Raw genomic sequence first — 56183 nt, 5'->3', positions numbered from 1 at the left:
CAGCACCGTTTCCGCGTGCCTGGCCACTCCATTCCAGATCAAGGGCGTGAACTACTCGATCTCCTCCGCCTGCGCCACCAGTGCCCACTGCATTGGTACCGCTGTCGAGCAGATCCAGTTGGGCAAGCAAGACATCGTATTCGCCGGTGGCGGTGAAGAAGAACATTGGAGCCAGTCGTTCCTGTTCGACGCCATGGGCGCACTGTCCACCCAGTACAACGAAACCCCGGAAAAAGCCTCCCGTGCCTACGATGCCAAGCGTGACGGTTTCGTCATCGCCGGCGGCGGCGGCATGGTCGTGGTCGAGGAGCTGGAACACGCCCTGGCCCGTGGCGCGAAGATCTACGCGGAAATCGTCGGCTACGGCGCCACTTCCGACGGCTACGACATGGTTGCGCCAAGCGGCGAAGGTGCCATTCGTTGCATGCAGATGGCCATGGCCACCGTCGATACACCCATCGACTACCTGAACACCCATGGCACCTCCACTCCGGTGGGCGACTCCAAGGAAATGGAAGGCGTGCGTGCGGTCTTCGGCGACAAGGCTCCGGCTATCAGCTCCACCAAGAGCCTGTCGGGTCACTCCCTGGGCGCCGCTGGCGTTCACGAAGCGATCTACTGCCTGCTGATGATGGAAGGCAACTTCATGGCGGGCTCGGCCAACATCGAAGAGTTGGACCCAGCCGTTGCTGATATGCCGATCCTGACCAAGACCCGTGAAGATGCCACCATCAACACGGTCATGAGCAACAGCTTCGGCTTTGGTGGCACCAATGCCACCTTGGTACTGAAACGCTGGCAGGGTAAGTAATACCCCGCAGGTTGTACATGTGAAAACGCCCCGACTGGTTCGGGGCGTTTTTTATTGGGTGGGGTTAATGCTGGACCGTGTCGCCTTCATCGCAGGCAAGCCAGCTCCCACATTGATCGCATTCCAACGCGGTCAAATGTGGGAGCTGGCTTGCCTGCGATGGCGATCTTCAGCCCTACACCGAAAACCGCGCCACCATACTGTTGAGGTCCACCGCCAACCGCGACAACTCATGGCTCGCCGCACTGGTCTGATTGGCGCCCGCCGATGTCTGCATCGCCAGGTCGCGGATATTCATCAGGTTGCGGTCCACTTCCCGCGCCACCGCCGCCTGCTGCTCCGACGCGCTGGCGATCACCAGGTTGCGCTCGTTGATCAGGGTGAACGCCGAGGCAATCTCCTCCAACGCAGTGCCTGCTGACTTGGCGATGTCCAGGGTCGCACGTGCCCGGCCATTACTCTGTTGCATGGAACTGACGGCCTGATCGGTGCCCTGCTGAATCCCGCCGATCATCTGCTCGATTTCCCGGGTCGATTGCTGGGTGCGATGGGCCAGGGCCCGCACTTCATCGGCGACCACCGCAAAACCCCGTCCGGCCTCGCCCGCCCGCGCCGCCTCGATCGCCGCATTCAGCGCCAGCAGATTGGTCTGTTCGGCAATGGAGCGAATCACATCCAATACCTTGCTGATGCCGTACACCTTCTGCGCCAAGTCCTCGACCTGGGTGGCATTGGCAGTCACGTCGTCGGCCAGGGACTCGATCGACAACACCGTCTGGTGCACCTGCTCGCGCCCGTGCTGGGCAATGCGATCGGACTCCCGCGAGGCCTGTGAGGTGGCTACTGCGTTACTGGCCACCTCCTCCACCGCTGCGGTCATCTGGTTGACCGCCGTGGCGGCCTGTTCGATTTCCTGGCTTTGCTGGTGCAGGCCACGGGTGGCGTCTTCGGTGACACTACTGAGTTCCTCGGAAGCAGAAGCCAGTTGGTTGGAAGAGTCGGAAATGCGCCGGATCGTCTCGCGCAGGTTTTCCTGCATGCTCTTGAGCGCCTGTTGCAGGCGCGCTGGCTCGTCCTTGCCGCTGACGGTGATCTCGCCGGTCAAGTCGCCGCTGGCGACCCCCTGGGCGACCCTCACCGACTGCGCCAGTGGCAACACGATACTGCGGGTCAACAAAACGGCCAGGGCGATGGTAATCAGCGCGGTCACGGCGATCATGCCGATCACCCAGATTCGCGACTGACTGAATACCCGCTGGGCCAAGTCTGCCGCCTGGTTGGCGCTGTCCTTGTTGAGTGTGACCAGTTCGCCGAGGGTGCCGGCCAAGGCATCGGCCAGATGATTCATCTCGCCGTTGACCACCTTGATCGCCTCCTCCACCTGATTTTGCCGGGAGAACGCCATGACCTGCTCCTGGCGTTGCAGGTATTGCTGCTCCTCGACCTTGAAGCGGTCGAACAGCACTCGCTCCTGGGGCAGGACGATCAGCGCGTCATACAGCGACTGCGCGTTGTGCAGCTGCTTTTTGATATCGCTGATTTTCTGTTCATTCTGCGCCACCGCCTGCGGGTCGCGGTTGACCAGTAGACGCAAGGTCAAGGCCCGCACCCGCAGCAGGTCCTGATTCATTTCGCCGACGGCCATCACGCTGGGCAGCCAGTTGGTTTCCACCTGGTCCGATTGCTCGCGCATATTGGCCATTTGCATCAAGGCGAACCCGCCCAGCACAAACACCATCAACGCCAACAATCCAAAACCCAGGCCTGCACGCGGAGCGATATTGAGACTTCTGATACTCATTGCGCTGATTCCTTTCAAGAGCGCTGCATCCACCTGCAGCGGGTTGCTCATGAAAGGTATCGGCGTCTTCGACTTTTTGCGTAAGACGAAAACGCGATATCAAAACGCCTTTATCCAACGACTGCATGACTGTAGCGATTCAGCGCACGGTAAAGCTCTTCTGGGTCAGCAAGCGGTCACCCTGGAACACCATGAATCGCCATTCGCCCGGCACCACTTCGTGGCTTTCGGTGAACTCATAGGCCATCACGTCCTGAGGCGCACCGGGCACCAGTTTCTGGGTCACTTCGAATTTGTCATGGCGCTGGCCGTCGGCCGTACGGATGCCGGGGGTGAAGTAGAGCAAGGTCAGCGGGGTATCTTCGGCGCCCTTGCCCAGCAACTGGTAGCGCAGGCCAAACTTGGTGCCCAGCTTGGCCGGCACCTCGGTGGTGGCCTGGATCTGTTCGTTGCTGCGCCGCAATACGCGCTCGCCCGACTGCAGCTCGGCTTTGGGTCCTTCAAACACGCCGAATTCCACCGGGCCTTCGATACGGACTTCGGCACTGGCCAGGCCGCTGATCATCATCAATGCCGCCAGGGCGCTTAAACGGGTGAGGTGCATAGTGGGCTCCTTGAGTGAGATGGCGGGAGCTTATGACACCGGTATGACGGGACGATGACAAACCCGATCAGCGCGCCTTGGGCAAAATCGCGAGGAAATTGTCCCGCGCAACTTTTCGCGCAACGTCTTCAGGCAAGGCATCAAGGAAAGGATTGAAGCTACGCATTTCCTTACCCAGCTTGTTGAACCGCCCTACAACATCAGACCCCAGCATAAAGCGCTCCGGGAACCGCTCTACCAGCTCCAGCCACTCCGGCCGGGGCTTTCCCGCCTCATCCAGCAAATAGGGGTTGAGCACGCTCCAGGACAGGTCGACGTACAGGTTGGGATAGGCCTCCAGCATCCGGCTCAGGGTCGGCAGCAGGAAGTCCAGCTGCGTCTGGTGCCGGTGGATCTCCATGCTGGTGCCGGCATGGGCCCAGATAAACCGGGTGTGCGGATGATTGCGCAGCGGCTCTTCGATTTCTGCCAGATACAGAGGATTGCGCTCGCGCTTGGAGGTGATGTTGGAATGCACCAGCACCGGCAGGTCATTCTCGGCGGCCAGGTGATAAATCCGCGTCATGGCCTCGTTATTGGCCCGTGGCGTGTCGCCGGAGGTCAGTGCCGTTAGATCATCGTGGCGGGTGAAGACTTCACCGATGCCCTGCCACAGCCCTGGATTGAGGTCGAGCATGCGCTGTATATGGGCCTCGGAGTTCTTGTCGTTAGGGTTGAAGCCGCTGAGGAACGGATGGAAATGCTGGCGCTGTTCGGCGGTCAGCTTGTTGACCGCAGCGGCCACGATCACATCGGTGGCGCTGTACCAATAGGCATCCGCGTCATCACCGGCGTAATAGCGCGGGCGTTTGGGCTCGTCTTCATGCCATTTCTTTGCCACGGGCACGCCGGAAATCATCACATGCTCGATGCGATTGGCCGCCATGGCCTTGAGCAGCTTGTCCATGCCTGCCGTCTCCTGGAAGAAGTCGACGTAATGCAGGTGCGCGTCGCTGTAGGCATAGTCGCGGGCGTGCACGGCCAGGCTGCTGGCGCTAAGCAAGAGGGCAAGGGTCAGGTGGGTCCAGGGCACGATAAAATCTCAATCCAGGTTAAGTGAGGTAGACCGCCGGTGACTTGCCAGGGTTCATCCGGCAAAAAACGCGGAACACTCCGATGCCAGCATGCTCTATAACTGCATGACGTTCATCCTGCCACCTTGTGAGGTTTACCATGCCCGTTATCGTCAACACGCTGAACACCGAGAACTTTCGCCATAGCGTCAACATCAATAACCACGAGATGTTTACCGACCTGCCCAAGAGCCTGGGTGGCGACGACTCGGCGCCCTCGCCCCACGATTACTTCGACGCCGCGCTGGCCTCGTGCAAAGCCCTGACCGTCAAACTGTATGCACAGAAAAAAGACATCCCCCTGACTGGCGTGACCGTGGAAGTGACCCATGACAGCAGCGAGGAGCAAAAGGGCAAATACAAGCTCAACGTCAAGCTGACCCTCAAGGGCGTGCTCACCGACGAGCAGCGCGCTGAACTGCATCGCGTGGCCGACAAGTGCCCGGTGCACAAACTGATGACCACCGCCGAGATCAACATCGAGACCCAGCTCGCCGAAGGTGCATTCAGCCAATAACACCGGTTCCCTGTCTGGCGGGTTATGCTCAAGCCCTACGAACCCGCTCAGACAGGGATGCTCCATGACCACCGTGACCGTGATCCGCCCGCGCCCAGAAGATGTCGAAGGCCAACCTATCCTGCGCCCGCTGCCCTCGCGAGAGTGCCGCAGCGTGGGGCCCTTCGTGTTTTTCGACCATATGCTCCAGACCCGCTACGCGCCCGGCAGCGGCATGAATATCCGCCAGCATCCGCATATCGGCCTGTCGACCCTCACCTACCTGTTTGAAGGCGAACTGCTGCACAGGGACAGCCTCGGCTCCGACCAAGTGGTGCAGGCCGGCGATGTCAGCTGGATGACTGCGGGCAGCGCCATCGCCCACGTCGAACGCACGCCCGACGCGCTCAAGGCCAAGGGTTTCAACCTGCACGGCCTGCAGGTGTGGCTGGCATCGCCCAAGGCCCATGAGCAGGGCCCGGGGCATTACAGCCATCACCCCGCCACCAGCCTGCCGGTCAGCGACAACCTCGGCGTGACGATCCGCTTGATCGCCGGCAGTGGCTTCTGCCTGGAGTCACCGGTGCCCGTGCTGTCGCCGACGCTGTATGCCGAGGTTCATATGCAAACCGCCACCACCCTGCTGATTCCTGATGAACATGAGGAACGGGCGGTGTACGTGCTAGACGGTGATGCGCAATTGGACGGCGAACCGGTGCAGGCCCATAGCCTGGTGGTGCTGCCGGCAGGCCAGAGCATGGCGCTGTTTGCCGAGACCGAATGCCACCTGGTGATCTTCGGTGGCGCGCCGCTGGACGGGCCACGGCGGATCAATTGGAATTTTGTCGCCAGTGATCCGGCGTTGATCGAACAGGCGCGTCAGCGCTGGGCGGCCGGGGATTGGCCGACGGTGCCGGGGGAAAGCGGGAGAATTGAGTTGCCTGTGAGGTAGCTATCGCGGGCAAGCCCGCTCCCACACTTATGGTGTTCACAAATCAACATGTGGGAGCGGGCTTGCCCGCGATAAGGCCCTGACAGGCGCTGAAGACTCAGCCCCCGAACACTTCATCCAACAAATTATGCATCGCCTGGAACGCCCGACCAGCCGTCTTGGCGTCGTACATCATCTTGCCCGGCACATTGGCATGGGGATCGGTGAACGAATGCACCGCGCCGCCGTAGTTGAGCAATTGCCAATCGACACCGGCCGCGTTCATCTCATCTTCAAATGCAGGCAGTTGCTCCCTGGGCACCAACGGATCGCTCGCACCATGCAACACCAGCACTGCCCCCTTGATAATCTTCGCGTCCGCCGGGTTTGGCGTATCCAGGGTGCCATGGAACGACACCGCAGCCTTCAACGCCGCACCGGTACGCGCCAGCTCCAAAGCGCAGCAACCGCCAAAGCAGAAGCCAAAGGTCGCCAGCTTCGAGGTATCGACAGCGGCTTCGACCTGGCCTTGCAGTTGCTCAAAGGCCGCCTGCATGCGCGTGTTCAGCAGCCCACGGTCATTTTTCAACGGCATCATCGCCGCCCCGGCCTCATCGCCATTGGACGGGCGCACCTGCTGCCCATACAGATCGGCGATCAACACCACATAGCCCTTGGCGGCTACGGCCTTGGCGATCTCTTCGGCGCCGGCGCTGACGCCCATCCAGTTCGGCGCCATCAACAGGCCCGGCAGCGGGCCCTTGTGGCTGGCGTCGAAGGCCAGGCGGCTTTCATAAGGCTGGCCATCAATCTGATAGACCACGGAACGCACGGTGACTTGGCTCATCATTTACTCCAGTGAGAATGGATTAACGCGGTTCCCTGTAGGAGACAAGCTCGCGCCTACAGCAGAGCCATAACGAAAAACCCCGCCGAAGCGGGGTTTTCTTGCAGCGTTGTTAAACCGACAGTTCAACCAACAGCTTGTTCAGTCGGCGCACATAAGCTGCCGGGTCTTTCAAGCTATCCCCTGCAGCCAGGGCCGCCTGGTCGAAGAGGATGTGCGACAGGTCGCCAAAGCGCTCTTCACTCTGCTCGCCGTCGAGTTTCTCGATCAGCGGGTGAGCCGGGTTGAATTCGAAGATCGGCTTGGAATCCGGCACCTTCTGCCCGCTGGCTTCGAGGATCTGGCGCATCTGCATGCCCAGGTCCTGCTCGCCGATGGCCAGGATCGCCGGGGAATCGGTCAGACGGTGGGAAACCCGCACTTCGCTGACAGCATCGCCCAGGGCGGTCTTGATGCGTTCAACCAGGCCTTCTTTGGACTTGGCCACTTCTTCAGCGGCTTTTTTGTCCTCTTCCGAATCCAGGTTACCCAGGTCCAGGTCACCACGGGCCACGTCGACAAAGGATTTGCCGTCGAACTCGCTGAGATAGCTCATCAGCCACTCGTCGATGCGGTCGGTCAGCAGCAGCACTTCGATGCCTTTCTTGCGGAAGACTTCCAGGTGCGGGCTGTTCTTGACCTGGGCGTAGGTTTCGCCAGTCAGGTAGTAGATCTTGTCCTGACCTTCCTTGGCGCGCGCCAGGTACTCGGCCAGGGACACAACCTGCTCGCCGTCTTCACCTTGAGTCGAGGCAAAACGCAGCAGGCCGGCGATTTTTTCCTTGTTGGCAAAATCTTCCGCCGGGCCTTCTTTCATGACCTGGCCGAAGTTTTTCCAGAAGCCTTTGTATTGCTCAGGCTCGTTCTTCGCCAGCTTTTCCAGCATGTCCAGCACACGCTTGGTCAACGCCGACTTCATGGAGTCGATGATCGGGTCTTTCTGCAGGATTTCCCGCGACACGTTCAGCGACAGGTCGTTGGAGTCCACTACGCCCTTGATAAAGCGCAGGTACAGCGGCAGGAAGGACTCCGCCTGATCCATCACGAATACGCGCTGTACGTACAGCTTCAGGCCCTTGGGCGCTTCGCGCTGGTACAGGTCGAACGGAGCACGGGCCGGGACGTACAGCAACGAGCTATATTCCAGCTTGCCTTCAACCTTATTGTGGCTCCAGCTCAGCGGGTTTTCGTAGTCATGGGCGATGTGCTTGTAGAACTCCTGGTATTCCTCGTCCTTCACTTCAGTGCGCGGACGGGTCCAAAGGGCGCTGGCGCGGTTGACCACTTCCCATTCCTGGGCTGGGGCCTCCTCGCCTTCGACAGCCGCTTGTTCTTTCGGCAATTCGATGGGCAGCGCGATATGGTCGGAGTACTTCTTGATGATGTTGCGCAGGCGCCAGCCATCGGCGAATTCGTCTTCACCGGCCTTGAGGTGCAGCACGATGCGGGTACCGCGGTCAGCCTTATCAACGGTGGCGATTTCGAATTCGCCCTCGCCTTTGGAGGACCAGTGCACGCCTTCGCTGGCATCAAGACCGGCGCGGCGGCTGAATACTTCAACTTTGTCGGCAACAATAAAGGCCGAGTAGAAGCCCACACCGAACTGGCCGATCAGGTGCGAATCTTTCTTCTGGTCGCCCGAGAGGTTCTTCATGAAATCGGCGGTGCCGGATTTGGCGATGGTGCCCAAATGGGTAATCGCGTCTTCACGGCTCATGCCGATGCCGTTGTCTTCGAGGGTGACGGTCTTGGCGTCCTTGTCGAAGCTCACACGGATTTTCAGTTCCGCGCCACCTTCCAGCAACTCAGGCTTGGACAGGGCTTCGAAACGTAATTTGTCGACAGCGTCAGAGGCGTTCGAGATCAATTCGCGAAGGAAGATTTCCTTGTTGGAATACAGCGAATGGATCATGAGGTGCAGCAGCTGCTTCACCTCGGTCTGGAAGCCCAGGGTTTCCTTTTGAGTTTCCACACTCATGGTCATCAAACTCCAATTGGATGGCAGTGGCCGCGCCCGAGAGGGTTGGCGGCGGGTTGTCATCAAAGTTGGGGGCTAAGACCAGGATTTCAAGGGTGGCCCTGCTCCTGAATCTTGAAATGCGCACGAGCGGTGGCGATAGGCTCGGCCGGGGTGCTTTGCCAGGCGGTGATTGCCACATTGGCCACACGCCGTCCCTGACGCCATACCTGGCAGGTGGCGTAAGTGTCGCGAAACTGCCCGGCCCGTAGGTAATCCAGGGAAAAATCGACGATCTTGGGCAGGCCTTTTTCAACCCCCGGGGCCTGCGTGGCCACCCATAGATGAAAGGCCGCCGACAACTCCATAAAGCCTGCGATCACGCCACCATGGATAGCCGGCAATATCGGGTTACCAATATTGTCCTTGTTGGCCGGCATGCGGAACAACAACTCATCCCCCAGGCGCGTGCACTCGACGCCGATCAGTCGGGCGTAGGGAATCAGCTCGAGCAACGCCTTATAGTCGCCGCGTTGGTGGGCCTGCTGCATCCGGGTCTTGAATTGATGGGTCATGCCTGTTCTCCCTTGATGCTGCTGCCCAATCCCTGGGTACCCTTCAACCGTTTGCCCATACGCATGAACGTACCCACCACATGGGCAATCGGCTGCTGGGGGTCGTCCTGGTAAGCAAAACCACGGGTGAAAATCACGTCGCTGGTCACTCGATAACATTGGGCAAAGCCGAACACCGTCTTGTGGGGTTCGGCCGGGTGCATGTAGTCAATGCGCAGATCCAGGGTCGGGCAGACCTCGAACTCCGGCAACACGCACAGGGTTGCCATGCCACAAGCCGTGTCCATCAGCGAGGTCAAGGCGCCGCCATGGATGATCCCGGTTTGTGGATCGCCGACGATCTGCGGGCTGTAGGGCAAGCGCAGGGTCATGCCCTCGGCGTTCGCATCATGCACCTCGATGCCCAGCACCTGACAGTGACGCAGGGCCGAGACAAACCGTGCGGCACGCTCTAAAAGGGGGCTATCGGTCATTGGATAAAGACTCTTATTAGTAGTGATCCGGCGAAAGAAATACCCCGGAAGAAAGTTCCTTGGCGAAACGTCTTATATATCTGTGGGATTAAAGGAACTAATGCAGGCACCCCATGCTCGAAAGGCCAGTAGATATCTTCAATAAGGAGAAACACCCCATGCGCAAGACTTTCGCTGTTTCCTTGATGTTGGCTGCCGCCCTTGGCCTCGCTGCCTGCGATAAAAAATCCGAGGACAAAGCTCAGGATGCCAACCAGCATGCTGAACAAGCTCAAGAAAAAATGAGCGAAGCTCAGGATAAAGTGAACGACGCTGCAAAAGAAAACGCCGAAGCCGCCAAAGCCCAAGCTGAATCTGACGCAGCCGCCGCTAAAGAAGCTGCTCCAGCTACACCTGCAACCGGTTCCTGATACCGCGGTTTAAATACCATGTTGCAAAAGAAAGCCCGCTTACATAGCGGGCTTTACTTTGTGCGGGACTTTTATCAGATCAGCAAAGTGCGAAATGTAGGACTAACCATCAACAATAGTGCGCACAGCAACCCCACCAACCACACCAGGCTGCGTTGCCAGGCCAAGTCGGCCCAATAGCAGGCCAGATAGATTACCCGCGCAATCACAAAGATGATCGCCAGCCAGTCAATCAGGTAGCCCTGGGTCTGGGTGGTATGAGCCATCAAGACTCCCACCGCAAACAAGATAAAAGCTTCAAAACTGTTTTGATGCGCAGCCACTGCCCGCGCGCCGAAGCCGGTCAACTGCGCCTGTTGGTGGCGTGGAAGGTGGTTGTCATACCCTCCCTGCTCTTTCATGGCCTTGCCCACCGGCATGCGCGCCACGAAAATCAGCAGTGCGCTGATAAATACACACCAGAACGGAATACTCACGATATTGCCTCCTTGGGCGCTTCAGGCATCGGTGCCTCTGTAGGGGTATAGACCATCACCTCCAGAACGTCAGAATGAAATTCGCGCCGGTACAGTACCAGCACCACCCCGCTGCTCATCAGCATGAACAGCCAGGGGCTGACAAACCAGGCAAGCATGGTCATGCCGAAGTAATAAGAGCGCAGACCGAAGTTGAACTGGTTGGCAGCCATCGAGATCACCCGCGCCGCCCGCGAGGCAAACGCCTTGCGCTCCTGCTCGGAGACGTGACGCTCACCGACCATCGGCGCCGAGCCAATCAGGATCGCCGCGAAGTTGTACTGGCGCATGCACCAACTGAAAGTAAAGAAGGCATAGACAAACACCAGGGCCAGGCACAGCAGCTTGATCTCCGACATGCCCTGGGATGCCTGTTGCACCATGGGAATGTCCGCCAGCAGCGATACCGCGCGCTCCGAAGCCCCCAACACGGTGAGGATACCGGCGAGGATGATCAGGGTACTGGAGGCGAAGAACGAGGCGTTGCGCTCCAGGTTACCGATCACACTGGCGTCGGCGATGCGGTTGTCCCGCAGGAGCATGCGGCGCATCCAATCCTCGCGATACAGGTGCAACACACTGGCAAGACAAGCAGTGTCCCGGGCTTTCCAGCTGGCGTAGCGGGTATAGCCGCCCCAGCAGATGACAAACCATAGCGCGGCAAGCAAGTGAATCAGGTTGGCTTCGACGAACGACATGCGGGTCCTCTGAACAATAGGGCTGGCTAACTCGGTCAATGTGGGCGCTGGCTTACCGGCGATGGCGTCCTTTCAGTCAGTATCAGGCCGACCGATATACCGCTATCGCTGGCAAGCCAGCTTCTACACCTGCCACGCTTGAGCTTTAGAATTGCGTACCCGTTCGACGTTAGCCCACAAAAAAAGACACTGCCCATCGCCCATAAAAAATGCCCCGGATCGTTTGATACGGGGCATTTCGATGTCAGCGTGTAACGGGGCGCTTTAGGCGATGGCTTCGCTGCGTTTGCCCAGCATACGGTCAACCCCGAATGCGGCCACCAGGGTAATCACACAAGGCACCAGCCATGCCAGGCCTTGTTCGCTCAATGGCAGGTTAGCCATTTGCGCAGGCATCCAACCGGCCAGGCCGGCGCCCTTGAGCGCGTCGATGGTACCGAAGATGAACGACACCAGCATCACCGGGCCAAGGATGCGGCCATGCTCATGCCAGAAGTCCTTGCAGAAGCTCAAGGCCACCAGGACGATGCACGGCGGGTAGATGGCGGTCAGGACCGGGATCGAGAACGCGATCAGCTTGGTCAGGCCCAGGTTGGAGACCAACAGCGAGAACGCCGCCAGGATCACTACCAGGGTCTTGTAGGACAGTGGCAGCACCCGGCTGAAGTACTCGGCGCAGGCACAGGTCAGGCCCACCGCCGTGACCAGGCACGCCAGGGAGATCAGCACCGCGAGGAAACCGCTGCCCAGGGAGCCGAAGGTGTGTTGCACATAAGCGTGCAATACCGCCGCGCCGTTGGCTGCGCCGGCGGCCACTTCATGGCTGCCCGAACCGAGGCGGAACAGGCTGATGTACACCAGCGCCAGGCCCACGCCGGCAATCAGCCCGGCAATGATTGCGTAGCGGGTGATCAACTGTGGAGACTCGACGCCACGGGAGCGAATGGCATTGACGATGACGATGCCAAACACCAGCGCGCCCAGGGTATCCATGGTCAGGTAGCCATTGATGAAGCCTTGGGAAAACGGTGCGGCGACGTACTCAGGCGTAGCAACGCCGATATCACCTGCCGGCAGGGCAAAGGCCGCGATACCCAGTACCGCCAGCGCAATGATCTTCAGCGGCGCGAGGAAACGGCCGACTGTATCCAACAGGCGCCCTGGGTACAGGGAGATGAAGAACACCAGCAGGAAGTACACCGAGCTGTAGAGGAACAGCGCCAGCGGGCTTTCACCGGTCAATGGCGCCAGGCCTACTTCGAACGAGACCGTTGCAGTACGTGGCGTGGCGAACAGCGGGCCGACAGCCAGGTAGCACGCTGCAGCCAGGATGCCACCGGCGACCTTGCCGATGGGGCTGCTCAATGCGTCCATGCCACCGCCGACCTTGGCCAGGGCGATGACCGTAACGACCGGCAGGCCGACCGCAGTGATCAGGAAGCCCAGTGCCGCCATCCAGACATGAGGCCCGGACTGCAAACCGACGATAGGCGGGAAGATGATGTTGCCGGCGCCCACGAACAGGGCAAAAGTCATAAAGCCCAACGCCAGGATGTCCTGGCTTTTCAACACTTTCATTTGAGGAAATACCACACTACTGAATCGGAATTTAGAGAGGGATTCCCTATGGATGAGGGAAATGCTACCGGCCCTTATGGGGACCGGCCGGTCTAGCACGCGGCTTCCTTTTGGGATGCGGGCGCATAAAGAGGCGGCTAGCGTACAGAATTTGCCTGACAAACGCACTGTTGCGGGGCGGACTGTCCGATAAGCGACACTTTGATGTCGCGTTTTCATACTTAACTTGGTAATACGAACAAATGTGGGAGCGGGCTTGCTCGCGAATGCGGTGGGTCAGAAATGAATGTATCAACTGATACACCGCATTCGCGAGCAAGCCCGCTCCCACATTTTGATCTTCAGCAACCTGCAGAATGCACAAAGGCCACCCGAAGGTGGCCTTTGTGTGGTGAAGCGTCAGCTAAGCGCGAGGCTTACTTGATCGCCCAACCTGTCAGCTCGGACAAAGCCTTGCCGATGTCTGCCAGCGAACGCACGGTTTTCACGCCTGCGTCTTCCAGGGCAGCAAACTTCTCGTCTGCAGTGCCCTTGCCGCCAGAGATGATTGCGCCAGCATGGCCCATGCGCTTGCCCGCAGGGGCAGTCACACCAGCGATGTAGGAAACAACCGGCTTGGTCACGTGTGCCTTGATGTAGGCAGCCGCTTCTTCTTCAGCCGAACCGCCGATCTCACCGATCATGACGATCGCTTCGGTCTTCGGGTCTTCCTGGAACAGTTTCAGGATGTCGATGAAGTTCGAGCCTGGGATCGGGTCACCGCCGATGCCGACGCAAGTCGACTGACCGAAACCGGCGTCAGTGGTCTGCTTCACAGCTTCGTAGGTCAGGGTGCCGGAACGGGAAACGATACCGACTTTGCCTGGCAAGTGAATGTGACCAGGCATGATGCCGATCTTGCATTCGCCTGGGGTGATCACGCCTGGGCAGTTAGGGCCGATCAGGGTAACACCCAGCTCGTCGCACTTAACTTTAGCGTCCAGCATGTCCAGGGTAGGAATGCCTTCGGTGATGCACACGATCAGCTTGATGCCGCCGAATGCCGCTTCCAGGATGGAGTCCTTGCAGAAAGGAGCTGGAACGTAGATCACGCTGGCGGTAGCGCCAGTTTGAGCAACAGCGTCTTTCACGGTGTTGAACACTGGCAGGCCCAGGTGCTCGGTGCCGCCTTTGCCTGGAGTTACGCCGCCAACCATCTTGGTGCCGTATTCGATGGCTTGCTGGGTGTGGAAGCTACCTTGCGAACCGGTAATACCCTGGCAGATAACTTTGGTGTCTTTATTGATCAGGACGCTCATTATTTGCCCTCCGCAGCTTTGACAACTTGTTGAGCAGCGTCGGTCAGGCTGGTAGCAGCGATGATGTTCAAACCGCTTTCTGCCAGTACTTTAGCGCCCAGTTCAGCGTTGTTACCTTCAAGGCGTACAACAACCGGGATTTTCACGCCGACTTCTTTCACTGCACCGATGATGCCTTCGGCAATCATGTCGCAACGAACGATGCCGCCGAAGATGTTGACCAGTACTGCAGCGACGTTGGAGTCGGACAGGATGATCTTGAACGCTTCGGTAACGCGTTCTTTGGTAGCACCACCGCCCACGTCGAGGAAGTTGGCTGGCTTGCCGCCATGCAGGTTGACGATGTCCATGGTACCCATGGCCAGGCCAGCACCGTTGACCATGCAACCGATGTTACCTTCCAGGGCTACGTAGTTCAGTTCGAACTTGGCAGCGTGCGCTTCGCGCGGATCGTCTTGCGACGGATCGTGGAAAGTCTTCAGCTTAGGCTGACGGTACATGGCGTTGGCGTCGATGTTGATCTTGGCGTCGAGGCAATGCAGATCGCCGTCAGCCTTGATCACCAGCGGGTTCACTTCCAGCAGGGCCAGATCGTGATCCTGGAACAGTTTGGCCAGACCCACGAAGATCTTGGCGAACTGGGCAACTTGCTTGCCTTCCAGACCCAGCTGGAACGCCAGCTCGCGACCCTGGAATGGCTGAGCGCCAACCAGTGGATCGATAGTGGCCTTGAGAATTTTTTCTGGGGTTTCGTGAGCGATCTTCTCGATGTCCACGCCACCTTCGGTGGAAGCCATGAACACGATGCGACGGCTAGAACGGTCAACGACAGCGCCCAGGTACAGCTCTTTAGCGATATCAGTGCACGATTCAACCAGGATCTTGGTGACTGGCTGGCCATTGGCGTCAGTCTGGTAAGTCACCAGACGCTTGCCCAGCCACTGCTGTGCGAAGGCCTTGGCGTCTTCTTTGCTGCGAACCAGCTTAACGCCGCCCGCTTTACCGCGACCACCAGCGTGGACCTGGGCTTTGACAACCCACTCGGTGCCGCCGATTTTGTCGCAAGCTTCTGCTGCTGCTTCCGGGGTGTCTACTGCGTAGCCCTTGGAAACTGGCAGGCCGTATTCAGCGAACAGCTGCTTACCCTGATACTCGTGAAGATTCATGCTTTTTACCGTCTTCGTTAGGTACTGCGCATTCGGCGCTGCGCTCATTATGAGTGCCGCGCCACCTGTGACTGCTGCTCGCACAACTTGCCGAACTTAAGCCCGGTCAAGCTGCACAAGACTGCGTCCAGCGGATATTCCGCGGTGAGTCTTGCGCGCAAGGCTCACGACGGGCAACTCCGCCGTGGTTTCTTATTATCTCGCTTAGCGCTTCTTGCGGTTGGCGATGTGGATGGCGCCGCCATTCACAGCCAACGCTGCTTCGTGCAACGCTTCGGACAGGGTCGGATGGGAGAAGACCATCATGCCCAGGTCTTCGGCACTGGTGCCGAATTCCATACCGATAGCGCCCTGCTGAACCAGTTCTGCAGCGCTTGGGCCAATCACGTGGACGCCCAATACGCGGTCAGTCTTGGCATCAGCGATGACTTTGACAAAACCGCCAGTGTCGTTCGCTGCCATGGCACGGCCAGAAGCGGCAAACGGGAAGGTGCCGACGTTAACTTCAACGCCTTCAGCTTTCAACTGCTGTTCGTTCTTACCAACCCATGCAATTTCCGGGTGGGTGTAGATAACCGAAGGGATCAGGTCGTAGTTCATCTGGGTCTTGTGACCCTTGATGCGCTCAACCACCATGATGCCTTCTTCGGATGCCTTGTGTGCCAGCATCATGCCGCGAACCACGTCACCAATGGCATAGACGCCAGGAACGGTGGTAGCGCAGTGATCGTCGACATGCACAAAGCCACGCTCGTCGATGGTCACGCCGCTGTCGGAAGCCAGCAGATCAGTGGTCACTGGACGGCGACCAACGGCAACGATCAGCTTGTCGAAAGTGATGGTCTGTTCGCCATCCTTGTCGGTGTAGGTCACGACAACTTCTTCGCCGTTGACTTTCGAACCGGTCACGCGAGCACCCAGCTTGATGTCCAGACCTTGTTTGGTCAGGGTTTTCAGCGCTTCTTTGGACACTGCGGTGTCGGCAGCCAGCAGGAACGTGTCCAGGGCTTCCAGCACGGTCACTTCGGAACCCAGGCGGGACCAGACCGAACCCAGTTCCAGGCCGATAACGCCAGCGCCGATCACACCCAGGCGTTTTGGTACCGATTGGAATTCCAGGGCGCCGGTCGAATCAACGATCACGTTCTGGTCAACTGGAGCCGGTGGAATATCGATCGGACGCGAACCTGGAGCCAGGATCACGTTTTCGGCTTCGATGATTTCGGTCGAACCGTCTGGCTTGGTGATTTCAACTTTCTTGCCGGCCAGCAGTTTGCCGTGACCTTGCAGGGAAGTGACGCCATTGGCCTTGAACAGGGTAGCAACGCCAGAGGTCAGGCCTTTGACGATGTTGGCCTTGCGGCCGACCATTGCTGGCACGTCCATGGTCACGCCAGCGTGGTTGATGCCGTGGATGGCAAAACCGTCCTGGGCTTCGTGGAATTTCCAGGAGCTGTCCAGCAGCGCCTTGGAAGGAATGCAACCCACGTTCAGGCAAGTACCGCCCAACGCCAGTTTGCCTTCCTTGTCAGTGTATTTTTCGATGCAAGCAGTCGAGAGGCCCAGTTGAGCGGCCTTGATGGCGGCAACGTAGCCGCCAGGGCCCGCACCAATCACTACAACGTCAAATTTCTGCGACATGAAAAAAAATCCTCTTTAGCAAAAAAGCTTCAAGCCCGAGCCACAAGCCAGGCTGCAATTGCTTGCAGCTTGAAACTTGCGGCTCACGGCCGCTTTATCAGATATCCAGCAGCAGACGAGCTGGATCTTCCAGCAGGTTCTTGATGGTCACCAGGAAAGTCACGGCTTCTTTACCATCGATCAGGCGGTGATCGTAGGACAGTGCCAGGTACATCATCGGACGAATCACGACTTGGCCATTGATGGCCATCGGACGCTGGATGATGTTGTGCATGCCCAGGATCGCGGCTTGCGGCGGGTTGACGATCGGGGTCGACATCATCGAACCGAAAGTACCACCGTTGGTGATCGTGAAGGTACCGCCGGTCATCTCGTCGATGGTCAGCTTGCCGTCACGGGCTTTCTTGCCGAAGCCAGCGATGCCGCCTTCGATTTCAGCCAGGCTCATCAGCTCGGCGTTACGCAGGACCGGAACCACCAGGCCACGGTCGCTGGAGACGGCAACGCCGACGTCCGCATAACCGTGGTAAACGATGTCGCTGCCGTCGATGGAAGCGTTGACTGCCGGGAAGCGCTTGAGTGCTTCGGTGGCCGCTTTCACGAAGAACGACATGAAGCCCAGGCGCACGCCATTGTGGGACTTCTCGAACAGGTCCTTGTACTTCGAACGCAGGGCCATGACTTCAGTCATGTCGACTTCGTTGAAAGTGGTCAGCATCGCCATGTTCGACTGTGCTTCAACCAGGCGCTTGGCCACGGTGGCACGAACGCGGGTCATCGGTACGCGCTTCTCGGTGCGGTCGCCAGCGGCGAACACAGGAGCAGCGGCAGCCGGGGCAGCAGCCTTGGCAGGTGCGGCAGCTGGAGCGTTTTTCTTGGCTTCAACCGCGGCAACCACGTCTTCCTTGGTCACACGGCCGTCTTTGCCGGTGCCTTTGATGGAAGCCAGGTTGATGCCGTTTTCTTCAGCCAGCTGACGCGCAGCCGGTGCAGCGATTGGATCTTCACCACCAGCGGCCGGAGCGGCAGCAGCAGGTGCGGCAGCCGGAGCAGCAGCGGCGGCTGGAGCAGCGGCAGCAGCGCTGCCCGCTTCGATCGAGCCCAGGACCTGGTTGGACAGGACGGTTGCGCCCTCTTCGGCAACGATGGCACCCAGGACGCCGTCGGCTTCGGCCAACACTTCCAGGACGACCTTGTCAGTCTCGATGTCGACGATCAGGTCGTCACGCTTGACGGCCTCGCCTGGTTTCTTGTGCCAGGTGGCAACGGTGCCATCGGCAACCGATTCCGGGAATGACGGGGCTTTGATTTCGATAGCCATTATCTGTGGGTCCTTAAAATTCGGTTTCAGTCAGCGCGAAGGCGTTAAACAGTGAAAGCATCTTGCAGCAGTTTTTCCTGCTGCTCGGCGTGCATCGATGCATAACCACAAGCAGGTGCAGCAGAAGCATCACGACCGGCGTACTCCAGGCCCAGGGCCTTGTTGTGGTTGCCGATGCTGCGACGCAGGTGATGCTGGCTGCTGTACCACGCGCCCTGGTTCATCGGTTCTTCCTGACACCACACCACATTGGTGAGGTTGGTGTAAGGCGCGATGGCCTCCATCAGGTCGTCTTCCGGGAACGGGTAAAGCTGCTCGATACGCACGATGGCGATGTCTTCGCGGCCTTCGGCACGACGTTTTTCCAGCAAGTCGTAGTAAACCTTGCCGCTGCACAGGATCAGGCGAGTGACCTTGGCCGCGTCCAGGGTGTCGATTTCCGGAATAACGGTCTGGAACGAACCATCGGCCAGATCTTCCAGGGTCGAGATGGCCAATTTGTGACGCAACAGCGATTTCGGAGTCAGCACTACCAACGGCTTGCGCAGCGGGCGGATCACCTGACGACGCAGCAAGTGGTAGATCTGGGCCGGGGTAGTCGGCACGCACACCTGGATATTGTGCTCGGCGCACAATTGCAGGTAACGCTCCAGACGGGCCGAGGAGTGCTCCGGACCCTGACCTTCATAACCGTGTGGCAGCAACATGGTCAGACCGCACAGACGGCCCCACTTGTGCTCGCCGCTGGTGATGAACTGGTCGATAACCACCTGGGCACCGTTGGCGAAGTCGCCGAACTGGGCTTCCCAGATCACCAGCGCGTTTGGCGTGGTGGTCGAGTAACCGTATTCGAACGCCAGCACGGCTTCTTCGGACAGGAACGAATCGTACAGGTCGAAACGTGGCTGGCCTTCATACAGGTGCTGCAACGGGATGTAGGTGCCCGCGTCTTTCTGGTTGTGCAATACCGCGTGACGGTGCGAGAACGTACCACGGCCGATGTCCTGGCCGGTCATGCGGATCGGGTGACCTTCGAACGCCAGGGTCGCGTACGCCATGGTTTCGGCATAACCCCAGTTGATCGGCAGGCCGCCGGCTTGCATCTTCTGACGGTCTTCGTAGATCTTCGCAACCTGGCGCTGTACTACGAAGCCTTCTGGAATTTCCAGCAGCTTGGCGGACAGTTCCTGCAGGGTCTTCAGATCGAACGAAGTGTCGTGACGTGCAGTCCATGCGTGGCCCAGGTACGGGCGCCAGTCCACGAACAGCTCTTTGTTCGGCTCTTTGACCAGGCTTTTTACTACATGCAGACCGTTGTCCAGCGCGTTGCGGTACTCATCGATTTTCGCCTGAACACGCGCTTCATCCAGCACGCCGGCCTTGGTCAGGCTTTCGGCGTACAGCTCACGGGTGGTGCGCTGCTTGGTGATCTGCTGGTACATCAACGGTTGGGTGCCGCTAGGCTCATCCGCTTCGTTGTGACCGCGACGGCGGTAGCAAACCAGGTCGATGACCACGTCACGCTTGAACTGCATGCGGTAGTCAATGGCCAGTTGGGTCACGAACAATACGGCTTCCGGATCATCGCCATTCACATGGAGGATCGGCGCCTGGATCATCTTGGCAACGTCGGTCGCGTACTCGGTAGAGCGCGCGTCCAGCGGGTTGCTGATAGTGAAGCCAACCTGGTTGTTGATAACGATGTGAACCGTACCGCCGGTCTTGAAGCCGCGGGTCTGCGACATCTGGAACGTTTCCAGGACCACGCCTTGACCGGCGAATGCCGCGTCACCGTGGATGGAAATCGGCAGGACCTTCTCACCGGTGGAATCGTTGCGACGATCCTGGCGAGCACGTACCGAACCCTCGACCACTGGAGAAACGATTTCCAGGTGGGATGGGTTGAACGCCATGGCCAGGTGAACTTCACCGCCGGTGGTCATCACGTTGGACGAGAAGCCCTGGTGGTACTTGACGTCACCGGAACCCAGCTCGACCTTCTTCTTGCCTTCGAACTCGTCGAACAGCTCGCGTGGGTTCTTGCCGAAGGTGTTGACCAACACGTTCAGGCGACCACGGTGAGCCATGCCGATCACGATTTCCTTGGTACCGTAGGAACCGGAACGCTGGATCAGTTCGTCGAGCATCGGAATCAGGCTTTCGCCGCCTTCCAGGCCGAAACGCTTGGTGCCCGGGTATTTGGTGCCCAGGTATTTTTCCAGGCCTTCGGCAGCGGTTACGCGCTCAAGCAGGTGGCCACGCACATCGGCGGACAGCACCGGACGGCCACGCACGCCTTCCAGGCGATGCTGGAACCAGTGACGCTGCTCGGAATCGGTGATATGCGTAAATTCAGCGCCGATGGTGCGGCAATATGTCTGCTGCAACGCTTCGTGAATTTCGCGTAGGCTCGCTTCCTCTTTGCCGATGAACAGGTCGCCGGCACGGAAAATCGTATCAAGATCGGCATTGGTCAAGCCGTAGTGATTGATCGACAGGTCTGCAGGTGCAGGACGCTGCCACAGCCCCAGCGGGTCAAGCTGGGCTGCCTGGTGGCCACGCATACGGTAGGCCTGGATCAGTCGCAGTACTTCAACTTGCTTCTTCTCGTGCTCACTGCTCACGCTCCCGGCGGAAACCGGTTGGGCGCGGCGCTGGTTCTTTGCCAGCAGCACAAATTGATCGCGAATTGTTGCATGCGATACATCGGTGGCAGCGTTGCCGTCTGAAGACAACGTCTGAAATTTGGTGCGCCATTCTTCTGGCACAGCGTTAGGGTCGTGCAGGTAGAGCTCATAAAGCTCTTCCACATAGGCAGCGTTACCACCTGAAAGATAGCCGCTGTTCCACATGCGCTGCATCACGCTTTCTTGCATGCTTGGTCACCCTCGATTTGGGGACACCACCGGCGAAAACACCGAGTTTGCTTGCAAAAGGCCAAGTGCAGCGACCAAAACAAGCCACTTAGGATCACGCTGATAGTTCGGGTACCAACCCGAATGCCCCTGCTTGTCTCATTTCTTCAAAATAAGAGCTGCGGCTTTGTAAGTCGCTGCTCAAGTTAAAACTACGGCGCCGGTTGAAGCCTGCGCCGTAGCATTTACGGGCACAACGGTCCTGCTTTTGCTACAACGTCTTACACGCCGCTTTGCAGCAGCATATTACGGATGTGACCAATGGCCTTAGTCGGGTTCAGGCCTTTGGGACATACGTTGACGCAGTTCATGATCCCGCGGCAGCGGAATACGCTGAACGGGTCATCCAGTGAAGCCAGACGCTCGGACGTCTTGGTGTCACGGCTGTCTGCCAGGAAGCGATAGGCTTGCAGCAGTGCAGCTGGCCCCAGGAACTTGTCCGGGTTCCACCAGAAGGACGGGCAAGAGGTCGAGCAGCAAGCGCACAGGATGCACTCGTACAGACCGTCGAGCTTCTCGCGCTCTTCCGGGGACTGCAGACGCTCGATGGCCGGAGCCGGCGTGTCGTTCTGCAGGAATGGCTTAACCTTCTCGTATTGCTTGTAGAAGATGCTCATATCGACGACCAGGTCACGGATAACCGGCAAACCTGGCAATGGACGGACAACGAGCTTGCCTTTCTTGACCACGGCAGACAGCGGCGTAACACACGCCAGGCCGTTTTTGCCGTTGATGTTCATGCCGTCGGAACCGCAGACGCCTTCACGGCAAGAGCGACGATAGGAGAAACCTTCGTCCTGCTCTTTGATCAGGGCCAACACATCCAGCACCATCAGGTCTTTACCACCGGTATCGACCTCAAATTCCTGCATGAACGGCGCAGCGTCCTGATCAGGGTTGTAGCGATAAACACTGACTTTCAACATGGCAGCCACCCTTAGTAAGTCCGAATCTTCGGTTCAAACGTCGGAACCGTCTTCGGCGAGAAGTTCACGGCACGCTTGGTTACACGCTTGTCACCCGGGAAGTACAGGGTGTGGCACAACCAGTTTTCGTCATCGCGATCTTCAAAGTCTTCACGAGCGTGGGCACCACGGGATTCTTTACGAACCTCGGCGGCGATCGCAGTCGCTTCAGCCACTTCCAGCAGGTTTTGCAGCTCAAGGGCTTCGATACGAGCGGTGTTGAACGCCTGGCTCTTATCGTTGATCTTGACGTTGGCAATCCGCTTGCGCAGGTCGGCCAGCTGGGTAATACCCTTCTGCATGTATTCGCCAGTACGGAATACACCGAAGTAGTTCTGCATGCAGTTTTGCAGCTCGCGACGCAGGGTTGCCACGTCTTCGCCATCAGTGCGCTCGTTCAGAGCGTTCAGACGCGCCAGGGCAGCTTCAATGTTGGCGTCGGTGGCGTCATCGTATTCGATGCCGTCGGTCAGCGCCTTTTCCAGGTGCAGGCCGGCAGCGCGGCCGAAGACCACCAGGTCGAGCAGCGAGTTACCGCCCAGGCGGTTGGCACCGTGAACCGATACGCAAGCCACTTCGCCCACAGCGAACAGACCATGAATGATCTCGTCCACGCCTTCGGCGTTCTGGGTGATCGCCTGGCCATGAATGTTGGTCGGCACGCCGCCCATCATGTAGTGGCAAGTTGGAACAACCGGAACCGGAGCAACAACCGGGTCAACGTGCGCGAAAGTCTTGGACAGTTCGCAGATACCTGGCAGGCGGCTGTGCAGCACTTCTTCGCCCAGGTGATCGAGCTTCAACATCACGTGGTCGCCGTTCGGACCGCAACCGTTGCCGGCGATGATTTCTTTAACCATCGAACGGGCAACCACGTCACGACCGGCAAGGTCCTTGGCGTTCGGAGCATAACGCTCCATGAAACGCTCGCCGTGCTTGTTGATCAGGTAACCGCCTTCACCACGGCACCCTTCTGTAACCAGTACACCGGCGCCGGCGATGCCGGTTGGGTGGAACTGCCACATTTCGATGTCTTGTACCGGAACGCCTGCACGCAGGGCCATGCCAACGCCGTCGCCGGTGTTGATCAGGGCATTGGTGGTCGATGCGTAGATACGACCTGCACCGCCAGTCGCCAGAACGGTAGCCTTGGCGCGGATGTAGGTGGTTTCACCGGTTTCGATGCAGATAGCGATCACGCCGACGAATGCGCCGTCCTGGTTTTTCACCAGGTCAACTGCGTAGTACTCGTTCAGGAACGTGGTGCCGGCTTTCAGGTTGCCCTGATAAAGGGTGTGCAACAGCGCGTGACCGGTACGGTCGGAAGCTGCGCAGGTACGGGCAGCCTGGCCGCCTTTACCGTAATCCTTGGACTGGCCACCGAATGGACGCTGGTAGATACGACCTTGCTCTGTACGGGAGAACGGCAGACCCATGTGGTCCAGCTCGAACACCGCGGCCGGGCCTTCCTGACACATGTACTCGATAGCGTCCTGGTCACCGATATAGTCGGAACCCTTGACGGTATCGTACATGTGCCAGCGCCAGTCATCGTTCGGATCGGCAGACGCGATGGCGCAGGTGATGCCACCCTGGGCCGATACGGTATGGGAACGGGTCGGGAACACCTTGGTGATCACGGCCGTCTTGTGACCGCCCTGGGCCAGCTGCAGTGCAGCACGCATGCCGGCGCCGCCGCCACCAATAATGATGGCGTCAAAAGAAATCGTTGGAATGTTAGCCATGAATCAGATACCCCAGAGAATCTGCACACCCCAGACGAAGTAAGCGAACATCGCGACGCCGCATACTGCCTGGAAAAGGAAACGTACTGCAGTCGCGGACTTGCCCAGCGCCATCGGCGTCAGGTAGTCGGTCGCGATGGTCCACATGCCGACCCAGGCGTGAGCGCCCAGGGCCACAAGGGCGAGCAGACTGAAGATACGCATCCCGTTGTGGGAGAACAGACCGTGCCATTGGGCGTAGCCAATGCCAGGGTTTGCAACGAGGTACCCGATCAGGAAAATGAAATAAGCCGCGAGAACGACCGCAGACACACGCTGCGCCATCCAGTCATAGAGGCCCGAACGCGAAAGGTTCGTAACGCTGGTTACCATATCCAAACTCCTGCCAGAACGATCAGCACCACGGAAATGGCGACGATGATTTTCGAGCCCAGGCGGCCGCCTTCCAGCGTCTCACCGATGCCCATATCCATGATCAAGTGGCGCACACCGGCTACCAGGTGATACAGCAGAGCGGACAGGAGGCCCCATGCTACGAACTTGGCCAGCGGGCTGGTCAAGCATGCCTTCACCTCGGCGTATCCTTCCTCGGAACCCAGGGATTTGCTCAATGCATAAAGCATGATGCCCAAGCCCAGGAACAGGATGATGCCGGAAACACGGTGCAGGAACGACGTAACGCCGGTGATGGGGAGTTTGATGGTCCTTAGGTCTAGGTTTACAGGTCGTTGGCTATTCACGGCTTTTTTTCACACTGAAGAGCCCCTAACAATCAGGGCAAAGTTGTTGGGGAGTGCACTGGTCAGGTAAGCACCACCCAGGGAGTGCGACCCCCAATGAAAGCAAGCCCAAAAGCCCTTGGCGGTCGGTGGCCGAGTATAGACAGTTAGGCTACTAATGACAACGCGCGCTCCTCACCCTAATAGCTGATTGCGCTGACGGGATAAAAGGCGTAAACGGCAGGCAATTTCGAGGAAAAAGTACGGTTAAAGCCTTCTGGGGCAAGACTTTAGGCAAATTGACATCTGGATTTATATCAATATAGTGGTGCGGGCCCTGCGTGGGGGGTCTGTCTGATGATTTGAAGCATAAATAGGAGGCCACATGGCTGACAAAAAAGCGCAGTTGATCATCGAGGGCGCAGCCCCCGTCGAGCTGCCCATTTTAACCGGCACCGTTGGTCCCGATGTTATCGACGTACGGGGCCTGACGGCCACGGGCCGTTTCACTTTCGACCCAGGCTTCATGTCGACCGCTTCTTGCGAGTCGAAGATTACCTATATCGACGGCGACAATGGCATTCTGCTACATCGTGGCTACCCGATCGAACAACTGGCCGAGAAATCGGACTACCTGGAAACCTGCTACCTGCTGCTAAATGGCGAATTGCCAACAGCCGAGCAAAAAGCCCAGTTTGTCAGCACCGTGAAGAACCACACCATGGTTCACGAGCAGTTGAAGACCTTCTTCAACGGCTTCCGTCGCGACGCCCACCCGATGGCCGTCATGTGCGGCGTAGTCGGCGCCCTGTCGGCCTTCTATCACGACTCCCTGGACATCAATAACCCGCAGCATCGCGAAATCTCCGCGATCCGCCTGGTTGCCAAGATGCCGACCCTGGCCGCAATGGTTTACAAGTACTCCATGGGCCAACCCATGATGTACCCGCGCAACGACCTGACGTACGCGGAAAACTTCCTGCACATGATGTTCAACACCCCGTGCGAGATCAAACCGATCAGCCCGGTGCTGGCCAAGGCCATGGACCGGATCTTCATCCTCCATGCCGACCACGAACAGAACGCCTCGACTTCCACCGTGCGCCTGGCGGGCTCCTCGGGTGCCAATCCGTTCGCCTGTATCGCCGCGGGTATCGCCGCACTGTGGGGCCCTGCCCACGGCGGTGCGAACGAAGCCGTGTTGACCATGCTCGATGAAATCGGCGATGTGTCCAACATCGACAAGTTCATTGCCAAGGCCAAGGACAAGAACGATCCGTTCAAGTTGATGGGCTTCGGTCACCGGGTCTACAAGAACCGCGACCCGCGCGCCACCGTAATGAAGCAGACCTGCGACGAAGTATTGAAGGAACTGGGGATCAACAACGATCCGCAACTCGAACTGGCCATGCGCCTGGAAGAGATCGCCCTGACCGACCCGTACTTCATCGAACGCTCGCTGTACCCGAACGTCGACTTCTACTCGGGGATCATCCTCAAGGCGATCGGCATTCCAACCAGCATGTTCACCGTGATCTTCGCCCTGGCGCGGACCGTGGGCTGGATCTCCCACTGGAAAGAAATGCTCTCCAGCCCGTACAAGATTGGCCGCCCGCGCCAGCTGTACACCGGCTACGAGTCGCGTGACATTACCAAGCTGGAAGACCGCAAGTAAGCATTCAACTGCTTAGCTGCATTGAGAACGGCCTCCCTTAGTGGAGGCCGTTTTTGTTTGTGCTGTCTGACATAACGCTTTCGCGAGCAAGCCCGCCCACAGTTGACCGTGTACACCCTTTGAAATGCGGTCAACTGTGGGAGCGGGCTTGCTCGCGAAAGCAATAGCCCAGGCAACACAGAACCCCAGGCAAAAAAATACCCCGGCCTTTCGACCGGGGCATTTCTTATTGGGCTACAAGCTTAGTGGTTAACCGCCCCGCTCGCCCCCAGGCCAGTCTGCGAACGCACAAACTGCGGGAAGTACAGCGCTCGTTCTTTCACCGCCGCCGCCGACTTGTCGGTGATGGAGAAGAACCAGATACCCACGAACGCAATGATCATCGAGAACAGCGCCGGGTATTCGTACGGGAAGATCGCCTTTTCATGATGCAGGATCGAGACCCAGATGGTCGGACCCAGAATCATCAGGCCCACCGCACTGACCAGGCCCAGCCAACCGCCAATCATTGCGCCACGGGTGGTGAGGTTTTTCCAGTACATGGAAAGCAGCAGCACCGGGAAGTTGCAGCTGGCCGCGATGGAGAACGCCAGGCCGACCATGAACGCAATGTTCTGGCTTTCGAACAGGATACCCAAGCCAATCGCCAGCACTGCCAGGGCGATGGTGGTGATCTTCGACACGCGAATCTCATCCTTCTCGTTGGCCTTGCCTTTCTTGATCACGCTGGCATACAGGTCATGGGACACCGCCGAAGCACCGGCCAGGGTCAAGCCGGCAACCACCGCGAGGATGGTGGCAAACGCCACGGCCGAGATGAAGCCCAGGAAGATACTGCCGCCCACCGCGTTGGCCAGGTGCACCGCCGCCATGTTGTTGCCGCCCAACAGAGCGCCTGCTGCATCCTTGAACGCCGGGTTGGTGCTGACCAGCAGAATCGCGCCGAAGCCGATGATGAAGGTCAGGATATAGAAGTAGCCGATAAAGCCAGTGGCATACAGCACGCTCTTACGGGCTTCTTTAGCGTCACTCACGGTGAAGAAGCGCATCAGGATATGTGGCAGGCCAGCGGTACCGAACATCAGGGCCAGGCCGAGGGAGAACGCCGAAATCGGGTCTTTCACCAGGCCGCCCGGGCTCATGATCGCCTCACCTTTAGGGTGAACCTTGATCGCCTCGGAGAACAGCATGTTGAAGTCGAAGTTGACGTGCTTCATCACCATCAGCGCCATGAACGAGGCACCGGACAGCAGCAGCACTGCCTTGATGATCTGTACCCAGGTGGTCGCCAGCATGCCGCCGAACAACACATAGAGGCACATCAGGATGCCCACCAGGATCACCGCTACATGGTAATCAAGGCCGAACAGCAACTGGATCAGCTTGCCCGCGCCGACCATCTGCGCGATCAGGTAGAACGCCACCACCACCAGCGAACCACAGGCCGACAGGCTGCGGATCTGGGTCTGCCCGAGGCGATAGGACGCCACGTCAGCGAAGGTGTACTTGCCCAGGTTACGCAGGCGCTCGGCGATCAGGAACAGAATGATCGGCCAGCCCACCAGGAAGCCGATCGAGTAGATCAGGCCATCGTAGCCAGAGGTGAACACCAGCGCGGAAATCCCCAGGAAGGACGCGGCCGACATATAGTCGCCGGCAATCGCCAGGCCGTTCTGGAAACCGGTGATCTTGCCGCCGGCCGCATAGTAGTCGGCCGCCGAGTTGTTACGTTTGGATGCCCAGTAGGTAATGCACAATGTTGCGCCGACGAAGGCGACAAACATCAGGATCGCTGCGATGTTAAGCGGTTGCTTGTGCACTTCACCGGCCAATGCGTCCGCCGCCCAAACGGCAGGAGCAAAAAGCGAAGCGCCGAATACAGCCAATAGACGACGGATCATTGCGCAGCCTCCTTGAGAATCGCATTGTTCAGGTCGTCGAATTCGCCGTTGGCGCGTCGCACGTAGATGCCTGTGAGAACAAAGGCCGAGACAATCAGCCCGACCCCGATAGGGATTCCCCAGGTTATGGACGATTCAGGACTGATCTTGGCCCCCAGGACTTGGGGTCCGTAGGCGATCAACAGGATGAATCCGGAGTAAAGCCCAAGCATGATCGCCGAGAGAATCCAGGCGAACTTTTCCCTTTTTCTTACCAGCTCCTTGAAGCGCGGGCTGTTTTGAATCGAGAGGTAAATGCTGTCGTTCATTGTTTTTATCCTCGCAGCACAGCTTTTTTATTATTGGAACGTATCCACTGTATGCGGCTGCAGGACAGGTTCCAGACGACCTTAGTCTTAGAACCAGTGTAGCGAGGGTTTGGGGGGCGACAGAAACAATTGCAGGAGCGAGCTTGCTCGCGAAAAACGTCAACGATAACGCGCACACCCTGGATGATTGCGGCGTCTTTGCGTTCTTCGCGAGCAAGCCCGCTCCTACAGGTTTATCCGATTATTGGGCGGTCCACTCGGCCACACGCTCAGGGTGCTTGGCTACCCAATCCTTGGCCGCCACGTCAGGCTTGGTGCCTTCCTGGATGGCCAGCATCACTTCGCCGATTTCATCCTTGGAGGCCCACTGGAATTTCTTCAGGAACGCCGCGACTTCCGGGGCTTTCTTTTCCAGGCCCTTGCTGCCGATGCTATTGACCGTCTCGGCGGCGCCATAAATGCCTTTTGGATCGTCAAGGAAACGCAGTTTCCATTTGGCGAACATCCAGTGTGGCACCCAACCCGTCACCACGATGGAGTCCTGCTTGTCTTCGGCGCGGGTCAGTTCGGCGATCATGGCTGCGCCGGAACTGGCTTGCAGCTTATAGTCCAGCCCGTATTGCTTGATGGCTTCATCAGTCTTGAGCATTACCCCTGAACCGGCATCGATGCCGACAATCTTGTTCTTGAAGGTGGTGTCGGTCTTCAAGTCCTCGATGGACTTGGCCTTGACGTACTCCGGCACGATCAAGCCGATCTTCGCATCCTTGAAGTTGGGGCCGTAGTCGACCACCTTGTCCTTGTTCTTGGTCCAGTACTCACCATGGGTCACCGGCAGCCAGGCCGACAGCATGGCGTCGAGCTTGCCGGTGGCCAGCCCCTGCCACATGATCCCGGTGGCGACCGCCTGCAGTTTCACGTCATAACCCAGCTTTTGCTTGATCACTTCAGCGGCCACGTGGGTGGTGGCGACACTGTCCGACCAGCCGTCCACATAGCCGATGCTCAGGGTCTTGCTGTCGGCGCTGGCCAGTGTGGAGCTCATCGCAACTACCAACGTGGCAGCTGCGCCCAAAAGTCGTCGCATCTTCATAGTGCTTCCCCGAAAGTGCTGCGCCCGGCGGATGCCGAGCGACGTCAACCTGTTGTCAGGTGGTGCCGTTCGATCATCAACCTGCTGCCCCTGTGGACCTGCTCTGACTACGACCTCAGCGGAGCAAGAAACGACATCACAACGCCAGTAGGACAATTCGCAGGAAGTAACGTCAAAATTCCGCCCGAACTTTGCATGTCAAAATTATGCGGCGCCCCTGAAAACCGGCAAATGCAGGTAAGATGCGCGCCTTTGCTCCCACACGGCCTGACCATGACCGCGACTGCCCGCTTCCCCTTCCTGCCTTACGTATTTGCCTTGTTGCTCGGCCTGTTTGCCCTCGGCGGCTACTGGTACGGCCTTGGCCAGCCAGTGGTGCTGCCGGACGTGGCCAGCGCCAGTCACAAGCTGCAATGCGCGTCCTACACGCCATTCGACAAGGACCAATCACCATTCGACCAGCCGTTCAAGCTGCGCCCCGAGCGTATGGACGCCGACCTGGCACTGTTGGCCACGCGCTTTGAGTGCATCCGCACCTACTCCATGACCGGCCTCGAAGCCCTGCCCGACCTGGCGCGCAAGCATGGCCTGAAGTTGATGAGCGGTGCCTGGATCAGCAGCAACCCGGTGGACAATGCCAAGGAAGTCGACAAGCTGATCGCCTCGGCCAATGCCAACCCCGACGTGGTCACGTCGGTGATCGTCGGCAACGAAGCCCTGCTGCGCAAGGAAATTACCGCCACGCAGTTGGTGAAGCTGATCGAACAAGTCAAAAGCCAGATCCAGCAGCCAGTTACCTACGCCGACGTCTGGGAGTTCTGGCTGCAGCACCCGGAAATTGCCCCGGCCGTGGATTTCCTGACCATCCACCTGTTGCCGTACTGGGAAGATGACCCGGCAGGTATCGATCAGGCCCTGCGCCATGTCGGCGATATTCGCCAGACATTCGGCAACCGCTTCGCCCCCAAGGACGTGATGATTGGCGAAACCGGCTGGCCCAGCGAAGGCCGCCAGCGCGAAACCGCCGTCCCGAGCCGGGTCAACGAAGCCAAGTTCATTCGCGGTTTTGTCGCCATGGCCGAAGCCAATGGCTGGCACTACAACCTGATCGAAGCCTTTGACCAGCCGTGGAAGCGCGCCAGCGAAGGTGCGGTTGGCGGTTACTGGGGGCTGTTTGATGCCGATCGCCAAGACAAGGGCATTCTGGCCGGCCCGGTCACCAACGTGCCGTACTGGCCGGTGTGGCTGGGCGTTGGCGGACTGATCCTGCTCGGCACCCTGGTGCTCGGTGGGCGTGTTCGCAGCACACGCGCCGCGTTGTTGCTGCCGTTGCTGGGCGCAGTGGCGGCCGGTTCCATTGGCAGCTGGGCCGAACTGACCCGGGTGACGGCGCGCTTCACTGATGAGTGGATCTGGGCCGGCCTGTTGCTGGCCCTGAACCTGTTGGTGCTGGCCCATGCCGCCCTGGCCTTGAGCGCTCGCCAGGGTTGGCGTGAACGGGCCTTCGCCTGGCTGGAGCAACGCGCTGGCTGGCTGATCGCATTTGCCGGGTTTGCCACGGCAGTGATGATGCTGGCGCTGGTGTTCGACCCCCGTTACCGCAGCTTCCCCAGCGCCGCCCTGCTGCTGCCGGCGCTGGTGTACCTGCTGCGCCCGGTTACCGGACCACGGCGGGAAATTGCCCTGCTGGCCTTCATCATCGGTGCCGGCATTGCGCCGCAGCTGTACCGCGAAGGCTTGATGAACCAGCAGGCGCTGGGTTGGGCATTGGTCAGTGGTTTGGTGGTGGCTGCCCTGTGGCGTTGCCTGCGGGTGCGCAAACCCTGAGATTGCTATCGCGCGCTCCCACATTTTGATCTGTGAATACATTCAAATGTGGGAGCTGGCTTGCCTGCGATTGGCATCGGTATCTACACAACTTTGCCGCAACACGGCTGCGAAGCAGCCCAAAAAGCCCTCCACGTTTACCGGGTTTAGGGCTGCTTCGCAGCCCAGCGCGGGGCAAGCCCGCTCGCCACGGGGGGCGTCAGTTTCTGAAAGTTGTGTAGATACTTATGCTGCGATTGGCCCATCAGACAGCCCGAGGCGCCCTGACCAACCGCAACCCGGCAATCACCAACGCAAACACCGCAAAATTGGTGTTGTACAACGCCAATGCCGGGATTCCGAACGCCAGCCCCAACACCGCCAATCCCCAGCCCGCACGACCTGGCAGCAAGAACGCCAGAATCGACGTGACCAATGCGGCCCAACCCAGCACCCGAAAGTGAATCATCAACCCCAGATTGGCGCGCAACTGGCACTCCCAGCGGCTGGCGTCGTCAGCGCAGATGCCCACCCACTGCCCGTCTTCCATAAACCCGTAACGGGCGCCATAACTGGCGGCCAACCATAACGGCAAGGCCAACAGCAGTAGGATCAGCGGCAAACGAGGGGACATAAGGGCACTCCGATAGGCGAAAACGGCGCCCAGCTTAATCTCCCGGGGGCCATTGGCAAGGGTTGCACGCAGATAACTATTCATCAAAGCGTGCCAAAGTGTATCGTCTGGCTACTATTACCCCGATTCCTACGTTTTTTTCCGATATTTAGTGCCGATGGCTGGCACTTCGGTGACAACGCGGTGGTCATAGCCTGCGAACTTCATTCAGCACGTTTTCCTCTTAGGGATTTAGTCATGCTCCGTTCCTTGCGCTGTGCTGCCCTGTTGGGCGGCCTTTTTTTGAGTGCGTCAGCACTGGCGGTCGATATCGACCCGGCCAGCTATGGCTACCCTTTGACCAACCCGTTCGAAGCGACCATCGCCACAACGCCACCGGACCTGCGGCCGGACTTGCCATCCATCGATGACATCAACCAGTCCGACTACACCCTGACCATGCGCCCGGAGCGTGAATTCAGCCTGCCCGACAACTTCTGGGCGGTGAAGAAACTCACCTACCGCATTGCCAAGCAAGACCGTGCGGCACCGCTGATCTTCTTGATCGCCGGCACCGGTGCGCGCTTTGACAGCAGCCTGAATGAATACCTGAAAAAGCTCTACTACAAGGCCGGCTACCACGTCGTCCAATTGTCGTCGCCTACCAGCTTTGACTTCATCAGCGCCGCCTCGCGCTTTGCCACCCCCGGCATCACCCAGGAAGACGCCGAGGACATGTACCGCGTGATGCAGGCCGTACGTGCGCAAAACGCCACGTTGCCGGTCACCGACTTCTACCTCACCGGCTACAGCCTGGGCGCGCTGGACGCGGCGTTCGTCAGCAAGCTGGACGAAACGCGGCGCAGCTTCAACTTCAAGAAGGTGTTGCTGCTCAACCCGCCAGTCAACCTCTATACCTCCATCACCAACCTCGACAAACTGGTGCAGACCGAGGTCAAGGGCATCAACAACAGCACCACCTTCTATGAACTGGTGCTGAACAAGCTGACCCGTTACTTCCAGCAAAAAGGCTACATCGACCTCAACGACGCCCTGCTCTACGACTTCCAGAACTCCAAGGAGCACCTGACCAACGAGCAGATGGCGATGCTGATCGGCACCTCGTTCCGCTTCTCGGCGGCCGATATCGCCTTCACCTCGGACCTGATCAACCGCCGTGGCCTGATTATCCCGCCCAAGTACCCGATCACCGAAAGCACCAGCCTCACGCCGTTCCTCAAGCGTGCCCTGCAATGTGATTTCGACTGCTACCTCACCGAACAAGTGATCCCGATGTGGCGTGCCCGCTCCGACGGCGGCAGCCTGCTGCAATTGATCGACCAGGTCAGCCTGTATGCCCTTGAGGACTATCTGCGCGACAGCCCGAAAATTGCCGTGATGCACAACGCCGACGACGTGATCCTCGGCCCTGGCGACCTGGGCTTTTTGCGCAAGACCTTCGGCGATCGCCTGACCGTCTACCCACTGGGCGGCCATTGCGGCAACCTCAATTACCGCGTCAACGCCGACGCTATGCTGGAGTTCTTCCGTGGCTAAACATCTCCTGCTTCTCGCGGCCTTACTCTGTGCAGGCGTTGCCAACGCGGACAACAGCAAGGCTCACGCACCGACCGTGGTCGACCAGGATGGCTTCAAAGAGCCCTTGAGCAAACTCAAGTTCAACCCTGGCCTGGACCAGCGCGAATTCGAGCGTTCGACCCTCAACGCCCTCAACGTCTATGACCCGCTGGAGTCGTGGAACCGCCGGGTGTACCACTTCAACTATCGCTTCGACCAATGGGTATTCTTGCCGGTGGTCGATGGCTATCGCTACGTCACCCCAAGTTTCCTGCGTACCGGCGTCAGCAACTTCTTCAACAACCTGGGCGACGTGCCCAACCTGATGAACAGCCTGCTGCAGCTCAAGGGCCATCGCTCCCTGGAAACCACCGGCCGCCTGCTGGTCAACACCACCCTCGGCATCGCCGGCCTGTGGGACCCGGCCACCGCCATGGGCCTGCCCCGCCAAAGCGAAGACTTCGGCCAGACCCTGGGCTTCTACGGCGTACCCGGCGGCGCCTACCTGATCCTGCCGATCCTCGGCCCGTCGAACCTGCGCGACACCGGCGGCCTGTTGGTGGACTACACCGCCGAATCCCAGATCAACTACCTCAACGTCGCCGAAGTCAGCTCCAACCACCCGGAAATCTGGGCGTTGCGCGCGGTAGACAAGCGCTACCAGACGAGCTTTCGCTACGGCCAGATGAACTCGCCGTTCGAGTATGAAAAGGTGCGGTACGTGTACAGCGAGTCGCGAAAACTACAGATAGCAGAGTGATACTCGACACAAACAAAAGGCCATCGATCGCTTCGATGGCCTTTTTAATGGCTGTAAGCGTCACTCTCCGGCACTGCTCGGAACCGTTTCGTACATGTTTACCACGCACGTTCAAGCACCCACGCTGATACGCCTGACATAAAACAGGCTGACTGCACTGCCCACCTCGAACTCTCCCGTGGAATTTCAACATGACGATCTCTGTTTCCCCACCCACCATCACCCAGCCTGTAGCCCTCGGCCCTGTGGCGGTCGAACCCCTGACTTCAACAACGCCTGACCTGCAAGCCCCCAGAGGCGCCCATGGCCGACCTGCCGGGGATACGCGCAGTGCACAACAAATCTTCAAGGACAATCCGATCCTCAAAGATGTCCTGAAACAAAACGGTCCTTTTGCAAATAGTTTCTTCAATCAGCTCAAGAATCAAACCGGCGACTGGAGCCCTGCCAACCGCAACCCTGAATCACGCGCTGATGCCGCCTATAACCTGGCCGAAGTAGTCAATCACATCAATGGCCGCACTGATATCACGCGCCAGGATCCGGCCCAACAGAACGATCAACACATACAAGGTTTCGGTCAGTTCGGCAGTGTTTCAGCAGGGTCGGAAGCACAGAAGCTCAAGGCTTTCAGTGAAAAAGGCTACAGCGCACTGCAATAATCCAACCCCATTGGCCCTCTTCAACAGAGGGCCGTCAGTGCGCTCATTCGCTCACCCCTTCAAGGCACGCCACAGCTTGCTCGCTACCGAGACCACCGCCAGTACCACCGCCCCAGCGATGATCCCTACGATGGCATTGAGCAAAGTCGGCATCAACCAAGTGATGCCACCGATGCTCTGGCTGACGCTCTCAATCCAGTGATGCACTACGGGCACGCCGTGAGTCAGGATGCCACCACCGACCATGAACATCGCCGCTGTGCCAATCACCGAGAGGCTTTTCATCATGTACGGCGCGGCCCGCAGAAGCCCGTTGCCGATATCGCGTACCAGCTGGCCCGGCTTCTGCGCCATCCATAGGCCCAGGTCATCGAGCTTGACGATGCCGGCCACCAGGCCGTACACGCCAATGGTCATGACCAGGGCGATGCCCGACAACACGATCACTTGCTGCATCAACGGCGCGTCGGCCACGGTGCCCAGGGTGATGGCGATGATTTCGGCGGAGAGGATAAAGTCGGTGCGGATCGCGCCCTTGATCTTGTCCTTCTCGAAGGCCACCAGGTCTGTTGCGGGGTCGGCCACCGCTTCGACTAACTGCGCGTGCTCGGCCTGATCATCCGCCTTGCTGTGCAGGAATTTATGGGCGAGCTTTTCAAAGCCTTCGAAACACAGATAGGCGCCGCCGAGCATCAGCAGTGGCGTGACCGCCCACGGCGCGAAGGCGCTGATCAATAGCGCGGTGGGCACCAGGATCAGTTTGTTGATAAACGAGCCCTTGGCAACGGCCCACACCACCGGAATTTCCCGCTCGGCGCGCACGCCAGAGACTTGCTGGGCATTGAGCGCCAGATCGTCACCCAGCACACCGGCGGTTTTCTTGGCAGCCATTTTTGTCATCAGGGCCACATCGTCGAGAACCGCGGCGATGTCATCGATCAAAACCAACAAGCTGCTTCCTGCCATGAATCGGACGTCCTTAATGTGGGATATTTCGCAGCATAGCGTGGTACAAAGCGTCGCGGGCAGATTCTTGAGGCGCGCGGATCGCCGGTGCTACCATGCGCAACCGCCTGTCCTGGCAAGGAATCATCTGGTCTATGAGCACCATTCGCGAGCGCAACAAAGAACTGATCCTGCGGGCTGCCAGCGAGGAGTTTGCCGACAAGGGCTTCGCCGCGACCAAAACCAGTGATATCGCCGCCAAGGCCGGGCTGCCCAAGCCCAACGTCTATTACTACTTCAAGTCCAAGGACAACCTCTACCGCGAGGTGCTCGAAAGCATCATCGAGCCGATCCTGGCCGCCTCCACCCCCTTCAACCCGGACGGCGACCCCAAGCAGGTATTGAGCGGCTATATCCGTTCAAAAATCAGCATCTCCCGCGACCTGCCGTTTGCCTCGAAAGTATTCGCCAGCGAAATCATGCACGGCGCCCCCCACCTGAGCCCCGAGCAGGTGCAACAGCTCAACGCCCAGGCCAAGCACAATATCGATTGCATCCAGAGCTGGGTCGATCGCGGCCTGATCGCCGCGATTGATCCTCATCACCTGATGTTCAGCATCTGGGCGGCGACCCAGACCTATGCCGACTTCGACTGGCAGATCTCGGCGGTGACCGGCAAGGCCAAGCTCGACGAGGCCGATTATGAAGCGGCGGCGCAGACGATTATTCGGCTGGTGTTGAAGGGGTGCGAGCCGGACTGATGGGCGGTGGTGTGGCCAAGATTCGCGAGCAAGCCAGCTCCCACACTAGAGTTGTGCCAGACACAAAATGTATGAACAACCAAGATCCCATGTGGGAGCGGGCTTGCTCGCGAAAGCGCCCTCCCAGACACATCCTGCCAAAAACCTGCCCATCAGCCTCAAACTCCCCGATCTAGCCTCTCAAGACCCCATCTGAAGAGAGGCAACGGAATGCCTGATCGAGCCACCTCACACCGCCTGCGCATCGGCCGGTTCAGCGAAACCAGCCGCATCTACCTGATCACCACCAACACCCACGAACGCGTGCCCATCTTCAGTGACTTCTACCTGGGCCGCCTGGTGGTCTGGCAGTTCAGGCTCGCCCAGTATCAAGGGCTGGCGCACTCTCTGGCCTGGGTGGTGATGCCCGACCATTTCCACTGGCTGATCGAGCTGCAAAAAGGCTCCCTGGGCGACTTGGTATGCCAGGTCAAATCCAAAAGCACTCGATCGGTCAATGGCGCCACTGGCCGCAAGGGAAGGCTCTGGCAAACCAGCTTTCATGACCATGCGCTTCGCAAGGAAGAAGACCTGGTGAAAGTGGCCAGGTATGTGGTGGCCAATCCATTGAGGGCGGGATTGGTGGAGAGGGTTGGCGACTATCCGCTGTGGGATGCGGTTTGGGTATAGGTGCAAGACCGAGTCGCCGCTTTCGCGAGCAAGCCCGCTCCCACATTTTGACCGCGCCCACAGGTCAAAACTCGCGAAAGCGGGCCATCCTGTCACTACAACATCAAGCGGACACCCCCGCATCCGCCAACAACCCCAGCCCCTCAATCGCCGTGATCGCGCACTGCTCATCGATATCCGACGTATCCCCACTGATCCCGATCGCCCCCAGCACCACGCCCGCTGGGTCCCGTATCAACACCCCGCCCGGTGCCGGCACCACACCGCCCTGCCCCAGGCTGTTCAAGGCGGCAATAAACGCCGGCCGCTGTTGGGCATCCAGCGCCAGCAAGCGCGAGCCCTTGCCCAGGGCTATCGCGCCCCAGGCCTTGCCGATGGCGATTTGCGGGCGCAGCAGGCTGGCGCCGTCTTCCCGTTGCAGGGTGATCAGGTGTCCGCCGCTGTCGAGCACCGCGATGGTCAGCGGTGCAGCGGCAATGGTGCGGCCTGCGGTGATGGCCTGGCTGACCAGGTTGACTGCGACTTTCAAGGTTAGAGCGCTCATGGGTGCCGTCCTTATCTTGTTATTGAGAAAGCCTTGGGGCTCTGATTGATCAGAAGCCGGATGCAACAAATAGAACACAATAGATTTATTTTTTGTATACAATATTTCGAAACATACGCACCACACGTCGAAATACTCCCGCTAAAAAGCCTTCCGACGAACGCACAGGCTCTGGAAACAAATGGATTGACCTGCGCCGCTCGCCGTGAATACACTTTGAAGCAACACCACTTGTATACAATTACAAAACGCAAGAGGCACCAAAACCATGAGCAAAATGAGAGCAATCGAAGCCGCTGTCCTGGTGATGCGCCGTGAGGGTGTAGACACCGCCTTCGGTATCCCAGGCGCCGCGATCAACCCGTTGTATTCCGCCCTGCAAAAGGTCGGCGGCATCGATCACGTCCTTGCTCGCCACGTGGAAGGCGCTTCGCACATGGCCGAGGGGTATACCCGCACCAAGGCCGGCAATATCGGCGTGTGCATCGGCACGTCGGGCCCGGCGGGCACCGATATGGTCACCGGCCTGTACAGCGCCTCGGCCGATTCCATCCCGATCCTGTGCATCACCGGGCAAGCGCCTCGCGCCCGGATGCACAAGGAAGATTTCCAGGCCGTGGATATCACCAGCATCGTCAAGCCCGTGACCAAGTGGGCAACCACCGTGCTAGAGCCTGGCCAGGTGCCGTATGCGTTCCAGAAAGCCTTCTATGAAATGCGCTCCGGCCGCCCCGGCCCGGTGCTGATCGACTTGCCATTCGACGTACAGATGGCTGAGATCGAGTTTGATATCGACGCCTACCAGCCACTGCCATTGGCCAAGCCACTGGCCACGCGCATCCAGGTCGAAAAAGCCCTGGCCATGCTCGATCAGGCCGAGCGCCCGCTGCTGGTCAGCGGTGGCGGCGTGATCAATGCCGACGCCAGCGAACTGCTGGTGGAATTCGCCGAACTGACGGGTATCCCGGTGATCCCGACCCTGATGGGCTGGGGCACTATCCCCGACGATCACCCGCTGATGGTGGGCATGGTCGGCCTGCAAACCTCGCACCGCTACGGCAACGCGACGATGCTCAAGTCGGACATGGTGCTGGGCGTCGGCAACCGCTGGGCCAACCGCCACACCGGTTCGGTGGAGGTGTACACCGAGGGGCGCAAGTTCATTCACGTTGACATCGAGCCGACACAAATCGGCCGCGTGTTCACCCCGGACCTGGGCATCGTGTCCGACGCCGGCGCCGCGCTGACCCTGTTTATTGAAGTGGCCCGCGAATGGAAAGCCGCCGGCAAGCTCAAGGACCGCAGCGCCTGGCTGCATGATTGCCAGCAGCGCAAAGCCACCCTGCACCGCAAGACGCACTTCGACAACGTACCGGTCAAGCCGCAACGGGTGTACGAAGAGATGAACCAGGTGTTCGGTAAAGATACCTGCTACGTCAGCACCATCGGCCTGTCGCAGATTGCCGGCGCGCAGTTCCTGCACGTCTACAAGCCACGCCACTGGATCAACTGCGGCCAGGCCGGCCCGCTGGGCTGGACCATTCCTGCTGCGCTGGGCGTGGTCAAGGCCGACCCGAGTCGCAAGGTGGTGGCACTGTCGGGCGACTATGACTTCCAGTTCATGATCGAAGAGCTGGCCGTGGGCGCGCAGTTCAAGCTGCCGTACATCCACGTGGTGGTGAACAACTCGTACCTGGGGCTGATCCGCCAGGCCCAGCGCGGTTTTGAAATGGACTACTGCGTGCAGTTGTCTTTCGACAACCTCAACGCCCCGGAACTCAACGGTTATGGCGTCGACCACGTCGCCGTCGCCGAAGGCCTGGGGTGCAAGGCCCTGCGTGTATTCGAGCCGGGCCAGATCCAGCCCGCGCTGCGCAAGGCCCAGGCAATGATCGAAGAGTTCAAGGTGCCGGTGATTGTCGAGATCATTCTGGAGCGCGTGACCAATATTTCCATGGGCACCGAGATCAACGCCGTCAACGAATTCGAAGATCTGGCACTGGTGGGCAACGACGCACCGACTGCCATTTCAATGCTCGATTAAGGAGAACACCATGCCGCGTTTTGCCGCCAACCTGTCCATGCTGTTTACCGAGCAGGATTTTCTCGCCCGCTTCAAAGCCGCCGCCGACGCCGGTTTCAGTGGGGTGGAATACCTGTTCCCCTACGAGTTCAGCTCTGCCGAAATCAAGGCGCAACTCGACGCCCACGGCCTGACCCAAGTGCTGTTCAACCTGCCGGCCGGCGACTGGGCCAGCGGCGAGCGCGGCCTGGCCTGCCACCCTGAGCGGGTCGAGGAATTCCGCGCGGGGGTCAACCTGGCCATCGCCTATGCCCAGGTGCTGGGCAATACCCAGATCAACTGCCTGGCGGGGATTCGCCCTGCCGGCGTGGATGACGCCACCCTGGAAAAAACCTTTGTCGCCAACCTCAAGTACGCCGCCGACAAGCTGCAAGCGGTGGGCATCAAGCTGGTGATGGAAGCGATCAACACCCGCGACATTCCCGGTTTCTACCTGAACAACACGGCCCAGGCCCTGGCGATCCGCGAACAAGTGGGCAGCGCCAACCTGTTCCTGCAATACGACATCTATCACATGCAAATCATGGAAGGCGACCTGGCCCGCACCATGGCCACTCACCTGGATCAGATCAACCATATCCAGTTGGCCGACAACCCAGGGCGCAACGAGCCGGGCACGGGTGAGATCAACTACCGCTTCCTGTTCGAGCATCTGGAGCGGATTGGGTATCAGGGCTGGGTGGGCTGCGAGTACAAGCCGTTGACCACGACCGAAGCCGGCCTTGGCTGGCTCAAGACCCATAACGCGATCTGACCAAAACACACACAACCCAACTGTGGGAGCGGGCTTGCTCGCGAAGGTCTGACATTCAACATTTTTGTCGACTGATCTACCGCAATCGCGAGCAAGCCCGCTCCCACATTTAGATCGCCTAGGTCTGGTAGACCGGGCCAGGCTCGCACAGAGAATAAAAAGAGGATTTGATCATGGCTAAAATCGGCTTTATCGGCACCGGCATCATGGGCCAACCCATGGCCGCGAACCTGCAGAAAGCAGGTCATCAACTGTTCCTGTCCGAGCACCATGGCAAAGCACCCGCCGAGCTGATCGCCGCCGGTGCCGTGGCCCTGGCCAACCCGCAGCAAGTGGCCCAGGAAGCAGAGTTCATCATCGTCATGGTGCCCGACACCCCTCAGGTCGATGACGTGTTGTTCCGCGCCGATGGTGTAGCGGCCGGCCTGTCGCCGAACAAAGTGGTGATCGACATGAGTTCGATCTCGCCCACCGCCACCAAGGCTTTTGCCGCGAAGATAAACGCCACTGGCGCGCAGTACCTCGACGCCCCGGTATCGGGCGGTGAAGTCGGCGCCAAGGCCGGGACCCTGAGCATCATGGTCGGTGGCGAGCCGCAGACCTTCGAGCGCGCCCTGTCGCTGTTCCAGAGCATGGGCAAGAACATCACCCTGGTGGGTGGCAATGGCGATGGCCAGACCGCCAAGGTGGCGAACCAGATCATCGTCGCCCTGAACATCCAGGCTGTGGCTGAAGCGCTGCTGTTTGCTTCGAAGAACGGCGCAGATCCGGCCAAGGTGCGCGAAGCGCTGATGGGTGGCTTCGCCTCGTCGAAGATCCTCGAAGTGCATGGCGAGCGCATGATCAAAGGCACCTTCGACCCGGGCTTCCGTATCAACCTGCACCAGAAGGACTTGAACCTGGCCCTGGCCGGTGCAAAGGAGCTGGGGATCAACCTGCCCAACACCGCCGGCACCCAACAAGTGTTCAGCACCTGCACCGCGATTGGCGGCGGCAACTGGGACCATTCGGCGCTGATCAAGGGCCTGGAGCATATGGCGAACTTCTCGATTCGCGATAAGTAACCCCGCCTTTTGAAAGGCAATACCTTGTGGGAGCTGGCTTGCCTGCTCCCACATTTTGATTGCGCTTCAAGCTTCAAATCCAATAACAAAAATCCGGGAGCCCGCTTATGTCGGTCGATCCGCAACACCTGCTTCGCGAGCTGTTTGCCACAGCCATCGACGCTGCCCACCCCCGGCAAGTCCTCGAACCTTACCTACCCGCTGACCGCAGCGGCCGCGTGATCGTGATCGGCGCGGGCAAAGCTGCGGCCGCCATGGCCCTGGTGGTGGAAAACAGCTGGCAAGGCCAAGTCTCGGGCCTGGTGGTCACCCGCTACGGCCACGGCGCGCCCTGCCAGAAAATCGAAGTGGTCGAAGCCGCGCACCCAGTGCCCGATGCCGCTGGCCAGGCCGTGGCCAAGCGCGTGCTGGAGCTGATCAGCAACCTGAACGAAGACGACCGCGTGATCTTCCTCTTGTCCGGCGGCGGCTCCGCCCTGCTGGCCTTGCCCGCAGCAGGGATTACCCTGGCGGACAAGCAAGCGATCAACAAGGCCCTGCTCAAATCCGGCGCCACCATCGGCGAGATGAATTGCGTGCGCAAGCACCTCTCGGCGATCAAGGGCGGGCGATTGGCCAAGGCGTCCTGGCCCGCCACCGTCTACACCTACGCGATTTCCGATGTACCGGGCGATCAAGCCACAGTGATTGCCTCCGGCCCGACCGTGGGCGACCCGAGCACCTCGCAACAAGCGCTGGCGATCCTCAAGCGTTACCAGATCGACATCCCGGCCTCGGTGCGCAGTTGGTTGCAAAGCCCTGAGTCGGAGACCGTCAAACCCGGCGATCCGTGCCTTGCGCGCAGCCATTTCCAACTGATCGCACGGCCGCAGCAGTCTTTGGAAGCAGTGGCGGTAAAAGTGCGCCAGGCCGGTTTCAGCCCGCTGATTCTCGGCGACCTGGAAGGCGAAGCCCGGGACGTGGCCAAGGTCCACGCCGGCATCACCCGGCAGATCATCCAGCACGGCCAGCCACTGGCAGCGCCCTGCGTGATCCTGTCCGGCGGCGAGACCACCGTGACCGTGCGCGGCAATGGCCGTGGCGGACGCAACGCCGAGTTCCTGCTAAGCCTGACCGACAGCCTCAAGGGCCTGCCCGGCGTGTACGCCCTGGCCGGCGACACCGACGGCATCGACGGTTCCGAAGACAACGCCGGGGCGATCATGACCCCCACCAGTTACGCCCGCGCCGAGGCCTTGGGCCTGTCGGCCAGCGATGAGCTGGACAACAACAATGGCTACGGCTATTTCGCGGCACTCGACGCGTTGATCGTCACCGAGCCGACCCGTACCAACGTCAACGACTTCCGCGCCATTCTGATACTTGAGAGTCCTGAACATGACGCCTGACAAGAAAGTCAAAATCCTCGCCACCCTGGGGCCGGCCACCGACGGCATCGATGACATCCGCGAGCTGGTGCAAGCCGGGGTGAATATCTTCCGCCTGAACTTCAGCCATGGCGATCACGCCGACCATGCCCAGCGCTACCAGTGGATCCGCCAGGTCGAGCGCCAGCTCAACTACCCGCTGGGGATCCTGATGGACCTGCAGGGGCCGAAACTGCGCGTCGGGCGTTTTGCCGAGGGCAAGGTGCAACTGGTGCGTGGCCAAGCCTTGCGCCTGGACCTTGATCCCACGCCGGGCGACCAGCGCCGGGTCAACCTGCCCCATCCGGAGATCATCAAGGCCCTGGAGCCGGGCATGGACCTGCTGCTGGACGACGGCAAGCTGCGCCTGCGGGTGATTACCAAACATGCCGATGCAATCGACACCACGGTATTGAATGGCGGTGAACTGTCCGACCGTAAAGGGGTGAATGTCCCACAAGCCTTGTTGGAACTCAGCCCCCTGACCGCCAAGGATCGCCGCGACCTGAGCTTCGGCCTGGAACTGGGCGTGGACTGGGTGGCGCTGTCGTTTGTGCAGCGTCCCGAAGACATCCGCGAAGCCCGCGAGCTGATCGGCGACAAGGCGTTCTTGATGGCGAAGATCGAGAAGCCCTCGGCGGTGCGCTACCTGCAGGAAATCGCCGAGCTGAGCGATGCGATCATGGTCGCCAGAGGGGATCTGGGTGTGGAAGTGCCGGCCGAAAGCGTGCCGCAAATCCAAAAAGACATCATCAGCACCTGCCGCCAGTTGGGCAAGCCGGTGGTGGTGGCCACGCAGATGCTCGAATCCATGCGTTTCTCGCCGGCCCCCACCCGCGCCGAAGTCACCGACGTGGCCAATGCCGTCGCCGAGGGCACCGATGCGGTGATGTTGTCGGCCGAAACCGCCTCCGGCGAGTACCCATTGGAAGCGGTGCAGATGATGAGCAAGATCATTCGCCAGGTGGAGAACGGCCCGGATTACCAGACCCAGCTGGATGTAAGTCGACCCAAGGCCGACGCCACGGTGTCCGACGCCATCAGCTGCGCAATCCGCCGGATCAGCAGCATCCTGCCGGTGGCGGTGCTGGTGAACTACAGCGAGTCGGGTAGCTCCAGCCTGCGCGCGGCGCGGGAACGGCCGGCGGTGCCGATCCTCAATCTCACGCCGAACCTGTCCACCGCCCGGCGCCTGAGCGTGGCCTGGGGCGTGCATTCGGTGGTCAATGATCGGTTGCGGCAAGTGGACGAGGTGTGTTCCACGGCGCTGGAAATCGCCCAGGCCCAGGGCATGGCGCAGCGTGGGGATACGTTGTTGATCACCGCGGGGGTGCCCTTTGGGCAGCCGGGGTCGACCAACTCGCTGCGTATCGAGACGTTGATCTAGCGTCTGTTCGGGCCTTATCGCGGGCAAGCCCGCTCCCACATTTGATTGGGTTCGCCAATCAAATGTGGGAGCGGGCTTGCCCGCGATAAGGGCAACTCGGTCCCCCTGACTCCCTCACCATGCCCAACCCAACCTGCCCCGACTGGGCCGAAGCCCTGCTCAACGGCTTCAGCCAGATCTTCCTGCAGCGCCACCCGCTGTGTGGCCTGCTGTGCCTGTTGGCAATCCTCTCCTGCGCCCCGGCCCTGCTTGGCGGTGCGCTGCTGGGCGGGGTCGCCGGTTTGCTCACCGCCCAGCGCCGCGACTATCCCAAGGCCGAGCGTCAGGCCGGGCTCTATAGCTATAACGGTGTGTTGCTGGGTTTGCTGATCAGTCAGCACTTCGCCTGGTCGGCGCTGGTACCGCCGCTGATCCTGGCGTGCGGTGGCCTGAGTGCGATCCTGACCCGGCAATGGGTCAAGCGCATGGTCCATGGCGATGACCTGCCGGCCTATACCGTGCCCTTCGTGGCCATCGGCTGGTTGTTGCTCGGCACGGTCTCACCCGCCGCGCTGCCGGTAACCCCAGCGGCCTCCCTCGCCTGGCTCGACGCCCCACTGGTCGGCCTGGGCCAGATCATACTGTTGGATCAACCACTGGCCGGCCTGTTGATCGCCCTTGGCCTGCTGCTGGCCAGCCCTCGCGCGGCACTCTGGGCGATGCTCGGCGCCAGCAGCGGCGTGGCACTCGGCCTGCTGCTCGACGACCCCACCGGCGCCCTGCTCGGCCTGCACAGCTACAACCCCGCGCTTGCCGCCCTGGCTCTGAGCCAGTACCGGCGCCAACCCTGGCTGCCTTTGCTCGGCATCCTCCTGGCAAGCCTGCTTGCCCCCGGTTTTGCCGGCCTGCACCTGGCACCGCTGACGGCACCGTTTATCCTGGCCTGCTGGCTGGTGCGCGCGACGTTGCGCCTGCGGCACAGGGCCAACATGGACAGCCCGTTCGAATCCCCCTAGGCTTCGCAGACCTTCGATTCAGGCGAACTACATGGACAGCAACAACGACTGGCGCCAACGGCTCTACGTCATGGTATTCCAGAGCGACACGGCAGCCGGGCGGCGTTTTGACGGCATCCTGTTGCTGATCATCCTCGCAAGCCTGGTGATCGTGATGCTCGACAGCATCGACGAAGTGCACCAGAACTACGCTGATGTGCTGGCCTATATCGAGTGGGGCTTCACGCTGATCTTCGCTATCGAGTACGGCCTGCGCCTGTATTGCTCGCCCAAGCCGTTGCGCTATGCCTTCAGCTTCTACGGGTTGGTGGACTTGCTGGCCATCGTCCCCGGCATCCTTGCCCTGTACTACAGCGACGCCCAGTACCTGCTGATTATCCGCATCATCCGCATGCTGCGGATCTTCCGTGTGCTCAAGCTCAGCCCGTACCTCAAGCAAGCCAACTACCTGATGTCGGCGCTGCGCGGCAGCAAGCAGAAGATCGTGGTGTTCCTGGTCAGCGTCTGCACCCTGGTAACGGTGTTCGGCACCCTGATGTACGTGATTGAAGGCCCGGAGCATGGTTTTACCAGCATCCCCAAGGGTATTTACTGGGCTATCGTGACCCTGACCACCGTGGGCTTTGGCGACATCGTGCCCAAGACCCCGCTGGGCCAGGTGATCTCGTCGCTGGTGATGATCACCGGTTACTCGATCATCGCCGTGCCTACCGGAATTTTTACCGCCGAACTGGCCAACGCCATGCGCGGCGAGCAACTGCAACATGATTGCCCGGTGTGCAAGAAAAACACCCATGAACCCAACGCGGCCTTCTGTTCGCGCTGTGGCAACGGGCTATATCAGAAAGTGGAATAAGCAAAGTTCTTTTTAATCTTTAAGCGTCTATGCCGCCCCGGCTATAGTCGTGGGCTATAAGCCACTACCTTCTCGAACAACAAGGAATGAGCAGTGAAAAAACTCGTTAGCGCTTCTCTCCTGGCCGCAGGCCTTGCACTGTCTATCGGCGCCCAGGCTGCCTCGACCACCCTGCTCAACGTCTCCTATGACGTGATGCGCGACTTCTACAAGGATTACAACGCGGCGTTCCAGAAGCACTGGCAAGCCGAGCACCCGGACGACAAGTTGACCTTGCAGATGTCCTTCGGCGGTTCCAGCAAACAGGCGCGCTCGGTCATCGACGGCCTGCCGGCTGACGTGATCACCATGAACATGGCCACCGATATCAACGCCCTGGCCGACAACGGCAAACTGGTGCCAGACAACTGGGTCACCCGCCTGCCGAACAACAGTGCGCCGTTCACGTCCGCCACCGTGTTTATCGTGCGCAAGGGCAACCCCAAGGCCCTGAAAGACTGGCCGGATCTGCTCAAGGATGGCGTACAGGTGATCGTGCCCAACCCCAAGACCTCGGGTAACGGCCGCTACACCTACCTGTCGGCCTGGGGCTATGTGCTGAAGAACGGCGGTGATGAAAACAAGGCCAAGGATTTTGTTGGCAAGCTGTTCAAGCAAGCACCGGTGCTCGATACCGGTGGCCGTGCCGCCACCACGACCTTCATGACCAACCAGATCGGCGACGTGCTGGTGACCTTTGAAAACGAAGCGGAAATGATTGCCCGTGAATTCGGCCGCGATCAATTCGAAGTGGTCTACCCAAGCGTCTCTGCCGAAGCCGAGCCACCGGTGTCGGTGGTCGATAAAGTGGTCGACAAAAAAGGCACCCGAGACGTTGCCAATGACTACCTGAAATACCTGTGGTCGGCAGAAGGCCAGGAAATTGCCGCCAACAACTACCTGCGTCCACGGGACCCGGCAGTACTGGCCAAATACACCGATCGCTTCCCGAAAGTCGACTTCTTGTCGGTGGAGAAGACCTTTGGTGACTGGCGCACCGTGCAAAAGACCCACTTCAATGATGGCGGGGTATTCGACCAGATCTACAGCGGCCAGTAACTGAATGTGAGAGCGGGCTTGTGTGGGAGCGGGCTTGCTCGCGAATGGGGTGTATCAGTCAAAAACTATTTGTCTGACCCACCGCATTCGCGAGCAAGCCCGCTCCCACATTGGCTTGCGCGTAAGGCATCAATGCCAGGCATGACTGAAATCATCAGTAACACTTACTCCCTTCCTTCGCCTACCCTTTACCCTTCACGCCCTCCTTCCCCGCTTTCACGAGAACACCATGATCGCTACCCCGCCCGCGACCGCCCCCCTGACCCGTGGCATGGTGCTGCTGTTTGCGTTCTGCTGCGGCGCCATCGTCGCCAACATCTATTACGCACAACCGATCATTGAACTGATCGCCCCGGATATCGGCCTGACACCCGCCATGGCCAGCCTGATTGTGTCCCTGACCCAGATCGGTTATGCCCTGGGCCTGTTCTTCCTCGTGCCGCTGGGCGACCTGTTGGAAAACCGCCGGCTGATGATCATCACCACCGTGGTTGCCATTGCCAGCCTGCTGGGCGCGGCGTTTACCGAACAACCCAACCTGTTTTTGCTGGTGTCGTTGCTGATCGGCTTCAGCTCGGTGTCGGTACAGATCCTGATTCCCCTGGCCGCGCACCTGGCGCCGGCCGAATCCCGTGGTCGGGTGGTGGGCAGCATCATGGGCGGCCTGTTGCTGGGCATCCTGCTGGCACGTCCGGTTTCCAGCCTGGTCGCCGACCACTTCGGCTGGCGGGCGATGTTCATGGCGGCGGCAGCGATGATGGCCGCTATCAGCCTGGTGCTATGGCGCACCGTGCCCAAGCGCCAGCCCGACCACAGCGCCAGCTACGGCCAGTTGCTGGGGTCGTTGGGCTCACTGCTGCGTCAGCAACCTTTGCTGCGCCAACGGGCGTTCTACCAGGGCTGTATGTTCGCCGCCTTCAGCCTGTTCTGGACTGCCGTCCCCCTGGAGCTCTCGCGTAATCACGGCCTGAGCCAAAGTGAAATCGCCCTGTTTGCCTTGGTGGGTGCCCTCGGCGCCATTGCCGCGCCGATCAGCGGACGCCTGGCAGATGCCGGCCATACCCATCGTGCTTCGCTGCTGGCAATGTTGCTGGCAACCTTGAGTTTTCTGCCTGCGTTGGTACACCCGGCCTACAGTGTCATCGGCTTGATGGTCACCGGCGTGGTCCTGGATTTCTGCGTGCAAATGAACATGGTCCTCGGCCAGCGCACCATCTACGCCCTCGATGCCCATAGCCGCAGCCGTCTGAATGCGCTGTACATGACCAGTATCTTCATCGGCGGTGCCCTGGGCTCGGCGATTGCCAGCAGTGTGTATGAACACGGCGGCTGGTTTGGGGTGATCCTGGTGGGCAGCGCGTTCCCCCTGGTGGCCCTGTTGCGGTTCATGAGTGTTTCCAGAGGCGCTTGGACAGTCAGCGCCTGACGTTCAAGACCACACTGCCACGCCCAGGATCCTGTCCCAAGCAACCGCAAGAGCCCCCATAAAAAACGCAAAAAGGAACGGTATTTTTCAAGGCAAATCGTCAGTTGCTCAAGAAACATCCGATCTACATTCAGCCCAGCACAATCAAGAACGCACCAACTTCTCCAACGCCGCATCCGCCAGGAATGATGAGCGGCTCTTCACCTTGTGCTCGCGTACATACCGGTCAATGCGCTGGATCACATACCCTGGCAAGGTCACATTGACCTTCTCGGTCTTGCCCAGGTAAGGCGAGATATCGAGCTCCAGCATGCCCCAGCCCATCCCGGCGTATTCCTCGTTGCCGTGGTGCGCCGCGACCGAGGTCGGCATGGGAATCGCCCGGCCTTCACTGGCCATCTCTTGCAGCATGATGTGCGCCACTTCCACTGCCGCGTTGTAAGCCTCTTCAAAACTGTCCCCGGCGGTCACCGCACCTGGAATATCGGGGATCTGGATACCGGTGGCGGTAAAGTCATCGCCCCATTCGATACAGATTGGGTATTGCATGAATATTCTCCTTAAAAACCGCTCTAGAACGAAAACAGCCCGGCACGCTGCCTGATACTTCGCACGGTGCCCAAGGGCAGGTCCTTCTTGGGATGGGGCACCGGTATCGTGTACGGGTTATAGCGATGCGTGAAAATATGATGGCTGCCCGTGACCCGATCCAGCACCCAGCCCGCCGCTTGCAGTTCCTTGATCAATAGCCTGCTTTGCACCACAGCCTCCTTGCTCTGGCCCGAATAAAAATAACCCCAGAGTTATCTTTACTCAAGCACAGATTTATCGAGGCAGACTGGCGGTTGTTTTGCCGGATATTGAAAAGCCGCAGGCCTTGGGTTAAAGCACCCGCCCATCCCAGCCCACCGTCACATGCCCCGGCAGCTCAGCGCGATGCTGCAACAGCCAGGCATCCAGCGTGTGCCCGACGTGGGTCAACACCCCAAGCTCGGCGCCGCACGCGTCGATGCAGTGCAGGGCCAATGTCAGGTCATTGTGATTGCGCGGCGCCTGGGGTTGCGGTGGCATGGAGCAGTCGATGACCATCACATCCAGGGGCTCGCGGCGCAACCAGGCAATGGTTGCCGGCGGCAGGCCCGTGGTATCGGTCAGATAGGCCAGGCGCCGCCCCTGCCCTTGCAGCAGGTACCCGAACGTCGGCTTGGAATGCTGGAGGGGCAACGCGGTGACCGCCAGTTCGCCAAACTGCCGGGTTTCGAACTCGGCAAAGGGCTGGCTGAAATCAAGGATACCGGGGTGTTTGTAGAGGTCCGACAGGCCTTCGGGATCGGCCGGGCCATGCACCGCAATGATCAGGCCCTGGCCCCAGCGCAGATGCAGCAGGCCCTGGGCATGATCCGCATGGTAGTGGGTCTGCAGAATGCCGTTGAGGCTGCGTGGCGGGAAGCGCTCGGTCAGGTCTGTCAGCCCGCTGTCGATCAACCAGCGCTGGTCGCCGCACTCGATCAGCGCGCTGCACTCGCGGCGGCGCAAGTGTTCATGGCTGCGCGCCAGGGCACAGGCGGCGCATTCGCAGCCATACACCGGGACTTGGCGGGCATCGCCGGTGCCCAGCAGGGTCAGGCGCATGCCGAATGCCCCGGCTGCAGACAATCGAGCAACCGGGCGACGGTGTGCGCCAACGGCCCGGAGTTATCCAGCAGGAACACCCCGGGCGCGGCCTTCAGGCTGTCGCTGAACTGTGCGTTGCGGGCCAGGCGTGCGTCGATTTCTGCCACCGACTCACGGCCCCGCGCCAGCAAGCGTTGGCGCAACACCGCCTGGTCCACCGTCAACAGCACCACCAACAGCGTTGGATAACGCGCGCGGGTTTGCGCCAGGTGCCCACGGGAGCCATTGACCAGCACATCGTCGCCGGCCGCCAGCCAGTCGTCGATCTGCCGTGGAATGCCATAAGACAAACCATTGGCCTGCCAACTGAGGGCAAAGCCGCCCTCGGCTTGCAGTGTCGCGAATTGCGCGGGGCTTACGCCCTGGGCGGCCTCGCCCACCGCTTCCGCAGAACGGGTGATGACCCGCCGCACAATACGGCAGCCGCGCTCGGCCAATGGCGCACGCGCGGCATCCAACAGGCTGTCCTTGCCCGAACCCGATGGCCCGATGAGATAGATCAACCTGCCCGCCATCAAAACACCCTCTTGGCTTGTCGCCAGACTTGTTGGACCACTGGCAGCCCTTCACGGCTGCGAGCTTGCACCAGGTCCGCCCGCAGGCCAATGGCAATTTCACCACGATCATGCAAGCCCGCAGCACGTGCCGGAGCCTGGCTGATCATCCTGACCGCGCGCGAAAGATCGCCGCCATCCTGCTGATCGGCCAGGACGAACGCCGCCTGTAGCAGGCTGGCGGGGTAATAGTCACTAGAAAGTATATCCAGCAATCCTTCGGCGGCCAGGCCGGCGGCGGCCACATTACCCGAGTGCGACCCGCCACGCACCACGTTCGGTGCGCCCATCAGCACGTTCATCCCAAGTTGCCTGCAACCGCGCGCGGCTTCCAGGGTGGTGGGGAATTCCGCGATGCTCATGCCGTAGCGCGCCGACTCCTCGACATGGGCCAGGGTCGCGTCGTCATGGCTGGCCACCGACAGGCCACGCGCCAGGCAATGCTCGACAATCGCGGCACGGTAACGCTCGCTGTAGGCCTTGGAGTTAGCCATTTGCAGCACGATAAACGCGTCCATGGTCTCGTCGTTCAGGTGGTACTTGCCCATGTAGTACTCACGGTACTTGGACTCCAGCACAAACTGGCGCTGGCCCGGTGAGTGGTCCATCACCGACACCAGTTGCACCAACGGGTTTTCCACCAGGTCACGGAACACGCTCAAGGTATCCGGGTGGCACAGCTCGCAACGCAGGTGCAGGCGGTGTTCGGCGCGGGTCAGACCGGCTTCTTGCGCCGAGGCAATGGCATTGAGCATCGCCGGCAGTTTCTGCATGCGATTGCCCCTGGGATTGACGTCGCCGATGGACACCGCGTCGAACACCGTGGTGATGCCGGCGGCGATGATCTGCGCGTCATGGCTGAGCACCGCCGAAGTCGACGGCCAGTCCACGCCGGGCCGTGGGGTCATGTGCTTTTCCAGGTTGTCGGTGTGCAACTCCACCAGCCCCGGCAGCAGGAAATCTCCGCCCAGGTCCTGGGCCTGGGGCAACTGGCTGCGGCCTTCGGCGAGGTCGACGATCATCCCGTCACGCAACACCACGCTGCCGAGAAATACACGATCAGCCGTGACCAACCGGGCATTGCTGAGGATCTGTTCAACGGGCATGGGCGTAGTCCTCTTCGGCTTGATGGGCAGGTGTCATGTCCAAATGACGGTCGGCCACCGCTTCACGGGCGGCGCGGTCATGGAAGATGCCGATCAGTGCGGCACCGCCGGCCTTGGCTTCGTTCATCAGTTCCAGAACAACCTGGCGGTTGCTGTCATCCAGGGAAGCCGTCGGTTCGTCCAGCAACATCACCGGCCAGGCCACCATAAAGCCGCGGGCGATATTGACCCGCTGCTGCTCGCCACCAGAGAACGTACCCGGCGCCAGTTGCCAAAGGCGCTGCGGGATATTCAGGCGCGCCAGCAAGTGCTCGGCCCGCGCCTGGGCCTGAGGTTTCAGCCAACCACGGGCCAGTGCCGGTTCCATTACCACATCCAGGCACGCCACCCGTGGGATCACCCGCAAGAACTGGCTGACATAGCCCAGGGTCTGCTGGCGTACCTGGAGAATGTCCCGGGGTTGTGCGCCCACCAGTTCCAGCCATTGCCCGTCGTGGCAGATGCGAATACTGCCGCCCGCAGGCAGGTAGTTGCCGTACAGGGTGCGCAGCAAGGTGCTTTTACCGGCACCGGACTGGCCGTGGAGTACCAGGCACTCACCGCCCTGCACACTGAAATCCACCCCGCGCAGCACGTTCAGCACCACGCCGTTCTGCTGGTGCAAGGTGAAGGTTTTCGACAGGTCTCGGACCTCAATCAACGTATTCATCATGGCTGCAATACCGAAGACACCAGCAGTTGGGAGTAAGTATGCTGTGGATCGTCGAGGATCTGGTCGGTCAAGCCGGTTTCCACCACCCGTGAACGGCGCATCACCATCAGGCGGTCGGCCAGCAGACGCGCAACGGCCAGGTCGTGAGTGACGATCACCACCGCCAGGTCCAGCTCGCGCACCAGGCCGCGCAACAAGTCGAGCAAGCGCGCCTGCACCGACACGTCGAGGCCGCCAGTGGGTTCATCCATAAACACCAGGCGCGGGCTGGAGACGAGGTTGCGGGCGATTTGCAGGCGCTGCTGCATACCGCCGGAGAAGGTGCGCGGCAAGTCGTCGATACGTTGCGGGTCGATTTCCACCTGGCCCAGCCAATCCAGGCCGGCGCCGCGCAGTTGCTGGTAGCTGCGCACACCCTGGGCCATCAAGCGCTCGCCGATGTTGGCGCCAGCCGAAACGCCCATGCGCAGGCCGTCGCGGGGGTTCTGCTCGACAAAGCCCCATTCGGTGCGCAGCAAAGTGCGGCGTTCGGCTTCGCTGGCGCTGTACAGGTCCAGCCATTCGCCCTCCTTGCTCCGATAACCGATGCTGCCGGCCTGGGGCGGCAAGCGCCCGCTCAACAGCGAGAGCAAGGTGGATTTGCCCGAGCCGGACTCGCCGACAATCCCCAGTACTTCGCCGGGGTACAGATCAAAGCTCACGCCCTGGCAACCCTTCTGCGGGCCGTACAACAGGGACAGGTCACGTACTTGCAATAAAGGCTGGCTCACTGGTTGTTCTCCTTGACCCGTTGGGCGCAATACCAGGTGTCGGAACACACGAAACTCTGGGTGCCGGCGTCATCCAGAATCAGCTCGTCGAGGAATGATTCGTGGCTGCCACAGATCGCACAGCAGTGTTGCCACTTCTGCACTTCGAACGGGTGATCCTCGAAGTCCAGGCTGCTGACCTGGGTGTACGGCGGCACCGCGTACAGGCGCTTTTCGCGACCGGCACCGAACAGCATCAGCGCCGGACTCATGTCGAGTTTGGGGTTGTCGAATTTGGGGATTGGCGAGGGGTCCATCACATAGCGTTCGTCGACCATCACCGGGTAGGCATAGGCCGTGGCGATATGGCCAAAGGTGGCGATATCTTCGTAGAGCTTTACGTGCATCACCCCGTAGTCATTGAGGGCATGCATGGTGCGGGTCTCGGTTTCCGAGGGCTCGATAAAACGCAGCGGCTCGGGGATCGGCACCTGATAGACCATGATCTGCCCGGCCTGCAACGGCGTTTCGGGGATGCGGTGGCGGGTCTGGATCACCGTCGCCTCGGGGGTGGCCTCGGTAGTGGCGATGCCGGCGGTGCGCGCAAAAAAACGGCGAATGGACACGGCGTTGGTGGTGTCGTCGGCGCCCTGGTCGATGACTTTGAGCACGTCCTCAGCGCCCAGGATTGCCGCGGTCAATTGCATGCCGCCGGTGCCCCAGCCGTAGGGCAGCGGCATCTCGCGGCCACCGAATGGCACCTGGTAACCCGGGATTGCCACGGCCTTGAGTAAGGCGCGACGGATCATGCGTTTGGTCTGTTCGTCGAGGTAGGCGAAGTTGTAGGCCGGATCACGTGCGGGTATCTGGGTCATGTCATTCATCGCGGGAACCCTCAGCCGGTTGGCGCAGTTTGCGGATCAGCTCCAGTTCGGCCTGGAAGTCCACGTAGTGAGGCAATTTGAGGTGCGAGACAAAACCAGCGGCCTCGACGTTGTCGCAGTGGGCCAGCACAAACTCTTCACGTTGGGCCGGCGACACCACCTCTTCGTTGAACTCTTCGGCGCGCAGCGAGCGGTCCACCAGCGCCATGCCCATGGCCTTACGCTCGGCATGCCCGAACGCCAGGCCGTAGCCACGGGTGAACTGCGCCAGCTCAGTGGCCGAGCCGACAAACTGGTTGACCATCTCGCACTCGGTGACTTCGATGCTGCCCAGGCAGATGGGAAAACCCAGTTCCTCGGGATCGATCCACACCTCTACGTCACCGATGCGAATTTCCCCGGCAAAAGGGTGATTGCGCCCATAGCCGCGCTGGGTCGAATAACCCAGCGCCAACAGAAACCCCTCATCGCCACGGGCCAGGGCTTGCAGGCGCTCGGCGCGGCTGGCAGGGAACTCCAGCGGGTCGCGGGTGATATCGGCAACGCGGGCATCGTCGTCGGCTTCGTTCTTGATCAAGCCTTCTTTGGCCAACAACCCCAGTACGCGTGGGCACGCTTCAACCCGTGCTTGGGCGCTGGTTTCCGGGCCTGGATACTCACCTTCGGCCAGCAGCGCAAAATCCAGCAGGCGGTGGGTGTAGTCGAACGTGGGGCCAAGCAATTGGCCGCCGGGCACGTCCTTGAAGGTTGCGGACAAACGCCGGCTGAGCTGCATCTGCGCGGTGTCGATCGGCAGGCTGGGGCTGAAGCGCGGCAACGTGGTGCGATAGGCGCGCAACAGGAAGATCGCTTCCACCAGGTCCCCCGCCGCTTGCTTGATTGCCAGTGCGGCCAGTTCTTCGTCGTACAGCGAGCCTTCGGTCATCACCCGCGCAACGGCCAGCGGCAGCTGCTGGCGGATCTGCTCCACACTCAGTTCGGGAATCGCGGTATCGCCCCGGCGTTTTTTCGCCAGCAGGCGGTGGGCATTGTCGATGGCCTGTTCGCCACCCTTGACGGCTACGTACATCAGGCACACTCCTCTGCGATGCGGGTGCTGCGGGGTAAACCGAGCAGGTGGTGGCCGGCGCAGAACAGCACGTCCAGGCCTCGGGGGAACGCCTCGCGACGCAGGCGTTCCAGCCAGAACGCCTGGGGCAACGGCAGGTTGACCTGGCGCCCGGCCTGGATGCCCGGGCCGCTCCAGTTCAGGCCGCGCCCGCTATCGAGGTCACTCAACTGGACCAGCAAGGTGCACGACTGGTCGGGATAACGGTCATTGCCGTGGTCGAAGCCGCTCAGGTCGAGCAAGTCGTGCTCCCCCAACAAGGCGAACACCGCGTCTTCGCGGCGCACGGCCAGCGGGCAGCCACAGTGGAAGGCCAAGTTGGCGCGGATCAGCGGCGTATCGAAGCCCGGGGCCAGCCACAACGGCGTGTCTGCATCCAGCAGCCCCAGGCACAA

The 56183-nt window shown here is 60.0% G+C and carries 55 protein-coding genes and 1 pseudogene (2 of these 56 only partly in view); 20 read left to right on the top strand and 36 right to left on the bottom strand.

Annotated features, from left to right (window positions below):
- Positions 1-811, top strand: partial view of a beta-ketoacyl-ACP synthase I gene (gene fabB, locus FIV38_RS13685; protein ID WP_092234675.1) — the 3' portion only. The gene continues 410 nt to the left of window position 1, outside the view; 811 of the gene's 1221 nt are visible here — the last part of the coding sequence; its start codon lies beyond the left edge, outside the window; the stop codon is at positions 809-811.
- 175 nt (positions 812-986) lie between these two features.
- On the opposite strand, the gene FIV38_RS30940 is transcribed toward fabB, so the two are convergent.
- From FIV38_RS30940 to FIV38_RS13670, 4 genes and pseudogenes are all read right to left on the bottom strand, one after another.
- Complete coding sequence (locus tag FIV38_RS30940; RefSeq protein ID WP_405045201.1) at positions 987-1850, bottom strand: methyl-accepting chemotaxis protein; 864 nt, start codon at positions 1848-1850, stop codon at positions 987-989.
- Positions 1842-2612: pseudogene (locus FIV38_RS30935) on the bottom strand (MCP four helix bundle domain-containing protein); the annotation flags it as partial. The gene FIV38_RS30940 and the pseudogene FIV38_RS30935, both read right to left, overlap by 9 nt.
- A 139-nt stretch (positions 2613-2751) precedes the next feature.
- Positions 2752-3216: a DUF3859 domain-containing protein gene (locus FIV38_RS13675; protein ID WP_092234668.1), complete on the bottom strand. Its 465-nt coding sequence runs from the start codon at positions 3214-3216 to the stop codon at positions 2752-2754.
- Between the two features lie 67 nt (positions 3217-3283).
- Positions 3284-4288: an amidohydrolase family protein gene (locus FIV38_RS13670; RefSeq protein ID WP_029292703.1), complete on the bottom strand. Its 1005-nt coding sequence runs from the start codon at positions 4286-4288 to the stop codon at positions 3284-3286.
- Positions 4289-4428: 140 nt separating this feature from the next.
- On the opposite strand from FIV38_RS13670, the gene FIV38_RS13665 reads away from it, so the two are divergent.
- Together FIV38_RS13665 and FIV38_RS13660 are read left to right on the top strand one after the other, a co-directional pair.
- Positions 4429-4845: an OsmC family protein gene (locus FIV38_RS13665; protein ID WP_092234665.1), complete on the top strand. Its 417-nt coding sequence runs from the start codon at positions 4429-4431 to the stop codon at positions 4843-4845.
- Between the two features lie 64 nt (positions 4846-4909).
- On the top strand, positions 4910-5776 hold the full coding sequence (locus FIV38_RS13660) for a pirin family protein (RefSeq protein ID WP_092234662.1): 867 nt from the start codon (positions 4910-4912) through the stop codon (positions 5774-5776).
- 97 nt (positions 5777-5873) lie between these two features.
- Here the strand turns inward: FIV38_RS13660 and FIV38_RS13655 are convergent, their stop codons facing one another.
- The 4 genes from FIV38_RS13655 to FIV38_RS13640 all read right to left on the bottom strand — a co-directional run bounded on the left by FIV38_RS13655 (position 5874) and on the right by FIV38_RS13640 (position 9646).
- The gene (locus FIV38_RS13655) at positions 5874-6602 is read right to left on the bottom strand and encodes a dienelactone hydrolase family protein (protein ID WP_092234659.1); all 729 of its coding nucleotides are present in this window, start codon (positions 6600-6602) and stop codon (positions 5874-5876) included.
- 112 nt (positions 6603-6714) lie between these two features.
- On the bottom strand, positions 6715-8619 hold the full coding sequence (htpG, locus tag FIV38_RS13650) for a molecular chaperone HtpG (RefSeq protein ID WP_092237345.1): 1905 nt from the start codon (positions 8617-8619) through the stop codon (positions 6715-6717).
- Between the two features lie 89 nt (positions 8620-8708).
- The gene (locus tag FIV38_RS13645; protein ID WP_092234656.1) at positions 8709-9173 is read right to left on the bottom strand and encodes a PaaI family thioesterase; all 465 of its coding nucleotides are present in this window, start codon (positions 9171-9173) and stop codon (positions 8709-8711) included.
- A complete protein-coding gene (locus tag FIV38_RS13640; protein WP_092234653.1) occupies positions 9170-9646 on the bottom strand; it encodes a PaaI family thioesterase in 477 nt (158 codons plus the stop codon). The genes FIV38_RS13645 and FIV38_RS13640 overlap by 4 nt, the downstream gene beginning before the upstream one ends.
- A 158-nt stretch (positions 9647-9804) precedes the next feature.
- On the opposite strand from FIV38_RS13640, the gene FIV38_RS13635 reads away from it, so the two are divergent.
- The gene (locus FIV38_RS13635) at positions 9805-10056 is read left to right on the top strand and encodes a hypothetical protein (RefSeq protein ID WP_029292691.1); all 252 of its coding nucleotides are present in this window, start codon (positions 9805-9807) and stop codon (positions 10054-10056) included.
- Positions 10057-10130: 74 nt separating this feature from the next.
- Here the strand turns inward: FIV38_RS13635 and FIV38_RS13630 are convergent, their stop codons facing one another.
- The 12 genes from FIV38_RS13630 to sdhC all read right to left on the bottom strand — a co-directional run bounded on the left by FIV38_RS13630 (position 10131) and on the right by sdhC (position 24638).
- Positions 10131-10532, bottom strand: coding sequence for an MAPEG family protein (locus tag FIV38_RS13630; protein ID WP_092234650.1), 402 nt, complete (start codon positions 10530-10532; stop codon positions 10131-10133).
- Positions 10529-11269, bottom strand: coding sequence for a DUF599 domain-containing protein (locus tag FIV38_RS13625; RefSeq protein WP_029292689.1), 741 nt, complete (start codon positions 11267-11269; stop codon positions 10529-10531). The genes FIV38_RS13630 and FIV38_RS13625 overlap by 4 nt, the downstream gene beginning before the upstream one ends.
- A gap of 264 nt (positions 11270-11533) precedes the next feature.
- Positions 11534-12847: a branched-chain amino acid transport system II carrier protein gene (gene brnQ / locus FIV38_RS13620; RefSeq protein WP_029292687.1), complete on the bottom strand. Its 1314-nt coding sequence runs from the start codon at positions 12845-12847 to the stop codon at positions 11534-11536.
- A gap of 416 nt (positions 12848-13263) precedes the next feature.
- Entirely contained in the window at positions 13264-14145 is an 882-nt protein-coding gene (gene sucD / locus FIV38_RS13615; RefSeq protein ID WP_029292685.1) for a succinate--CoA ligase subunit alpha, read from the bottom strand.
- Complete coding sequence (gene sucC / locus FIV38_RS13610; RefSeq protein ID WP_003233235.1) at positions 14145-15311, bottom strand: ADP-forming succinate--CoA ligase subunit beta; 1167 nt, start codon at positions 15309-15311, stop codon at positions 14145-14147. Before sucC ends, sucD begins: the two co-directional genes overlap by 1 nt.
- A 204-nt stretch (positions 15312-15515) precedes the next feature.
- The gene (lpdA, locus tag FIV38_RS13605) at positions 15516-16952 is read right to left on the bottom strand and encodes a dihydrolipoyl dehydrogenase (RefSeq protein ID WP_029292680.1); all 1437 of its coding nucleotides are present in this window, start codon (positions 16950-16952) and stop codon (positions 15516-15518) included.
- A 97-nt stretch (positions 16953-17049) separates the two neighbouring features.
- Positions 17050-18273: a 2-oxoglutarate dehydrogenase complex dihydrolipoyllysine-residue succinyltransferase gene (gene odhB / locus FIV38_RS13600; protein WP_092234648.1), complete on the bottom strand. Its 1224-nt coding sequence runs from the start codon at positions 18271-18273 to the stop codon at positions 17050-17052.
- A 44-nt stretch (positions 18274-18317) separates the two neighbouring features.
- The gene (locus FIV38_RS13595; RefSeq protein WP_070995405.1) at positions 18318-21149 is read right to left on the bottom strand and encodes a 2-oxoglutarate dehydrogenase E1 component; all 2832 of its coding nucleotides are present in this window, start codon (positions 21147-21149) and stop codon (positions 18318-18320) included.
- Between the two features lie 260 nt (positions 21150-21409).
- The gene (locus FIV38_RS13590) at positions 21410-22114 is read right to left on the bottom strand and encodes a succinate dehydrogenase iron-sulfur subunit (protein WP_029292674.1); all 705 of its coding nucleotides are present in this window, start codon (positions 22112-22114) and stop codon (positions 21410-21412) included.
- Between the two features lie 11 nt (positions 22115-22125).
- A complete protein-coding gene (gene sdhA / locus FIV38_RS13585) occupies positions 22126-23898 on the bottom strand; it encodes a succinate dehydrogenase flavoprotein subunit (protein ID WP_092234645.1) in 1773 nt (590 codons plus the stop codon).
- 3 nt (positions 23899-23901) lie between these two features.
- Positions 23902-24270 (bottom strand): succinate dehydrogenase, hydrophobic membrane anchor protein, encoded by a 369-nt coding sequence (gene sdhD / locus FIV38_RS13580; RefSeq protein ID WP_029292670.1) that lies wholly within the window; start codon positions 24268-24270, stop codon positions 23902-23904.
- Entirely contained in the window at positions 24264-24638 is a 375-nt protein-coding gene (gene sdhC, locus FIV38_RS13575; RefSeq protein WP_070995406.1) for a succinate dehydrogenase, cytochrome b556 subunit, read from the bottom strand. Before sdhC ends, sdhD begins: the two co-directional genes overlap by 7 nt.
- 364 nt (positions 24639-25002) lie before the next feature.
- Between sdhC and gltA the strand changes: the two genes are divergently transcribed.
- Entirely contained in the window at positions 25003-26292 is a 1290-nt protein-coding gene (gltA, locus tag FIV38_RS13570; protein WP_003222994.1) for a citrate synthase, read from the top strand.
- A 242-nt stretch (positions 26293-26534) separates the two neighbouring features.
- On the opposite strand, the gene FIV38_RS13565 is transcribed toward gltA, so the two are convergent.
- The 3 genes from FIV38_RS13565 to FIV38_RS13555 all read right to left on the bottom strand — a co-directional run bounded on the left by FIV38_RS13565 (position 26535) and on the right by FIV38_RS13555 (position 29594).
- Positions 26535-28193, bottom strand: coding sequence for a cation acetate symporter (locus FIV38_RS13565; protein ID WP_029292658.1), 1659 nt, complete (start codon positions 28191-28193; stop codon positions 26535-26537).
- Positions 28190-28501: a DUF485 domain-containing protein gene (locus FIV38_RS13560; protein ID WP_029292656.1), complete on the bottom strand. Its 312-nt coding sequence runs from the start codon at positions 28499-28501 to the stop codon at positions 28190-28192. The genes FIV38_RS13565 and FIV38_RS13560 overlap by 4 nt, the downstream gene beginning before the upstream one ends.
- A 241-nt stretch (positions 28502-28742) precedes the next feature.
- A complete protein-coding gene (locus tag FIV38_RS13555) occupies positions 28743-29594 on the bottom strand; it encodes a glycine betaine ABC transporter substrate-binding protein (RefSeq protein WP_029292653.1) in 852 nt (283 codons plus the stop codon).
- Positions 29595-29867: 273 nt separating this feature from the next.
- On the opposite strand from FIV38_RS13555, the gene FIV38_RS13550 reads away from it, so the two are divergent.
- Positions 29868-31421, top strand: a complete 1554-nt coding sequence (locus FIV38_RS13550; protein WP_420874889.1) for a glycoside hydrolase family 17 protein — start codon at positions 29868-29870, stop codon at positions 31419-31421.
- A 244-nt stretch (positions 31422-31665) separates the two neighbouring features.
- Here the strand turns inward: FIV38_RS13550 and FIV38_RS13545 are convergent, their stop codons facing one another.
- The gene (locus tag FIV38_RS13545) at positions 31666-32034 is read right to left on the bottom strand and encodes a hypothetical protein (RefSeq protein WP_029292649.1); all 369 of its coding nucleotides are present in this window, start codon (positions 32032-32034) and stop codon (positions 31666-31668) included.
- 237 nt (positions 32035-32271) lie between these two features.
- Here FIV38_RS13545 and FIV38_RS13540 point away from each other — a divergent pair, with 237 nt between their 5' ends.
- The 3 genes from FIV38_RS13540 to FIV38_RS13530 all read left to right on the top strand — a co-directional run bounded on the left by FIV38_RS13540 (position 32272) and on the right by FIV38_RS13530 (position 35013).
- Positions 32272-33570 carry a serine/threonine protein kinase gene (locus FIV38_RS13540; RefSeq protein WP_092234639.1) on the top strand — a complete coding sequence of 433 codons (1299 nt, stop codon included), beginning with the start codon at positions 32272-32274 and terminating at the stop codon, positions 33568-33570.
- Positions 33563-34351: an MlaA family lipoprotein gene (locus tag FIV38_RS13535; protein ID WP_070995408.1), complete on the top strand. Its 789-nt coding sequence runs from the start codon at positions 33563-33565 to the stop codon at positions 34349-34351. Before FIV38_RS13540 ends, FIV38_RS13535 begins: the two co-directional genes overlap by 8 nt.
- A 191-nt stretch (positions 34352-34542) precedes the next feature.
- Positions 34543-35013, top strand: coding sequence for a hypothetical protein (locus FIV38_RS13530; RefSeq protein WP_092234636.1), 471 nt, complete (start codon positions 34543-34545; stop codon positions 35011-35013).
- Between the two features lie 51 nt (positions 35014-35064).
- Here FIV38_RS13530 and FIV38_RS13525 read toward each other — a convergent pair whose 3' ends face one another.
- Positions 35065-35979, bottom strand: coding sequence for a DUF808 domain-containing protein (locus FIV38_RS13525; protein WP_092234633.1), 915 nt, complete (start codon positions 35977-35979; stop codon positions 35065-35067).
- Positions 35980-36113: 134 nt separating this feature from the next.
- Here FIV38_RS13525 and FIV38_RS13520 point away from each other — a divergent pair, with 134 nt between their 5' ends.
- Positions 36114-36719: a TetR/AcrR family transcriptional regulator gene (locus tag FIV38_RS13520; protein ID WP_029292641.1), complete on the top strand. Its 606-nt coding sequence runs from the start codon at positions 36114-36116 to the stop codon at positions 36717-36719.
- 210 nt (positions 36720-36929) lie between these two features.
- A complete protein-coding gene (locus FIV38_RS13515) occupies positions 36930-37388 on the top strand; it encodes an REP-associated tyrosine transposase (protein ID WP_029292639.1) in 459 nt (152 codons plus the stop codon).
- A gap of 103 nt (positions 37389-37491) precedes the next feature.
- Here the strand turns inward: FIV38_RS13515 and FIV38_RS13510 are convergent, their stop codons facing one another.
- Positions 37492-37932: a GlcG/HbpS family heme-binding protein gene (locus FIV38_RS13510; RefSeq protein WP_029292638.1), complete on the bottom strand. Its 441-nt coding sequence runs from the start codon at positions 37930-37932 to the stop codon at positions 37492-37494.
- A gap of 268 nt (positions 37933-38200) precedes the next feature.
- On the opposite strand from FIV38_RS13510, the gene gcl reads away from it, so the two are divergent.
- The 9 genes from gcl (at position 38201) to FIV38_RS13465 (ending at position 49001) form a co-directional block, all read left to right on the top strand.
- Positions 38201-39976: a glyoxylate carboligase gene (gcl, locus tag FIV38_RS13505; RefSeq protein WP_029292636.1), complete on the top strand. Its 1776-nt coding sequence runs from the start codon at positions 38201-38203 to the stop codon at positions 39974-39976.
- A gap of 10 nt (positions 39977-39986) precedes the next feature.
- Positions 39987-40769 (top strand): hydroxypyruvate isomerase, encoded by a 783-nt coding sequence (gene hyi, locus FIV38_RS13500; RefSeq protein WP_070995409.1) that lies wholly within the window; start codon positions 39987-39989, stop codon positions 40767-40769.
- Positions 40770-40942: 173 nt separating this feature from the next.
- Positions 40943-41833 (top strand): 2-hydroxy-3-oxopropionate reductase, encoded by an 891-nt coding sequence (locus FIV38_RS13495; RefSeq protein WP_029292631.1) that lies wholly within the window; start codon positions 40943-40945, stop codon positions 41831-41833.
- Between the two features lie 107 nt (positions 41834-41940).
- Positions 41941-43221, top strand: a complete 1281-nt coding sequence (locus tag FIV38_RS13490; RefSeq protein ID WP_092234630.1) for a glycerate kinase type-2 family protein — start codon at positions 41941-41943, stop codon at positions 43219-43221.
- On the top strand, positions 43211-44626 hold the full coding sequence (gene pyk, locus FIV38_RS13485) for a pyruvate kinase (RefSeq protein WP_092234627.1): 1416 nt from the start codon (positions 43211-43213) through the stop codon (positions 44624-44626). The genes FIV38_RS13490 and pyk overlap by 11 nt, the downstream gene beginning before the upstream one ends.
- A gap of 119 nt (positions 44627-44745) precedes the next feature.
- Positions 44746-45621: an urea transporter gene (locus tag FIV38_RS13480; protein WP_092234625.1), complete on the top strand. Its 876-nt coding sequence runs from the start codon at positions 44746-44748 to the stop codon at positions 45619-45621.
- A 31-nt stretch (positions 45622-45652) separates the two neighbouring features.
- On the top strand, positions 45653-46477 hold the full coding sequence (locus FIV38_RS13475; RefSeq protein ID WP_029292622.1) for an ion transporter: 825 nt from the start codon (positions 45653-45655) through the stop codon (positions 46475-46477).
- Between the two features lie 93 nt (positions 46478-46570).
- Complete coding sequence (locus FIV38_RS13470; RefSeq protein ID WP_029292620.1) at positions 46571-47575, top strand: sulfate ABC transporter substrate-binding protein; 1005 nt, start codon at positions 46571-46573, stop codon at positions 47573-47575.
- A gap of 229 nt (positions 47576-47804) precedes the next feature.
- Positions 47805-49001 carry an MFS transporter gene (locus FIV38_RS13465; protein ID WP_167362629.1) on the top strand — a complete coding sequence of 399 codons (1197 nt, stop codon included), beginning with the start codon at positions 47805-47807 and terminating at the stop codon, positions 48999-49001.
- A 144-nt stretch (positions 49002-49145) separates the two neighbouring features.
- Here FIV38_RS13465 and FIV38_RS13460 read toward each other — a convergent pair whose 3' ends face one another.
- The 10 genes from FIV38_RS13460 to phnH form a co-directional block, all read right to left on the bottom strand.
- Positions 49146-49550 carry a type II toxin-antitoxin system HicB family antitoxin gene (locus FIV38_RS13460; protein ID WP_029292614.1) on the bottom strand — a complete coding sequence of 135 codons (405 nt, stop codon included), beginning with the start codon at positions 49548-49550 and terminating at the stop codon, positions 49146-49148.
- A gap of 23 nt (positions 49551-49573) precedes the next feature.
- Entirely contained in the window at positions 49574-49762 is a 189-nt protein-coding gene (locus FIV38_RS13455) for a type II toxin-antitoxin system HicA family toxin (protein WP_029292612.1), read from the bottom strand.
- A 121-nt stretch (positions 49763-49883) separates the two neighbouring features.
- Complete coding sequence (phnP, locus tag FIV38_RS13450) at positions 49884-50633, bottom strand: phosphonate metabolism protein PhnP (RefSeq protein ID WP_092234623.1); 750 nt, start codon at positions 50631-50633, stop codon at positions 49884-49886.
- Entirely contained in the window at positions 50624-51190 is a 567-nt protein-coding gene (gene phnN / locus FIV38_RS13445) for a phosphonate metabolism protein/1,5-bisphosphokinase (PRPP-forming) PhnN (RefSeq protein ID WP_092234620.1), read from the bottom strand. Before phnN ends, phnP begins: the two co-directional genes overlap by 10 nt.
- Positions 51190-52335, bottom strand: coding sequence for an alpha-D-ribose 1-methylphosphonate 5-triphosphate diphosphatase (locus FIV38_RS13440; protein WP_092234617.1), 1146 nt, complete (start codon positions 52333-52335; stop codon positions 51190-51192). Before FIV38_RS13440 ends, phnN begins: the two co-directional genes overlap by 1 nt.
- On the bottom strand, positions 52325-53044 hold the full coding sequence (phnL, locus tag FIV38_RS13435) for a phosphonate C-P lyase system protein PhnL (protein ID WP_092234614.1): 720 nt from the start codon (positions 53042-53044) through the stop codon (positions 52325-52327). The genes FIV38_RS13440 and phnL overlap by 11 nt, the downstream gene beginning before the upstream one ends.
- On the bottom strand, positions 53044-53853 hold the full coding sequence (gene phnK / locus FIV38_RS13430) for a phosphonate C-P lyase system protein PhnK (protein WP_167362645.1): 810 nt from the start codon (positions 53851-53853) through the stop codon (positions 53044-53046). Before phnK ends, phnL begins: the two co-directional genes overlap by 1 nt.
- Positions 53814-54680 carry an alpha-D-ribose 1-methylphosphonate 5-phosphate C-P-lyase PhnJ gene (locus tag FIV38_RS13425; RefSeq protein WP_092234608.1) on the bottom strand — a complete coding sequence of 289 codons (867 nt, stop codon included), beginning with the start codon at positions 54678-54680 and terminating at the stop codon, positions 53814-53816. Before FIV38_RS13425 ends, phnK begins: the two co-directional genes overlap by 40 nt.
- Positions 54673-55749, bottom strand: a complete 1077-nt coding sequence (locus FIV38_RS13420; protein WP_092234605.1) for a carbon-phosphorus lyase complex subunit — start codon at positions 55747-55749, stop codon at positions 54673-54675. The genes FIV38_RS13425 and FIV38_RS13420 overlap by 8 nt, the downstream gene beginning before the upstream one ends.
- Positions 55749-56183, bottom strand: the 3' portion of a protein-coding gene (gene phnH / locus FIV38_RS13415; protein ID WP_092234602.1) for a phosphonate C-P lyase system protein PhnH. Its footprint extends 156 nt past the window's final position; only the last 435 of its 591 coding nucleotides appear in the window; the start codon falls outside the window, past its right edge — the gene reads right to left on this strand; the stop codon is at positions 55749-55751. The genes FIV38_RS13420 and phnH overlap by 1 nt, the downstream gene beginning before the upstream one ends.

It is taken from the genome of Pseudomonas proteolytica (assembly GCF_007858275.1).
GTDB lineage: Bacteria > Pseudomonadota > Gammaproteobacteria > Pseudomonadales > Pseudomonadaceae > Aquipseudomonas > Aquipseudomonas proteolytica.
This window is presented reverse-complemented; position numbering and strand designations above follow the sequence as displayed.

Excerpts from the sequence above, each read along its gene's own strand:
- FIV38_RS13625 (WP_029292689.1), bottom strand. The coding sequence starts at position 11,269 with ATGTCGTTCGTCGAAGCCAACCTGATTCACTTGCTTGCCGCGCTATGG.
- FIV38_RS13645 (WP_092234656.1), bottom strand. The coding sequence starts at position 9,173 with ATGACCCATCAATTCAAGACCCGGATGCAGCAGGCCCACCAACGCGGC.
- FIV38_RS13530 (WP_092234636.1), top strand. The coding sequence starts at position 34,543 with ATGACGATCTCTGTTTCCCCACCCACCATCACCCAGCCTGTAGCCCTC.
- phnP (WP_092234623.1), bottom strand. The coding sequence starts at position 50,633 with ATGCGCCTGACCCTGCTGGGCACCGGCGATGCCCGCCAAGTCCCGGTG.
- phnN (WP_092234620.1), bottom strand. The coding sequence starts at position 51,190 with ATGGCGGGCAGGTTGATCTATCTCATCGGGCCATCGGGTTCGGGCAAG.
- FIV38_RS13425 (WP_092234608.1), bottom strand. The coding sequence starts at position 54,680 with ATGAATGACATGACCCAGATACCCGCACGTGATCCGGCCTACAACTTC.
- FIV38_RS13560 (WP_029292656.1), bottom strand. The coding sequence starts at position 28,501 with ATGAACGACAGCATTTACCTCTCGATTCAAAACAGCCCGCGCTTCAAG.
- FIV38_RS13495 (WP_029292631.1), top strand. The coding sequence starts at position 40,943 with ATGGCTAAAATCGGCTTTATCGGCACCGGCATCATGGGCCAACCCATG.
- brnQ (WP_029292687.1), bottom strand. The coding sequence starts at position 12,847 with ATGAAAGTGTTGAAAAGCCAGGACATCCTGGCGTTGGGCTTTATGACT.
- phnL (WP_092234614.1), bottom strand. The coding sequence starts at position 53,044 with ATGAATACGTTGATTGAGGTCCGAGACCTGTCGAAAACCTTCACCTTG.
- pyk (WP_092234627.1), top strand. The coding sequence starts at position 43,211 with ATGACGCCTGACAAGAAAGTCAAAATCCTCGCCACCCTGGGGCCGGCC.
- FIV38_RS13590 (WP_029292674.1), bottom strand. The coding sequence starts at position 22,114 with ATGTTGAAAGTCAGTGTTTATCGCTACAACCCTGATCAGGACGCTGCG.
- FIV38_RS13555 (WP_029292653.1), bottom strand. The coding sequence starts at position 29,594 with ATGAAGATGCGACGACTTTTGGGCGCAGCTGCCACGTTGGTAGTTGCG.
- FIV38_RS13420 (WP_092234605.1), bottom strand. The coding sequence starts at position 55,749 with ATGTACGTAGCCGTCAAGGGTGGCGAACAGGCCATCGACAATGCCCAC.
- odhB (WP_092234648.1), bottom strand. The coding sequence starts at position 18,273 with ATGGCTATCGAAATCAAAGCCCCGTCATTCCCGGAATCGGTTGCCGAT.
- FIV38_RS13510 (WP_029292638.1), bottom strand. The coding sequence starts at position 37,932 with ATGAGCGCTCTAACCTTGAAAGTCGCAGTCAACCTGGTCAGCCAGGCC.
- htpG (WP_092237345.1), bottom strand. The coding sequence starts at position 8,619 with ATGAGTGTGGAAACTCAAAAGGAAACCCTGGGCTTCCAGACCGAGGTG.
- gcl (WP_029292636.1), top strand. The coding sequence starts at position 38,201 with ATGAGCAAAATGAGAGCAATCGAAGCCGCTGTCCTGGTGATGCGCCGT.
- FIV38_RS13660 (WP_092234662.1), top strand. The coding sequence starts at position 4,910 with ATGACCACCGTGACCGTGATCCGCCCGCGCCCAGAAGATGTCGAAGGC.
- FIV38_RS13655 (WP_092234659.1), bottom strand. The coding sequence starts at position 6,602 with ATGAGCCAAGTCACCGTGCGTTCCGTGGTCTATCAGATTGATGGCCAG.
- sdhD (WP_029292670.1), bottom strand. The coding sequence starts at position 24,270 with ATGGTAACCAGCGTTACGAACCTTTCGCGTTCGGGCCTCTATGACTGG.
- lpdA (WP_029292680.1), bottom strand. The coding sequence starts at position 16,952 with ATGTCGCAGAAATTTGACGTTGTAGTGATTGGTGCGGGCCCTGGCGGC.
- FIV38_RS13595 (WP_070995405.1), bottom strand. The coding sequence starts at position 21,149 with ATGCAAGAAAGCGTGATGCAGCGCATGTGGAACAGCGGCTATCTTTCA.
- FIV38_RS13550 (WP_420874889.1), top strand. The coding sequence starts at position 29,868 with ATGACCGCGACTGCCCGCTTCCCCTTCCTGCCTTACGTATTTGCCTTG.
- FIV38_RS13460 (WP_029292614.1), bottom strand. The coding sequence starts at position 49,550 with ATGCAATACCCAATCTGTATCGAATGGGGCGATGACTTTACCGCCACC.
- FIV38_RS30940 (WP_405045201.1), bottom strand. The coding sequence starts at position 1,850 with ATGCAGGAAAACCTGCGCGAGACGATCCGGCGCATTTCCGACTCTTCC.
- FIV38_RS13635 (WP_029292691.1), top strand. The coding sequence starts at position 9,805 with ATGCGCAAGACTTTCGCTGTTTCCTTGATGTTGGCTGCCGCCCTTGGC.
- sucD (WP_029292685.1), bottom strand. The coding sequence starts at position 14,145 with ATGAGCGTCCTGATCAATAAAGACACCAAAGTTATCTGCCAGGGTATT.
- FIV38_RS13675 (WP_092234668.1), bottom strand. The coding sequence starts at position 3,216 with ATGCACCTCACCCGTTTAAGCGCCCTGGCGGCATTGATGATGATCAGC.
- FIV38_RS13490 (WP_092234630.1), top strand. The coding sequence starts at position 41,941 with ATGTCGGTCGATCCGCAACACCTGCTTCGCGAGCTGTTTGCCACAGCC.
- FIV38_RS13525 (WP_092234633.1), bottom strand. The coding sequence starts at position 35,979 with ATGGCAGGAAGCAGCTTGTTGGTTTTGATCGATGACATCGCCGCGGTT.
- FIV38_RS13565 (WP_029292658.1), bottom strand. The coding sequence starts at position 28,193 with ATGATCCGTCGTCTATTGGCTGTATTCGGCGCTTCGCTTTTTGCTCCT.
- sucC (WP_003233235.1), bottom strand. The coding sequence starts at position 15,311 with ATGAATCTTCACGAGTATCAGGGTAAGCAGCTGTTCGCTGAATACGGC.
- hyi (WP_070995409.1), top strand. The coding sequence starts at position 39,987 with ATGCCGCGTTTTGCCGCCAACCTGTCCATGCTGTTTACCGAGCAGGAT.
- FIV38_RS13665 (WP_092234665.1), top strand. The coding sequence starts at position 4,429 with ATGCCCGTTATCGTCAACACGCTGAACACCGAGAACTTTCGCCATAGC.
- FIV38_RS13480 (WP_092234625.1), top strand. The coding sequence starts at position 44,746 with ATGCCCAACCCAACCTGCCCCGACTGGGCCGAAGCCCTGCTCAACGGC.
- FIV38_RS13465 (WP_167362629.1), top strand. The coding sequence starts at position 47,805 with ATGATCGCTACCCCGCCCGCGACCGCCCCCCTGACCCGTGGCATGGTG.
- FIV38_RS13640 (WP_092234653.1), bottom strand. The coding sequence starts at position 9,646 with ATGACCGATAGCCCCCTTTTAGAGCGTGCCGCACGGTTTGTCTCGGCC.
- FIV38_RS13545 (WP_029292649.1), bottom strand. The coding sequence starts at position 32,034 with ATGTCCCCTCGTTTGCCGCTGATCCTACTGCTGTTGGCCTTGCCGTTA.
- FIV38_RS13520 (WP_029292641.1), top strand. The coding sequence starts at position 36,114 with ATGAGCACCATTCGCGAGCGCAACAAAGAACTGATCCTGCGGGCTGCC.
- FIV38_RS13440 (WP_092234617.1), bottom strand. The coding sequence starts at position 52,335 with ATGCCCGTTGAACAGATCCTCAGCAATGCCCGGTTGGTCACGGCTGAT.
- FIV38_RS13540 (WP_092234639.1), top strand. The coding sequence starts at position 32,272 with ATGCTCCGTTCCTTGCGCTGTGCTGCCCTGTTGGGCGGCCTTTTTTTG.
- FIV38_RS13515 (WP_029292639.1), top strand. The coding sequence starts at position 36,930 with ATGCCTGATCGAGCCACCTCACACCGCCTGCGCATCGGCCGGTTCAGC.
- sdhA (WP_092234645.1), bottom strand. The coding sequence starts at position 23,898 with ATGGCTAACATTCCAACGATTTCTTTTGACGCCATCATTATTGGTGGC.
- gltA (WP_003222994.1), top strand. The coding sequence starts at position 25,003 with ATGGCTGACAAAAAAGCGCAGTTGATCATCGAGGGCGCAGCCCCCGTC.
- FIV38_RS13475 (WP_029292622.1), top strand. The coding sequence starts at position 45,653 with ATGGACAGCAACAACGACTGGCGCCAACGGCTCTACGTCATGGTATTC.